Origin of the sequence: Streptomyces sp. NPDC058662 (assembly GCF_042716255.1) — a bacterium.
Taxonomy (GTDB): Bacteria; Actinomycetota; Actinomycetes; order Streptomycetales; family Streptomycetaceae; genus Streptomyces.
In genome coordinates this window covers 1-56,599 of sequence record NZ_JBHXRU010000014.1, presented here as the reverse complement: position 1 = coordinate 56,599, position 56,599 = coordinate 1, and the positions used below count along the sequence as shown (strand labels likewise).

Genomic DNA, 56,599 nt, shown 5'->3' with positions numbered 1-56,599 from the left:
GTCCGTCGCCGCCCCCGCGCTTGCGGCGGGTGTAGGCGTACGCCCCGAGGGCGCCGGCCGCGCCGACGGCGACCACGGGGAGCACGAAGTCCCCGGCCCCGCTCCCGCCGCCCGCCGCGCCGCCCGCGCCGCCCGGGTCGGGCGGGCCGGGGGTGACGGCGGGTACCGGTACGGGCTGCCCGCCGAGGACGGCGGCGTAGCCGTTCGCGGCGCCGATCGCCGCGCCGGCCCAGTCGTTCTGCCGCAGCGCCGGTTCGACAGCCGTACGGGCCACCTCCGCGAGCTGCTCCTCGGTGAATCCGGAGTCGACGGCGGCCGAATAGGCGTACTGGCGGGCACCGGTCGCGACGGCCAGCAGGACGTCGTTCTGGCCGAGGCCGTTTTTCTCCGCCGTGGCGTCGGCCCAGCTCTGGGCGGAGCGGCCGGAGAAGTCGCGCACATAGGCCACGAAGAGCTGGATCCGCCGGTCGGCGTACAGCCTGTCGAGGGCGTCGGTGACGGCGGCCCTCCGGTCGCCGAGCGCGCCGACCCGGTCGGTGATCTGCCCCTGCCGCGCGAGGTCGACCGGATCGTCGGCCCGGGCGGGCGGCGCACCGGCCGGCGCCGGGCCGCCGAGCACCAGCAGCCCGGCGGCCAGGGCGAGCGCGGCCCGTACGGATACGCCGGCGGCGGTGCGCCGTTGCGTCCTGCTTCTCGGCGAAATCACAATTCGGAGAGTATGGGGGCATTCCTCCCCTCGCACCCGGAGCCGCCCGCCGCCCGCCTACCGGGCCGAACGGCGGCCGATCCTGCTGCCCAGCCAGACCAGCGGGTCGTACGTGCGGTCCACCGCCCGCTCCTTCAACGGGATCAGCGCGTTGTCCGTGATCTTGATTCCCTCGGGGCAGACCTCCGTGCAGCACTTGGTGATGTTGCAGTAGCCCAGCCCGTGCTCCTCCTGGGCCGTGCGCTTGCGGTCCAGCCCCGCCTCCGCCGCCGCGTCCAGGGGGTGCATGTCCAGCTCGGCCACCCGCATCAGGAAGCGCGGCCCCGCGAAGGCCTCCTTGTTCTCCTCGTGGTCACGCACCACGTGGCAGGTGTCCTGGCACAGGAAGCACTCGATGCACTTGCGGAACTCCTGTGAGCGCTCCACGTCCACCTGCTGCATCCGGTACGCGCCCGGGGCCACCCCCTCCGGCGGCACGAAGGCCGGCACCTCGCGCGCCTTGCGGTAGTTGAAGGACACGTCCGTGACCAGGTCGCGGACGACCGGGAAGGCGCGCAGCGGAGTGATCGTGATCGTCTCGGCCCGCTCGAAGGTCGACATCCGCGTCATGCACATCAGCCGGGGCCGGCCGTTGACCTCGGCGCTGCACGAGCCGCACTTGCCTGCCTTGCAGTTCCAGCGCACCGCGAGGTCCGAGGCCTGCGTCGCCTGGAGCCGGTGGACGATGTCCAGCACCACCTCGCCGTCGTGCACCTCGACGGTGAAGTCCCGCAGTTCCCCGCCCTCGGCGTCGCCCCGCCAGATCCGGAAGCGTGCGTCGTAGGTAGTCACTCGTAGAGCTCCTCTTCGGCGAGGTACTTGACCAGCTCTTCCTTGTCGAACAGCGCGAGCAGGTCGGGGCGGATGGGCTCGGTGCGGGTCCGGACCAGGGCGATCCGGTCGGCCGCGGGGTCGGACGGCGCCGGCTCCACCGGCCGGCACAGCAGGTTCACCGGCCGCCAGCTGCGCTCCATCGACGGGCGGTCCTCCCGGGTGTGGCCGCCGCGGCTCTCGGTGCGCTCCAGTGCCGAGCGGGCCACGCACTCGCTGACCAGCAGCATGTTCCGCAGGTCCAGCGCCAGGTGCCAGCCCGGGTTGAACTGGCGGTGCCCCTCGACGCCGGCCCGCGCGGCCCGCTCCCGCAGTCCTGCCAGCTTCTCCAGGGCCTGCGCCATCTCGCCCTCGCGCCGGATGATGCCCACCAGGTCGTTCATGGTGGTCTGGAGCTCCTGGTGCAGGGTGTACGGGTTCTCCGCGCCCTCGGCGGCATGGAACGGAGCCAGCGCCTCCGCGGCCGCTTCGTCGATCTGCGCCGGGGACACGGCCGGGCGGTCGGCCGACGAGGCCGCGTACCCGGCGGCGTGCAGCCCGGCCCGCCGGCCGAAGACCAGCAGGTCGGAGAGGGAGTTCCCGCCGAGCCGGTTCGAACCGTGCATGCCGCCCGCGACCTCGCCGGCCGCGAAGAGTCCCGGCACCCCGACGGTGGCGGCGGTGTCGGAGTCGACGGCGATCCCGCCCATCACGTAGTGGCAGGTGGGGCCGACCTCCATCGGCTCCGCGGTGATGTCCACGTCCGCCAGCTCCTTGAACTGGTGGTACATCGACGGGAGCCGCCGCTTGATCCGCTCGGCCGGCATCCGTGTGGACACGTCCAGGAACACCCCGCCGTGCGGGGAGCCCCGGCCCGCCTTCACCTCGGCGTTGATGGCCCGCGCCACCTCGTCGCGCGGCAGCAGTTCGGGCGGACGCCGGTTGCGGTCCGGGTCCTCGTACCAGCGGTCGCCCTCCTCCTCGGACTCCGCGTACTTCTCCTTGAACACGTCCGGGACGTAGTCGAACATGAACCGCTTGCCCTCGCTGTTGCGCAGCACTCCGCCGTCGCCGCGCACCGACTCCGTGACGAGGATGCCCTTCACGGACGGCGGCCAGACCATGCCGGTGGGGTGGAACTGGACGAACTCCATGTTCAGCAGCGGGGCGCCCGCGAGCAGGGCCAGCGCGTGCCCGTCGCCCGTGTACTCCCAGGAGTTGGACGTGGTCTTGAAGCTCTTGCCGATCCCGCCCGTGGCCAGCACGACCGCCGGGGCCTCCAGGACGAAGAAGCGGCCGGACTCGCGCTCGTAGCAGAAGGCGCCGGACACGCGGGACTCCGTGTCGGAGCCGCTGCCGGAACCGGTTTTGAGGACCCTGGTGACGGTGCACTCCTGGAAGACCTTGAGCCGGGCCTCGTAGTCCCCGTACCGCGCGAAGTCCTCCTGCTGCAGGGCCACGATCTTCTGCTGGAGGGTGCGGATCAGCTCCAGGCCGGTGCGGTCGCCCACATGCGCCAGACGCGGGTACTCGTGCCCGCCGAAATTGCGCTGGGAGATCCTCCCGTCGGGCGTCCGGTCGAAGAGGGCGCCCCAGGTCTCCAGCTCCCAGACCCGGTCCGGGGCCTCCTTCGCGTGCAGCTCGGCCATCCGCCACTGGTTGAGGAACTTGCCCCCGCGCATGGTGTCCCGGAAGTGCACCTGCCAGTTGTCGCCCTCGTTGACGTTGCCCATGGAGGCGGCGATCCCGCCCTCCGCCATCACGGTGTGGGCCTTGCCGAAGAGGGATTTGCAGATCACGGCGGTACGCGCGCCCTGTTCGCGTGCCTCGATCGCGGCCCGCAGGCCGGCGCCGCCCGCACCGACCACGACCACGTCCCACTGCTGCCGGTCGACTTGAGCCATGTCAGAAGATCCTCGGGTCGGTGAAGGCGCCGGTGGCCAGCAGGTAGACGTAGAGGTCGCACGCGGCGACGCTGATCAGCGAGGCCCACGCGAGCCGCATGTGGCGGGTGTTGAGCCGGCTGACCCACCCCCACAGCCGGTAGCGCACCGGGTGCTTCGAGAAGTGCCTGAGCCGGCCGCCCATGATGTGCCGGCAGGAGTGGCAGGACAGCGTGTAGGCCCAGATCAGCACGGCGTTGACCAGGAACAGCAGCGTCCCGAGGCCCATGTGGCCCCACTCGTAGTGCTCGTCGCGGAAGGTCAGCACCGTGTCGTAGGTGAGGATGCCCGCGACCGGGACCGCCGCGTAGAAGAAGTACCGGTGCATGTTCTGGAAGACCAGCGGGAAACGGGTCTCGCCGGTGTACTTCGTGTGCGGCTCGGCGACGGCGCAGGCGGGCGGCGACGCCCAGAACGCCCGGTAGTAGGCCTTGCGGTAGTAGTAGCAGGTGAGTCGGAAGCCGAGCGGGAAGACCAGGATGAGCAGGGCGGGGGACAGGCCCCACCAGCTGCCGACGAGGTCCCAGTTGGGGCCGCCGCGCATCTCCTGGCAGTTCTCGGCGAGGCAGGGGGAGTAGAACGGGGAGACGTACGGGGCCGCGTAGTAGTCGGCGTTCGCGAAGGCCCGCCAGGTCGAGTACACGATGAAGGCGAGCAGCCCGGCCGCGGTGCCGGCGGGGGCCAGCCACCACCGGTCGGTCCGCAGGTGCCTGGCAGTGATCGCGGCCCGGGAGGCGTCGTGGACGCCGCCGGGCCGCCGCTGGGGTCGTTCCGTGCCTGTGGCCAAAGGGGACTCCGGGTGGAGTGATGAGGGGTGGCCCAGGAGGCCCGGCCGCGTGGGCGGCCGGGCCCGATGGGTGGCGCGTGGACGTCGGGGCCGGGACCTGCCCCGTCAGGGGGCGCGACGGTCGCGGGCGCCCAGGCCCTCGTCGTCCGAGTCGGTCCACAGCGTGCTGTCGTACGGCGTGTCCGGGACGGTCACCATCCGGACCGGCGCCGGCTCGGGCCCCGGTGCGGCGGCCGCCGGTCTCCTGCCGCCGGCCTCCCGCTCCAGTCGCTCGACCGTGCGCGTCAGCTCGTCCAGGTGGCGCCGTACGGCGTCCAGCTCGTCTTGCAGGGACATGATCCGCCCTCACTTCCGCGGGGGGTGCGGTGGCAACGCTCATGTGCGCCTGCGAGTGTCGCGCCTCACATCCCCGGTTGTGAAGGGACGCGCAGCTATTGCGGGCGCGCAGGCCTGAATCGTGCGCCCCTCCCCACCCCCCATTCTCAGCCACCCTCCGAGGAATCGGCCAACGGCCGCGCGAGCGGCATTGGTCCGCACGGGTGGGGTTCGCGGCGTGGCGCGAACCGGCTGCGGGGGGTGCGGCGGGGCTTCGCTTTCAGTGGGTTTCCGGCAACCGGTGTGATCAGCTCCATATAGCGCCGGACGTGATCATGCTTCCCCCACGCCCCGCCCCGGAGGTACCACCCATGTCCCAGAGAAGGCGCAGGTCCTTGGCGCTCCTGACCTCGGGAGTCCTCGCGCTGCCGCTGCTCACGGGCTGCGGCGCGGGTGACGACGAGGGCGGTCCGGCCGCGGCCGGACCGGACATCGCGACGACCGCCCGCGACAGGGTCGCCGACGGGGGCGTGCTGCGCTGGGCCGTGGACGCCCTCCCCCAGACGCTGAACACCTTCCAGGCCGACGCCGACGCCGCGACGGCGCGGATCGCCGGGGCCGTGCTGCCGCACCTGTTCGTCCTGGACGCCAAGGGGCGCCCCGTGGCCGATCCGGACTACCTGGAGAAGGCCCGGATCGTCGAGCGGGAGCCCAAGCAGGTCGTCCTGTACAAGCTGAACCAGCAGGCGGTGTGGAGTGACGGCCGCGAGATCGGCGCCGCCGACTTCGTCGCGCAGTGGCGGGCGCTGAGCGGCAAGGACTCGGCGTACTGGACCGCGCGCAACGCGGGCTACGAGCGGATCGAGAAGATCGAGCGGGGCAAGACGGACCTGGAGGTCAAGGTCACCTTCGCCAAGCCCTACGCCGACTGGCGCTCCCTCTTCAGCCCGCTCTACCCCAAGCAGGTCACCGGCACCCCGGACGCCTTCAACGAGGGCGCCCGGGGCACCCTCAAGGCCACCGCCGGCCCCTTCGCGCTCGGGGCGGTCGACAAGAAGACCGGCACCGCGACCCTGACCCGCAACCCGCGCTGGTGGGGGCGGCCCGCCAAGCTGGACACGCTGGTGCTGGCGGCGGTGCCCCGGGCCGAACGGCCGTCGGCGCTCGCCGCGGGCCGCGTCGACCTGGCGGAGATCGACCGCAACGGCGCCGAGCGGATCGCCCTGGCCCGCCGCGAGGCCGCGAAGCGGGGCGCCGCGGGCGCGGGCGGGGCGCCCGCCCACGGGCCGGGCGCCGCGCTGACGCCCGCGCAGGCCACGCTCTCCTGGGCCGTCGCCTTCGGCGCGGACGAGGACAAGGCCGAGGCGGAGAGGGAGAAGCGCCGCAAGCACGTCGAGTCGGTGAAACGCTACGCCGACGAGCAGGCCGCCCTGCGGACCTTCACGGTCCGCAAGTCCCTGGAGCCGGCCTACACCCAGCTCGCCCTGAACGGGGCCTCCGGACCGCTGGCGGACGAGCGCGTGCGCCGGGCCGTGGCCCGCGCCCTGGACCGCAAGGCGCTGGCCGACATCGTGCTCAAGCCGCTCGGCCTGCCCGCCAAGCCGGTCGGCAGCCATGTGGCGCTCGCCGGGCAGCAGGCGTACTCCGACAACAGCAACGCCCTCGGCGGCCAGGACGCCCGGGCGGCCCGCGCGCTGCTCGCGGACGCGGGCTGGCGCCCCGGCGGCAGGATCACCGAGCCCGCCGGCGCCAAGGCGGGCCCGGAGGCCGAGGACGGGGCGCAGGACGACGGCAAGACGCCGTCCGGGCCGGGCACCGGCAACGACGGCCTCTACATCGTCGGCCAGGACGACGGGCGCAACGGCGACCTGCGCTCGGCGACCGCGAACCTCTCGCCGGCGGCCCGCGCCGCCGCGGCCGCCGGCGTACGGGGCGCCCGCGCCGAGGACCCCGCCGGGGCACACCTGCCCGGCGGACCGGCCCACCCCGACGGCGAGATCGTCGACGCCGACGCCTTCGCCCCGGGCGCCCGGCCGGAGCCCGTCTCGCCGGTCCTGGCCCCGGCCCCCTTCGCGGCCGAGCAGAAGGCCGCCCTCCTCGCCCAGGCCGACGCGGCCGACGGCGCCGACGACGGCAAGCGCGCCCCGGCCCGCGACGGGGAGTCCGCGGAGCCGACGAAGGGCACCCCGGCCCCGGCCGAGCGGGCGGCCCGTACGTCCGGCGCCATGCTGGCCAAGGACGGAAAGGCGCTGAACCTGCGCTTCGTCCTCCCGGCGGGCCCGGGCTCGGAGTCGCTGCGCGCGGTCGGCGAGAGCATCAGCCAGATGCTCCGGAAGGTCGGCGTGCGGACCGAGATCACCAAGGTGGCCGACGACAGCTTCTTCAAGGACCACATCGCGTCGGGCCAGTACGACCTGGCGCTCTACTCCTGGCCCGCGAGCGCCTACCCGGCCACCGACGCCCGCCCCATCTTCGCCAAGCCGGAGCCGGCCGCCGACGGCTCGCTCCTCGTCGAACAGAACTACACCCGGGTCGGCACCGACCACATCGACCAGTTGTTCGACCAGGCCGTGGGTGAGCTGGACGAGGAGCAGTCCCGCGAGCTGGTCCGCAAGGCGGACGCCCGGATCTGGGCCGCCGCCGGGTCGATCCCCCTCTTCCAGCGGCCGGAGCTGGTGGCCGTCAAGCCCGCCCTGGCCAACGCCGGAGCCTTCGGCCTGGGCGCCCCCCGCTACCAGGACATCGGCTGGAAGAAGGCGCGGGCCGCCAAGGGCGGGAAGAAGTAGCGCGCAGGAGGAGTGCCGCGGCAGGAGAAGTGCGGCGGGAGAAGAAGTGGTGACAAAGGGGGGACTGTCAGGTTGACGCGCGGGTCACAACCTCAGAAGTGACTCAAGTTCCTTGCCCGCCGGATCCCCGGCGGGCAAGGTCGTTCCTACCCATTGACCCGTGTGAATACTGGTCGGACCGAGGGCTCGCACACCCCACCCCGCGCGTGCCCCTCCTCAGTCGTCCGGCCCCTTGACAGACCCCCCGGCAGGCGGTTCCCGCTGCGCGACGTACCATGGGGTAAGGCCGTGGCAGGTTTTCCGCCCGGTCGAGGCGCGCGTGCCGGACCGTACGCGACGCCATCCACGATCCCGGGAGAAGCGCCGAAGTGCCCACGCGCCACGACATCCGTAACGTCGCCATCGTCGCCCACGTCGACCATGGCAAGACGACCATCGTCGATGCCATGCTCAAGCAGGCCGGTGCCTTCGCCGCCCACCAGCACCTCGACGACCGCATGATGGACTCGAACGACCTGGAGCGTGAGAAGGGCATCACGATCCTCGCCAAGAACACGGCGGTGAAGTACCACCCCAAGGACGGGGGGGCCCCGATCACGATCAACATCATCGACACCCCCGGCCACGCCGACTTCGGTGGCGAGGTCGAGCGCGGTCTGTCGATGGTGGACGCCGTCGTCCTGCTGGTGGACGCCTCCGAGGGTCCGCTGCCCCAGACCCGTTTCGTCCTGCGCAAGGCCCTGCAGGCGAAGATGCCGGTCATCCTCTGCATCAACAAGACCGACCGCCCGGACTCCCGGATCGACGAGGTCGTCAACGAGACGTACGACCTCTTCCTGGACCTGGACGCGGACGAGGACCAGATCGAGTTCCCGATCGTCTACGCCTGCGGCCGTGACGGCGTGGCCTCGCTGACCAAGCCGGAGGACGGCACCGTCCCCGCGGACAGCGACAGCCTGGAGCCGTTCTTCTCCACCATCCTGGAGCACGTCCCGGCCCCGGTGTACGACGAGGAGGCCCCCCTCCAGGCGCACGTCACCAACCTGGACGCCGACAACTTCCTCGGTCGTATCGCGCTGGTCCGCGTCGAGCAGGGCGAGCTGCGCAAGGGCCAGACGGTCGCGTGGATCAAGCGTGACGGCACGATCTCCAACGTCCGCATCACCGAGCTGATGATGACCGAGGCGCTCACCCGCAAGCCGGCCGAGGTGGCGGGCCCGGGTGACATCTGCGCGGTCGCCGGTTTCCCCGACATCATGATCGGCGAGACCCTGGCCGACCCGGAGAACCCGATCGCGCTTCCGCTGATCTCGGTGGACGAGCCGGCGATCTCCATGACCATCGGTACGAACACCTCCCCGATGGTCGGCCGCGGCGGCAGCGGCAAGGGCGCGGACGCCAAGTCCGCGGTCAAGGACCGCAAGGTCACCGCCCGCCAGGTCAAGGACCGCCTCGAACGCGAGCTGGTCGGCAACGTCTCGCTCCGTGTCCTCGACACCGAGCGTCCCGACGCCTGGGAGGTCCAGGGCCGCGGTGAGCTCGCGCTCGCCATCCTGGTCGAGCAGATGCGCCGCGAGGGCTTCGAGCTGACCATCGGCAAGCCGCAGGTGGTCACGCAGGAGATCGACGGCAAGGTCCACGAGCCGGTCGAGCGCATGACGATCGACGTCCCCGAGGAGCACATGGGCGCGGTCACGCAGCTCATGGGCGTCCGCAAGGGCCGGATGGACAACATGTCGAACCACGGCTCCGGCTGGGTCCGCATGGAGTTCGTCGTCCCGTCGCGCGGCCTCATCGGCTTCCGTACGGAGTTCCTGACGGGCACGCGCGGCACCGGCATCGCCCACTCGATCCACGAGGGCCACGAGCCGTGGTTCGGCCCGCTGGTGACCCGCAACAACGGTTCGCTGGTCGCGGACCGCGCGGGTTCGGTCACGCCGTTCGCGATGATCAACCTGCAGGAGCGCGGTGTCCTGTTCACCGAACCCGGCACCGAGGTGTACGAGGGCATGATCGTCGGCGAGAACTCGCGCTCCGACGACATGGACGTGAACATCACCAAGGAGAAGAAGCTCACCAACATGCGTGCGGCTTCGGCGGACAACACCGAGAACGTGGTGCCGCCGCGCAAGCTCTCCCTGGAGCAGTCCCTGGAGTTCTGCCGCGACGACGAGTGCGTCGAGGTGACCCCGGAGGCTGTCCGCATCCGCAAGGTCGTCCTGGACCAGAAGGAGCGCTCGCGCACCGCGTCGCGCGCCAAGTCCGGCAAGTAGCGAAACCCGGTCCGCCCGAGCGCAGCGGGGGCGGCCGGCCGACGCCCGGTGCGTTGGCTGAAACACCGTGGAACACAGCAGCCCCTCCCGTCACGTACACCGTGGCGGAGAGGGGCTGTTCGCTTGTGTCAAGCGGATTATTGCGTTCAGGTGTCCGCATACCGACCGTGACACTCCGGAAGGTGAGCTAACCGTCCGTTTCGCACGTGTCTGTCTCCTATCCGTTTGTCCGGATATCGGGTTTTCGCCGTGCGGTGATGTTGTGAAAACGAGACCACTTAAGTGTGGTTTACGGTCTGGGCGTCCCTGAGGATGGCTCCATTGAGCTCGGGTCAATGGGTCACGCGCTGTGGGGAGCGCCGACTCACGAGCACACACGATGGGGCCGGAATTCGCTGTCAGGGGTGTCAGCGATCACCGGGCCCTTCACGTATCGACAGTGACTCCTGAGGAGGCAATTACCCATGCGCGGAGCAACGAGCGCCAAGTGGGTCGCGGGTGCCGTCATCGTGGCGATGGCAGCCACGGCTTGTGGTACCGGCAAGGACGACAGCGGCAGCAAGGCCGGCGGAAGCATCACGGTGGTGCTCGGCGAGCCGCAGCACGGCCTGGTGGGTCAGAACACCGCCGAGTCCGAGGGTGCCGAGGTGCTCAACGCCCTCTTCACCGGCCTGGTCCAGTACGACAACAAGACCAACGAGCCGCAGCTCGCGGTCGCCGAGTCCATCGAGACCACGGACTCCAAGGTCTGGACGATCAAGCTCAAGGACGGCTACACCTTCCACAACGGCGAGAAGGTCGACGCTCAGTCGTTCGTCCGCGCCTGGAACTGGGGTGCCAACCAGGCCAACGCCGCCGAGTCGCTGCCCTTCTTCGACAAGATCGAGGGCTCCGAGGAGCTGGCGCCGGGCAAGGACAAGCAGCCCACGGCCACCGAACTCAAGGGCCTCAAGGTCGTTGACGAGAAGACCTTCACCGTCACGCTGAAGAACCCCTTCTCGCAGTTCAAGACCATGCTGGGCTACAACGCCTTCTACCCGCTGCCGAAGGCGTTCGAGGCCGACCCGAAGAAGTTCGGCGAGGCCCCGATCGGCAACGGCGCCTTCCAGATGGACGGCGCCTGGGAGCACAACAAGCAGATCAAGATCAAGCGCTACGACAACTACGGTGGCGAGAAGGCGAAGCTTGAGGGCGTCACCTTCAAGATCTACGACAACCTGGACACGGCGTACAACGACCTGCGCGCCGACACCCTCCAGATCGTCGACAAGCTCCCCGTCTCGGCGCTGGCCACCGTCTCCCAGGAGTTCGGCGACCGCTACCTGTACAAGCCGGAGTCGGGCGTCGGCTACATCGGTCTCCCGCTGAAGACGAACCCCGAGGCGTTCGGCAAGGTGGAGGTCCGCAAGGCCATCTCCATGGCCATCGACCGGGACGCCATCACGAAGACCATCTTCAACGGCACCCGCAAGCCGGCCGACGACTTCATCAGCCCCATCATCCCGGGTTACCGCAAGGGCGCCCTCGGCGAGGTCGGTACGTACAACCCGACCAAGGCCAAGGAACTCTGGACCCAGGCGGGCGGCGTTCCGGGCAACAAGATCGAGCTCGGCTACAACGCCGACGGCGGCCACAAGGAGTGGATCGAGGCCGTCGCCAACCAGCTGAAGCAGACCCTCGGCGTCGAGGTCACCGCCAAGCCCTTCACCAAGTTCGGCGACATGCTGACCGAGCTCGGCGACCAGAAGTACAAGGGCGGCTTCCGCATGGCGTGGTCCATGGACTACCCGGCCGCGGAGAACTACCTGCGTCCGATCTTCTCGAAGAACGCGATCGACCACGGCTCCAACTACGGCGCCTACGTCAACGAGGAGTTCGAGACCCTGATGGACCAGGCCGACAAGACCGCTGACGCGGCCGAGGCCATCAAGCTGTACCAGAAGGCCGATGACGTGATCATCAAGGACCTTCCGTACATCCCGGTCTTCACCTACATGTCTTCTTCGGCCTACTCCAAGTCCGTGAAGAACGTCGAGATCGACGCCCAGGGCCGCATGGACCTGGCCAAGGTCGAGCTCAACTAACACCCCTCTTCACGTCAAGGGGACACCGGGGGCGGGTGGGCGGAATCAGGTTTCCGCCCACCTGCCCCTTCCCCCTGTTCTTCCGCTGGAGGTCTGATGGGCCGCTACCTCATCCGCCGACTCATACAGGCGATCCCTGTGCTGCTCGGCGCCACGCTTCTGATCTACACGCTGACCTTCTACATGCCGGGTGCTGATCCGATTCAGCTCCTCGCGGGCGACAAGAAGGCCGACCCGCTCGTCGCCGCGATGCTGCGCGAGAAGTACAACCTCGACGACCCGTTCCTGATCCAGTACTGGAACTACATCAGCGGCGTCTTCCAGGGCGACCTCGGCGAGACCCTCAACGGCCGCAAGGTGGCCGACCTGATCAGCGAGGCGTTCCCGTACACGGTGAACCTCGGTCTGATCGCCTTCGCCATCGAGGCCGTCGTCGGCGTACTCGCCGGCGTCATGGCCGCGCTGCGCCGCGGCAAGTTCCTCGACCAGCTGGTGCTGCTGTCCACCCTGATGGTCATCTCCATCCCCGTCTTCGTCACCGGCTTCGTGCTGCAGCTGACGCTCGGCGTGGAGGCCAAGGAGGCCTGGGGGATGGACTTCTTCCCCGTCTCCTTCAACGAGGCCGACGGCATCCGCGCCTACCTCCTCCCCGCGTTCGTCCTCGCCTCCACGTCCCTCGCGTACGTGGCCCGGCTGACCCGGACGAGCCTGATGGAGACGATGCGCGCCGACTACGTGCGCACCGCCACCGCGAAGGGCCTGCCCCGCCGCCGCGTCGTCATGAACCACGCGCTGCGCAACGCCCTCATCCCGATCGTCACCTTCCTCGGTGCCGACCTGGGCGGCCTCATGGGCGGCGCGGTCATCACCGAGCGCATCTTCAACATCCACGGCCTCGGCGGTCTGCTCGCCCAGTCCGTGTACCTCAAGCAGGGCGCCGTCGTCGTCGGCGGTGTGACGCTCCTGGTCCTCATCTACCTCGTCGCGAACCTGCTCGTGGACCTGCTGTACGCCGTGCTCGACCCGAGGATCCGCTATGCGTGACACAACTACGGTGGGGGATGAGTTGACCGACACCCGGACCGCCGAAGCCACCCCCGCGGGCCCCAAGGTCTCCGGTCGCCGTGCCCCGAAGAAGAAGGACCGCGAGGCCAGCCTCTGGTCGGACGCGCTCCAGGACCTGCGCCGCAACCCGATCTTCCTGATCGGCTCCGTGCTGGTGCTGTGCATGCTGGTCATCTCGGCCGTGCCGTCGCTCTTCACCTCCGGCAGCCCCTTCGACGCCGCCGCGTGCACCCTGCAGAACTCGCTGAAGACCCCGAGCGCGGACCACTGGTTCGGCTTCGACATCCAGGGCTGCGACGTCTACACGCGTACGGTGTGGGCCGCCCGCAACTCTGTGATCGTGGGCGTGGTGACCACCTCGCTGGTGATCCTCTTCGGCGGCGGCCTCGGCCTGCTGGCCGGCTGGCTCGGCGGCATCACGGACAGCGTGCTGTCCCGCTTCGCCGAGATCTTCTTCGCCGTCCCGCTGCTGCTCGGCGGAATGCTGATCATGTCCGCGCTGCCCGGCAACGCCTGGACGGTCTCGCTGGTGCTGGCCACCCTCGGCTGGCCGCAGATCTTCCGCATCATGCGGTCCTCGGTGCTGCAGAACAAGAACAACGACTACGTGGTCGCCGCGCGCGCCCTCGGTGCCGGTTCCTGGCGCATCACCGTCCGGCACATCCTGCCGAACGCCATCGCTCCCGTCATCGTGGTCGGCGCGATCAGCCTGGGTGTGTACATCTCCGCCGAGGCGGCCCTGTCCTACCTCGGTATCGGGGTCCAGCCCCCGGAGATCTCCTGGGGCCTGATGGTCAGCGACGCCTCCGTCCGCTGGCTCCAGGCACCGCACGTGCTGCTGTTCCCGGCCGCCGCGCTGAGCATCACGGTGCTCGCGTTCATCATGGTCGGCGACGCGGTACGCGACGCCCTCGACCCGAAGCTGCGCTGAGGAAGGGCGTACGTTGACCATCATCGACAAGACCTCGAACGTCCCCGCCCCGCGCTCGGCGCCGGAGGGGATCCCCCTGCTCGAAGTGCGCGACCTGCACGTCGAGTTCCACACCCGCGACGGTGTCGCCAAGGCCGTCAACGGTGTCTCGTACTCCGTGAACGCGGGCGAGACCCTCGCCGTCCTCGGCGAGTCCGGCTCGGGCAAGTCCGTGACGGCGCAGGCCATCATGGGCATCCTCGACATGCCCCCGGGCAAGATCCCGCACGGCGAGATCCTGTTCCAGGGCCGCGACCTGCTGAAGATGCCGGCCGAGGAGTTCCGCAAGGTCCGCGGCCAGAAGATCGCCATGATCTTCCAGGACGCGCTCTCCTCGCTGAACCCGGTGCACACCGTGGGCGCCCAGCTCGGCGAGATGTACCGCGTGCACCGCGGCATGTCCAAGAAGGACGCCACGGCCAAGGCCATCGAGCTCATGGACCGGGTGAAGATCCCCGCCGCCAAGGCGCGCGTGGGCGACTACCCGCACCAGTTCTCCGGCGGTATGCGCCAGCGCATCATGATCGCCATGGCGATGGCCCTGGAGCCCGACCTGATCATCGCGGACGAGCCCACCACGGCTCTCGACGTGACGGTCCAGGCGCAGGTCATGGACCTGCTCTCGGAGCTCCAGCGCGAGATGAACATGGGCCTGATCCTGATCACCCACGACCTCGGCGTCGTCGCCGACGTCGCGGACAAGATCGCCGTCATGTACGGCGGCCGGATCGTCGAGAACGCCCCGGTCCACGAGATCTACAAGCACCCGGCGCACCCGTACACCCGCGGTCTGCTGGACTCGATCCCGCGCCTGGACCAGAAGGGCCAGGACCTCTACGCGATCAAGGGCCTGCCGCCCAACCTGCTCAACATCCCCTCGGGCTGCGCCTTCAACCCGCGCTGCCCCAAGGCGCAGGACATCTGCCGCACCGACGTGCCGGTCCTGCACCGCGTGACCGAGCGGGACGGCACCGAGCTGCCCGGCCGCGGCAGCGCGTGCCACTTCTGGAAGGAGCAGATCCATGGCTGAGCTCACCGAGAACACCACCGAGCGCGAGCCGATCCTCCAGGTCCGCAACCTGGTCAAGCACTTCCCGCTGACCCAGGGCATCCTGTTCAAGAAGCAGGTCGGCGCGGTCAAGGCGGTCGACGGCATCTCCTTCGACCTGTACCGGGGCGAGACCCTCGGCATCGTCGGGGAGTCCGGCTGCGGCAAGTCCACCGTCGCCAAGCTGCTGATGAGCCTGGAGAAGGCCACCGCCGGCGAGGTCTTCTACAAGGGCGAGGACATCACCAGGCTGTCGGGCCGGGCCCTCAAGGCCGTCCGCCGCAACATCCAGATGGTGTTCCAGGACCCGTACACCTCGCTGAACCCGCGGATGACGGTCGGCGACATCATCGGCGAGCCGTACGAGATCCACCCCGAGGTGGCCCCCAAGGGCGACCGGCGCCGCAAGGTCCAGGAGCTCCTGGACGTGGTGGGCCTGAACCCGGAGTACATCAACCGCTACCCGCACCAGTTCTCCGGCGGCCAGCGCCAGCGCATCGGCATCGCCCGCGGCCTCGCGCTCAACCCGGAGATCATCATCTGCGACGAGCCGGTCTCCGCGCTCGACGTCTCGGTGCAGGCCCAGGTCATCAACCTGATGGAGAAGCTCCAGGACGAGTTCGACCTGTCCTACGTCTTCATCGCGCACGACCTGTCGATCGTCCGGCACATCTCGGACCGCGTGGGCGTCATGTACCTCGGCAAGATGGCCGAGATCGGCACCGACACCGAGATCTACGAGCACCCGACGCACCCCTACACCCAGGCGCTGCTGTCGGCCGTCCCCGTCCCGGACCCCGAGGTCCGCGAGGGCCGCGAGCGGATCATCCTCACCGGCGACGTCCCGTCCCCGGCCAACCCGCCGTCGGGCTGCCGCTTCCGCACCCGCTGCTGGAAGGTCCAGGACAAGTGCGCCACCGAGGAGCCGCTGCTGGCGATCCCGGAGCGCTTCAAGGGCCAGGACACCTTCGCCGCGCACGAGTCGGCGTGCCACTTCGCGGAGGAGAAGGCCATCCTGGCCGTCTGATCCCGCGAGACCCGCGAGACCCGCGAGACCCCTGAAGCCCGGGGCGCCCGCGGCCGGAATCCACCGGCCCGGGAGCCCCGGGCTTCCGCGCGCCCCGGGCCCGGCAGCGCCCGTACGCGGCCCCCGGACGGCCAAAGGCTGTTGCGCCCCTCTCGCGCGCGCGAGGACAGTGGCCCGATGACCGAAGCACCGTACGACCGCCGGGGCCCCCAGCTGACCGTCCGGCCCGCCGGACCGGGGGACGCGGCCGACATCTGCGCCCTGCTCAACGCCGTGGACGTCGCCGAGATCGGCCGCCCCGAGACCGACCTGGGCACCGTCGAGGCCGACCTCAACCGCTTCGACACCGACCTGGCCGCCGACTCCTGGCTCGCCTTCGAGGGCAGCCGGCTCGTCGCCTACGCCCTCGTCTGGGCCGACTCCGGTCCGGGCCGCGTCGACGGGGACCACTACGTCCTGCCCGGCCGTCCGCGCGCCGCCCTGCGGCTGCTGGAGCTGATGGAGCACCGCGCCCGCGAACTCGCCGCCGGGACGCCCTCCGCGGCGCTGCGGATCCAGCTCAACGTGAGACCCACCCTCGACCTCTCCCTCCTCACCGGGCGCGGCTACCGGGGCGTCCGCCGCTACCAGGTCATGACCCGCGCCCTGTCCCCGGCGGCCGGCCTCCCGCCCGCGGGCCGGCCCCCGCTCGGCCTGGTTCTGCGCCACTGCGGCGACGACGAGGCCGACCGACGCCGCGCCCACGCCCTGGTGGAGCAGACCTTCGCCGGGCACTTCGGCCATGCGGTCCGCGCGTACGAGCCCTGGCTGGAGCACCTCGACGCCCGCGCGCTCGACTGGTCCCTGGTGTGGATCGCGAGCACCCCGGCCGGCGGCGACGTGGCCGTCATGCTCACCCGCGACGACCGGACGAGCATGGGGTGGATCAGCCACCTCGGCGTACGGGAGGACCTGCGCGGACACGGCATCGGCGGCCACCTGCTGCGCCACGGCTTCGCCGCCTACGCGGCCCGCGGCCGGGACACCCTGGGCCTCGGCGTGGACACCCACAACGAGACCGGCGCGCTGGCGCTCTACGAGGCGCACGGAATGGCCCTGCACTACGCCGTCGACACCTGGGAGCTGGCTTTGCACCCGCAGGGGTGACAGGCGACTGACGCAGGAGTGCAATCGGTCCAACCAGGAGTGTGCGGGACCCCTCATAGGGTGACATTGGCCCCTAAGTGAGTCTTGGGATCCCATAGGAGGCACTCCATGCGCGGAGCCACCCACGCCAAGTGGGCCGCATGTGCGATGGCCGTCGCCCTCGGGGCGACGGCCTGCGGCGGCGGGAGCGACAGCGGTGGGGGCGGCGACGCGGGGATCATCAGCTCCTCGTGGGGTGACCCGCAGAACCCGCTGGAGCCCGCCAACACCAACGAGGTGCAGGGCGGCAAGGTCCTCGACATGCTCTTCCGGGGACTCAAGCGGTACGACCCGAAGACCGGCGAGGCCAAGGACATGCTCGCCGAGAGGATCGAGACGACGGACAGCCAGAACTTCACCGTCACGGTGAAGGAGGGCTGGACGTTCAGCAACGGCGAGCCCGTCACCGCGCAGTCCTTCGTGGACGCCTGGAACTACGCGGCCGACGTGCGCAACAAGCAGAACAACGCGCCCTTCTTCTCCGACATCGTGGGCTACGACGACCTGCACCCGGCGTCGGGCGACCCCAAGACCAAGACGATGTCCGGGCTGGTCGTCAAGGACCCCAGGACCTTCACCGTCGCCCTGAAGGAGAAGTTCTCCACCTGGCCCGAGACCCTCGGCTACCAGGCCTTCTCCCCGCTGCCGAAGTCCTTCTTCACCGACCACGCGGCCTGGCTGGACAAGCCCGTCGGCAACGGCCCCTACACGGTGGACTCGTACACCAAGGGCACCGGCATGAAGCTCCGCGCGTGGGACGGCTACCAGGGCGCGGACAAGGCGCAGAACGGCGGCGTCGACCTCAAGGTCTACACCGACAACAACACCGCCTACACGGACCTGATCTCCGGCAACCTCGACCTCGTCGACGACGTCCCGGCGCAGCAGCTCAAGAACGTCAAGAACGACCTGGGCGACCGCTACATCAACCAGCCGGCCCTCATCATCCAGACCCTCACCTTCCCGCTGTACGACCCCCGGTGGGGCAAGGAGGGCATGGAGAAGGTCCGTCGGGGCATCTCGCGGGCCATCAACCGGGACGAGATCACCAAGCAGATCTTCCGGGAGACCCGCACCCCCGCCAAGGACTGGACCTCGCCCGCCCTCGGGGACAAGGGCGGCTTCTCCGCCGAGGCCTGCGGCGACGCCTGCGTCTACGACCCGGTCGAGGCCAAGAAGCTCATCCAGGAGGGCGGCGGCCTCCCCGGCGGCAAGGTCACGCTGACCTCCAACGTGGACACCGGCTCGCACCGGGACTGGATGGACGCCGTCTGCAACAGCGTCAACAACGCCCTGGGCGAGGGCCCGGTCTGCACGGTCAACCCGGTCGGCACCTTCGCCGACTTCCGCAACCAGCAGAGCAGCTTCAAGCTGACCGGCCCCTTCCGCTCCGGCTGGCAGGCCGACTACCCCCTGATCCAGAACTTCCTGGAGCCGCTCTACTACACCGGCGCCTCCTCCAACTACGGGAAGTTCAGCAACAAGGACTTCGACAAGCTCATCGACGACGCCAACCAGGAGAGCGACGCCGCCAAGGCCACCGCGATCTTCCAGGACGCGGAGAAGATCCTCGCCGAGCAGATGCCGTCCATCCCGCTCTGGTACCAGAACGGCAGCGCCGGCTACTCCGAGCGGATCTCGGACGTGAGCCTCAACCAGTTCAGCGTGCCGGTGTACGACCAGATCAAGGTCAGCTGACCTCCGTACGGATCGAACCTGGAGCAGTCCATGGGACGTTATGTGATCCGGCGGCTGCTCCAGATGATCCCGGTGTTCATCGGCAGCACGTTCCTGATCTTCTTCATGGTGTACGCGCTCGGCGACCCGGTCGCCGCGCTCTTCGGGGACAAGGCGCCCGACCCCGCCACCGCCGCCCGCATCCGCAAGGACCTCTATCTCGACCAGCCCCTGTGGAAGCAGTACCTCCACTACATGGGGCAGATCTTCCAGGGCGACTTCGGCACGGCCTTCAACGGGCAGAGCGTCACCTCGCTGATGGCCTCGGCCTTCCCGGTGACCCTGCGCCTGACCGTCGTCGCGATCGTCATCGAGATCATCGTCGGCATCACCCTCGGCGTCGTCAGCGGACTGCGCCGAGGCAGGGCCGTCGACACCTCCGTGCTCGTGCTCACCCTGGTCGTCATCTCCGTGCCCACCTTCGTGACCGGCTACCTCCTGCAGTTCCTCTTCGGCGTCCAATGGGGCTGGGTCCGGCCCACCGTCTCCCCGGACGCCTCCTTCGGCGAGCTGATCCTGCCCGGCATCGTGCTCGCCCTCGTCTCCCTGGCGTACGTCACCCGGCTGTCCCGCACCTCGATCGCCGAGAACGTCAAGGCCGACTACGTACGCACCGCCGTGGCCAAGGGCCTGCCGCGCCGCCGGGTCGTCACCAGGCACCTGCTGCGCAACTCCCTGATTCCGGTGGTCACCTTCATCGGCACCGACATCGGCGCCCTGATGGGCGGCGCCATCGTCACGGAGCGGATCTTCAACATCCACGGTGTCGGCTACCAGCTCTACCAGGGCATCCTGCGCAACAACGCCCCCACGGTGGTCGGCTTCGTGACCATCCTCGTCATCGTCTTCCTGGTGGCGAACCTGCTCGTCGACCTGCTCTACGCGGTCCTGGACCCGAGGATCCGTTATGCCTGACCCCGAGCGTCCCGACGGCCCCGGCGGCTACGACCCCGTGGGCCCCCGCCCGCACGAGGCGATCTCACCGACCGGCCAGGGGGGAGCCATGGACCTCGCGCTGGAGGAGGCCGAGAGCCTGGAGAAGGACCCCGGAGCGGGCGCCCCCGGCGAGGGACGCCCCTCGGCCGCGGCCGGCGGACGGGCGCGCTCCCTGTGGTCCGACGCCTGGCACCAGCTGCGCCGCAACCCCGTCTTCATCGTCTCCTCGCTGATGATCCTGTTCCTCGTCGTCATCGCGATCTGGCCCCAGCTCATCGCCGACGGGGACCCGCTCCAGTGCGACCTGTCCAAGTCGCAGCAGGGCTCCGCCCCCGGCCACCCCTTCGGATACGACACCCAGGGCTGCGACGTGTACACCCGTACCGTCTACGGGGCCCGGGCCTCGATCACCGTGGGCGTCTGCGCCACCCTCGGCGCGGCCCTCCTCGGCTCCGCGCTCGGCGGGCTCGCCGGCTTCTTCGGCGGCTGGGGCGACGCCCTGCTCTCCCGGGTCGCCGACATCTTCTTCGGCATCCCGGTCATCCTCGGCGGCCTGGTCTTCCTGTCCGTCGTCACCAGCACCACCGTCTGGCCCGTGGTCGGATTCATCGTGCTGCTCGGCTGGCCGCAGATCGCGCGCATCGCCCGCGGTTCGGTGATCACCGCCCGGGAGCACGACTACGTCCAGGCCGCCCGCGCGCTGGGCGCGGGCAACGGCCGGATGCTGCTGCGGCACGTGGCACCCAACGCCGTGGCCCCCGTCATCGTCGTCGCCACCATCGCGCTCGGGACGTACATCGCGCTGGAGGCCACCCTGTCCTTCCTCGGCGTGGGCCTGCGCCCGCCCACCGTCTCCTGGGGCATCGACATCTCCAACGCGGCCTCGCAGATCCGCAACGCCCCGCACATGCTGCTCTACCCGGCGGGCGCGCTCAGCCTCACCGTGCTCGCCTTCATCATGCTCGGCGACGCGGTGCGCGACGCCCTCGACCCCAAGCTGCGCTGAGGAGCCCCGCACATGCTGCTCGAAGTCCGCGACCTGCACGTGGAATTCAAGACGCGCGACGGAGTCGCGAAGGCGGTCAACGGCGTCGACTACGCGGTGGACGAGGGTGAGACCCTCGCCGTCCTCGGCGAGTCCGGCTCGGGCAAGTCGGTGACCGCGCAGGCCGTGATGGGCATCCTGGACACACCGCCCGGCCGGATCGCGGGCGGCGAGATCCTGTTCAAGGGCCGGGACCTGCTGACGATGAAGGAGGACGAGCGCAGGAAGATCCGCGGCGCCGACATGGCCATGATCTTCCAGGACGCGCTCTCCGCACTGAACCCCGTACTGAGCGTCGGCGCACAGCTCGGCGAGATGTACGAGGTCCACCGCGGCATGTCCCGCAAGGACGCCCGGGGCAGGGCGGTCGAGCTGATGGACCGGGTGAAGATCCCGGCGGCCAAGCAGCGGGTGGGGGACTACCCGCACCAGTTCTCCGGCGGTATGCGCCAGCGCATCATGATCGCGATGGCACTGGCCCTGGAACCCTCGCTGATCATCGCGGACGAGCCGACCACGGCTCTGGACGTCACCGTCCAGGCCCAGGTGATGGACCTGCTGGCCGAGCTCCAGCGCGAGCTCCGCATGGGCCTGATCCTGATCACCCACGACCTCGGCGTCGTCGCCGACGTGGCCGACAAGATCGCCGTGATGTACGCGGGCCGGATCGTCGAGGCGGCCCCCGTCCACGAGATCTACCGGGCGCCCGCCCACCCGTACACCCGCGGCCTGCTGGACTCGATCCCGCGCCTGGACCAGAAGGGCCAGGAGCTGTACGCGATCAAGGGCCTGCCGCCCAACCTGCTCGCCATCCCGCCCGGCTGCGCCTTCAACCCGCGCTGCCCCATGGCGCGCACCGCCTGCCGCGCCGAGATCCCGCCCCTGGAACGGGTCGCCGAGGCCCGCAGCAGCGCCTGCTTCTTCTGGAAGGAGTGCCTCCATGCCTGAGTCCCTTCTCGCGGTGCGGGACCTGGTCAAGCACTACCCGCTGACCCAGGGAGTCGTCCTCCGCAAGCAGATCGGCGCGGTCAAGGCCGTCGACGGGGTCACCTTCGACCTGCGCGCCGGCGAGACCCTCGGCATCGTCGGGGAGTCCGGCTGCGGCAAGTCCACCGTCGCCAAGCTGCTGGTGAACCTGGAGCGGCCGACCGCCGGGGCGATCCGCTACAAGGGCGAGGACATCACCAGGCTGTCGGGCCGGGCCCTCAAGGCCGTCCGCCGCAACATCCAGATGGTGTTCCAGGACCCGTACACCTCGCTGAACCCGCGGATGACGGTCGGCGACATCATCGGCGAGCCGTACGAGATCCACCCCGAGGTGGCCCCCAAGGGCGACCGGCGCCGCAAGGTCCAGGAGCTCCTGGACGTGGTGGGCCTGAACCCGGAGTACATCAACCGGTACCCGCACCAGTTCTCCGGCGGCCAGCGCCAGCGCATCGGCATCGCCCGCGGCCTGGCCCTGCGCCCCGAGGTCATCGTCGCGGACGAGCCGGTCTCGGCGCTCGACGTGTCGGTGCAGGCCCAGGTCATCAACCTGATGGAGAGGCTCCAGGACGAGTTCGACCTGTCCTACGTGTTCATCGCGCACGACCTGTCGATCGTCCGCCACATCTCCGACCGGGTCGGCGTGATGTACCTGGGCCGGATCGTCGAGATCGGTACGGACACCGAGATCTACGACCACCCGACGCACCCGTACACCCAGGCGCTGCTGTCCGCCGTGCCGGTACCCGACCCGTCCGCCCGGGAGGGCCGCGAGCGGATCATCCTCACCGGCGACGTCCCCTCCCCGGCCGACCCGCCGTCGGGCTGCCGCTTCCGTACCCGCTGCTGGAAGGCCGAGCCGCGGTGCGCGGCGGAGGTGCCGCTGCTCGCGGTGCCGGCGTTCCTCCCCGCGGGCCCGGCGGCCCATCCGTCGGCCTGTCACTTCGCGGCCGAGAAGCAGGTGGTGCCGCAGACCGCGCCGCCCCCGTCCCCGCCGCCCGTCGCGCCGGCGAAGGACGGCTGACCGGCCTCCCGCTGACCGGCTATTTCCAGCCACCCCGGGCGAAGGAGACCGGATGCGGTCCCCGCGTCCCACCCGCACCGAACTCCGTTTACACAGGGGCAACTTGACCGTTTCTGCCCCGAGATCTGCGACGGGCAGCCTGGAGGCAGTGCGGCCGTGCGGGTGCCGACAGCCGGCCGGAGGGGCGTACAGCCCGTCCGGCCGGCCTCCCGTGTGACCCTGCTCATGCGCGGCGTGCGCCCCTCGTGCTGCCGGATTTCGATCGATGCGCTGGTACGGATAGTTATGATCCGTAGCGGACGGTGGGTATGACTCCCGCCGGGCGCGAACGCGCGTACCGATCCCGCTCGACGTGGAGGTGAAACGCCGTGGCACTCTCGATCTCGGCCGTGGTGCTGCTGGCGATCGTCGTCTTCCTGCTGGTCCGAAAGTCGGGGCTGAAGGCGGGACACGCGGTGGTCTGCGTGCTCCTCGGCTTCTACCTAGCGAGTTCCACCATCGCGCCGACGCTCAATCAGCTGACGTCGAACGTCGCCAGCATGATCAGTGGCCTCAAGTTCTAGCGCCGTGGCCATCGCCTCGTAGGCTTGGCCCCATGAACGGTCTCCCCGCCCGCCGACTGCTCCTCGTGCACGCGCACCCGGACGACGAGTCGATCAACAACGGCGTCACCATGGCCAAGTACGCGGCCGAGGGCGCCCACGTCACCCTGGTGACCTGCACCCTCGGCGAGGAGGGCGAGGTCATCCCGGCCGCCCTCGCGCACCTGGCGGCCGACCGCGACGACAGCCTGGGCGCGTACCGGGTCGGCGAGCTCGCCGCCGCCATGGCCCAACTCGGCGTCACCGACCACCGCTTCCTCGGCGGCCGCGGCCGCTACCGGGACTCCGGGATGATGGGCCTGCCGCAGAACGACCGCCCGGAGGCCTTCTGGGCGGCCGAGGTGGACGAGGCCGCCGCGTACCTGGTCGAGGTGATCCGCGAGGTGCGCCCGCAGGTGCTCGTCACCTACGACCCGGACGGCGGGTACGGGCACCCCGACCACATCCAGGCGCACCGCGTCGCCATGCGCGCCGCGGAGCTGTCCGCCGAGGGGGCCTACCGGCGCGACCTCGGCGCACCGCACGCGGTCGCCAAGATCTACTGGAACCGCGTTCCCCGCTCGGTGGTCGACGAGGGCTTCGACGCGCTGCGCGCCGCCGGGGGGAAGCCGCCCTTCCCGGGCCTGGCCTCGCCCGAGGACGTGCCGGGAGTCGTCGCCGACGAGCGGATCACAGCCGAGATCGAGGCGGAGCGCTTCGTGCCCGCCAAGGCCGCCGCGATGCGCGCCCACGCGACCCAGATCGCCGTGGACGGGCCCTTCTTCGCCCTCTCCAACGACCTGGCGCAGCCCCTCTTCGCCCGCGAGTACTACGAACTCGTCGAGGGCCGGCCCGGCGCCCCGGCGGGCGAGCGCGAGCACGACCTCTTCGCGGGGGTGGACGCGTGAGCGCCACGGCGGCCCCGGCCCGGATCGCCGCCTGCCTGGGCCTGTTGGCGCTCGGCGCCCTCACCGGGGCGGCCGGCTGGCTGGTGGTGGACCTGTGGTTCCCGGCGGGCCTGCTCCTCGCCCTCCTCGCGCTCCTCGGACTGTTCCTCGGAGGCCGCGTCGCCCTGGGGACCGGACTCGGGGTGGGCGCGGCCGCGGCGGGCTGGTTCCTGGCCTACGTGATGCTCAGCCTTCCGCGGCCCGAGGGAGACTTCCTCCTCGGTTCGTCCGGAATCGCCATGTACGCCTACCTTTTGGGTGGAACCGCGCTCGCTGTGATGTGCGCCACGCTGCGCGGCCCGCAGGACCGGCCGGTTTCGGCCGTGCGGCCCGCCAAGTGACGTGGCGTCGGACTCAGTAGCGGCGATCCGCACGGGGCGTTCCGGCGGGGGCGCGGGGGCGTACGAGGGGGGCTCGGCGGGGGGTACGGGGAACCGCTGATTCCCCGTGGTCAGTTGCGCGCGGGCGGCGGCCAGTATGGTGGACGGGCCGCCGAGCTGCCCGCGCACGGTATGACGGGCGGCGGAGCCAACCGGGAGAACCTGCCTTGAGTCGTGAAACTGACAGTTCGTCCTCCGGGCCCCAGGGGCACGGTGGAGCCGCTTACCCCTCGGGCACGCCGCCGTACGGAATCGGCCGGTCTCCGTCCACGGACGCCGCTGCGACCGCCCCGGAGGAGAACTCTGTGACTTCGAAGCCGTCCATGCCCGAATCCGAAGGGCCCAGGACCGAGACCACCCTGACGACGCGGATCCGGATCAACATCCCGGGTTCGCGGCCGATCCCGCCGGTGGTCGTCCGCAAGGCCATGGGGGACACCCCCGGCACGGCGGCGCCCGCCGGGGCCGAGCCGCAGCCGCGCCCGGGGGCCGCCCCGCGGCCCGCACCCGCGCCACCGCTCACCCAACGGCCCCAGCCGACCCGGATCGAGGCCGAGCCGGAGCCGGCCGGCGCCGCGGGGCAGGGCGAGGGCGAGGACACGGGCAGCAACTGGTTCGCCCCCCGCAAGGCGGCGGCCGCCCCGCCGCAGGCCGCCGCACCCACGCCGCCGCCGGCCGGCCCCTTCCCGGGCGCCCCCGGGGGGCCCACGCCGCCTGCCGGGACCTACCCCGGCGCGCCCGGCGCCCCCGGTGCGTCCGCTCCGCCGCAGGCGGGTCCGTTCCCCGGTGGTCCCGGCCGTGCGCCCGCCGCGCCGCAGGGCGGTCCCTTCCCCGGCGGAACGGGTGCGCCTGGTGGCCCGGGTTTGCCCGGCGCGCCCGGTGGCCCCGGTCCGTCCGCTCCGCCGCAGGCGGGTCCGTTCCCCGGTGGCCCCGGCGGTGCGGCCGGGACTCCCGATGCGGGGTTCGCGCCCCCGCGCGCCACGATGCCCCCGGCTGGTCCGGGACCCGTCCAGGACGCCACGGCTCCCGCCCCCGCCGGCCCCGGTTTCGGTTGGCCGCCGCCGGGCTTCCCCGCCCACGGCGGCGGCGAGGGTGCCGGCGCCGCCACCGCAGCAACCCCCGCCGCGGGCGGCGCCGACCCCGACACCACGGAGTTCGGCGTCCTGTCGGACCCGAACACCGGCGCCCCCACCGGGCCCACGGCCGGCCCCGGCTTCGGCCCCGGCCCCGCCATGGGCACGGGTGCGGGCCCGGTCGGAGCCGTCCGTACCGAGGAGCCGCCCGGTTGGCCCGGCCCGGCCGTGGACTCCGCGGCGCGGACCGCACCGCGTCCAGGGACCCGGCCGGGCCCCGCGCCGGGTCAGGCATCGCCGATCAGGCGCGTCCCGGCACCGGGCGCGGAGCACCCTGCGCCCCCGCGGCAGGAGTCCGTACCGGCGCCCGCCCCCCGGCCCGCGCCGCAGCCCGTCCGGCCCGCCAAGAAGAAGGGCCGCTCCAAGGTGGCCCTGCTCGGCGGCGCCCTCGTGGCCCTGCTCGGGGTGGCCTACGGCGCCGGCCTGCTGCTGAACCACTCGGACGTCCCCAAGGGCACCACCGTGTTCGGCGTGGACATCAGCGGCAGCCGTGACGACGCCGCGGCCAAGCTCCAGACGGCTTTCGGTACCCGGGCGACCGCCCCGCTCCAGCTCAGCGTCGGTGGCAAGCAGGTCGAGCTCAAGCCCGAGAAGGCCGGCCTGTCCCTGGACGGCCAGACCACCGTCCGCAACGCGACCGGGAGCGACTACAACCCGGTGACCGTCATCGGCTCGCTGCTGGGCAAGGAGCGCGTGGCCGACCCCGTGCTGCCGGTCGACGAGGAGAAGCTCGCGGTCGCGCTCCAGGAACTGGCGGGCACGGCCGGCTCGGCCACCGAGGGCACGATCACCTTCGACACCGGCAAGGCCGTGGCCGTCCCCGGCACCCCGGGCACCACCCTCGACGTGGACGGCTCCACCGCCAAGGTGGTCCAGGCCTTCCGCGACATGGTCGCCACCGGAACCGCCGCCGTCACCGAGCTGCCGGTCACCACCAAGGCGCCGGTCGTCGACCAGGCGGAACTCGACCGGGCGATGAAGGAGTTCGCCGAACCGGCGATGTCCGCCAACGCGGTCGTCAAGGTGGGCGGCAAGTCCATGGCGTTCGGGGCCAAGTCGCTGCCGAAGATCCTGAGCATGCAGGTCGTCGACGGCCACCTCGTCGAGAAGTACGACCTGGAGGCGCTCAAGCAGACCTACGGGAACCACTTCGACGGCATCCTGATCACCCGGGGTACGGGCGACAGGACCGCGGTCACCCCGCAGGACATCGCGGGCGCCCTCACCAAGGCCCTGCGCGGCAAAACCACCGCCGAGCGGACCGCGGTCGTCGAGACCAACGCCGGCTGACCCGGCGCCGGCCGCCGGCCGCGTGCCGCGCGGACTCCCGCACGGCACGCGGCCCCCGCCCGTCCTCCGGGCGGGGGCCGCGTCGCGCGGCGGGGCGGCCCCGTCAGTTCAGCAGGGCCCGGGCGGAGACGGCCTCGCCGCGGATGCGGGCCGCCGCGTCGGCGTCCACCGCGTCCACGACCGCCGCGTACGCCTCCAGTTCCACCGCGCCCTCACGGAAGGCGCCCCGCTCGATCAGCAGCCGCGCCCGCTCGTACCGCAGCGACGCCGGGTGCGAGGGCAGCAGCAGCGACAGGTCCAGCGCCCACAGGGCCACGGCGGACTGCTCGGGCCGGGACGAGGCCCAGGCCCGGATGTTGTTCAGGATCCGCAGCACGATGTCGAGCGTCCGGGCCGGTGTCCGGGGACCCGACGCGAGCTCCGCCGGTCCGGTGCCGAGGGACGCGCCGCCCGCGAAGGGGTCCACCACCGCGCCCTCCTCCGGATCCCCGAACCCCACGACGAAGTGCCCCGGCAGGCCCAGCCCGTACACCGGCGCCCCGGCCCGCCGGGCGACCTCCAGCCAGACCACCGACAGCAGGATCGGCAGGCCGCGGCGCCGCCGCAGCACCTCGTGCAGCAGCGAGGACGACAGCCGTTCGTAGTCCGCCGGGGTGCCGTGGAAGCCGAGCCGCCCGCCGAGCAGTTCCGTCACCGCAGAAGCCCAGGCCCGGCCGCCGCGCAGCCCGTACGGCAGCATCCCCGCCAGCCGGTCCAGCTCGATCTGGGCCCAGTCCATGACCCGCTCGTCCACCTCGGGGTCCGCCTCCGCCGCCATCAGGAGGCACAGCAGGGCCAGGTCCGGGCGCTCCGACCGGGCCTCCGCGGCGAACCGCCCGCGCCGCTCCGCCGGACTCACGCCGCCGCCCGGTAGTGGTGGTAGGTGTGGTGCGTGGCGAAGCCCAGCCCGTCGTACAGGGCGTGCGCTCCCGCGTTGTCCGTCTCCACCTGCAGCCAGGCCGCCGACGCGCCCTCCTCCAGGGCCCGCCGCGCCAGCGCCGCCATCACCGCCGTCGCCAGGCCCTCCCGCCGGTGCGCGGGGTCCACCGTCACGGCCGCGAACCCGGCCCACCGGCCGTCCACCACGCACCGCCCCACGGCCCGGCCGCCGGGGAGCGCCGCGAACCACACCGAGGGGCCCTCCACCAGCATCCGCCGGGCCAGGTCCGGGTCGGTGACCTTGCCGTAGCGCGCCAGCCACTCCTCGTCCGGGGCGCGGGTCAGACGTACGGATCCGGCGGCCGCCGCGTCCACGTCGCCCACCGGCGCCAGCGCCCCGATCCGCACCTCCGCCGACACCTCGGCCGTCCAACCGCGCCGTTCGAGCTCCGCGCAGAGCATCTCCTGGGTGCCGGCGGCCCCCGTGGCGGCCTGCACATAGGCCGGAAGGTCTCGTTCCGCGTACCAGCCGGTCACCCGCGCGAGTGCATCGTCGAGCGGTATGCCCGGATCGCCGAGGGGCAGGACCGAGTTGGCCCGCCGGGTGAACCCGCCCGAAGCCCGCAGCACCCACCCGCCCAGGGGCTCGCTCTCCAGGGGCTGCCAGGAGCGCGCGGCGACCCTCGTCAGCTCCTCGAAGGAGGCCGCGGGACCCCGCCGACGGGCCGGCGCCGGCGGCACCACCTTGCCCGCGACCAGCGACGATTCCGCGATGCGGACGGTCTGGCCGTTCTTTCTTGTGATCAGCAGCACACCCTCGTTCCAGGATGTGAGAACACCCAGGGTGTCCGTGAACTCGGGTGATCCGCCCGGCCGGTGCCCCACCCGTCGTACGGAGACCCGTTCGCCCACGTCAGCCGGTGTAATCCTGATCTCCAGCAGTCCTCCGGCAGTGATTTCCACAGCTCTGTCCGCCCCTCCTGTTCGGATCGTGCCCGGGAACGGAGATACTAGGTGCGGGCATCGACGACGCCGCGCTCCCGCGCGAATGGACAGCCCTACCGAGGAGGAACGAGAGCGTGACCTACGTCATCGCGGAGCCTTGTGTCGACGTCAAGGACAAGGCATGCATCGAAGAGTGCCCCGTCGACTGCATCTACGAGGGCCAGCGGTCCTTGTACATCCACCCGGACGAGTGCGTCGACTGTGGTGCGTGTGAGCCGGTCTGCCCGGTCGAGGCCATCTTCTACGAGGACGACACCCCGGAGGAGTGGAAGGACTACTACAAGGCGAACGTCGAGTTCTTCGACGAGCTCGGTTCGCCCGGTGGCGCCTCCAAGCTCGGCCTGATCGAGCGCGACCACCCCTTCATCGCGGCGCTGCCCGCCGGTATCAACGGCGAGCACTGACCCTTCCCGGCAGACGCGCCCCTCGGTCCCGTACGGCCTCGACGCCGCACGGGGCCGAGGCGTTTACCGACCCCGATCCAGAGAGAGCAGAGACCCCGTGGCCGCAGTATCCGACCGTCTTCCCGCCTTTCCCTGGGACAAGCTGGAGCCGTACAAGGCGACGGCGGCGGCCCACGCGGACGGCATCGTCGACCTCTCGGTCGGCACCCCCGTGGACCCGGTGCCGGAGCTGATCCAGCGGGCTCTGGTCGGCGCGGCGGACTCGCCGGGCTACCCGACGGTGTGGGGGACGGCTGCCCTGCGCGACGCGATCACGGGGTGGGTGCGCGGACGGCTGGGCGCGAGCGCCGCCGGACACCGCAACGTCCTGCCGGTCGTCGGCTCCAAGGAACTGGTGGCCTGGCTGCCGACCCAGCTCGGTCTCGGCGCGGGCGACAAGGTCGCATACCCCCGGCTCGCCTACCCGACGTACGAGGTCGGCGCGCGGCTGTGCGGGGCCGAGGCCGTGGTCTACGACGACCCCACCGAGCTCGACCCGGCGGGCGTCAGGCTGCTGTGGCTCAACTCCCCGTCCAATCCGACCGGGAAGGTCCTCCCCAAGGAGGAGCTCGTACGGATCGTGGCCTGGGCGCGCGAGCACGGGATCCTGCTCTTCAGCGACGAGTGCTACCTGGAGCTGGGCTGGGAGGCGGAGCCCGTCTCCGTCCTCGACGACGAGGTCTGCGGCGGCTCCTACGAGGGCGTCGTCGCCGTCCACTCCCTCTCCAAGCGCTCCAACCTGGCGGGCTACCGGGCCGCGTTCGTCGCCGGTGACGCGGACGTGCTGCGCGAGCTGCTGGAGATCCGCAAGCACGGCGGGATGATGACCCCCGCCCCCGTCCAGGCGGCCACGGTGGCCGCCCTCGGCGACGACCGGCACGTCGAGGAGCAGCGGGTCCGCTACGCGGCCCGCCGCGCGGCCCTGCGTACGGCGCTGGAGGCGCACGGCTTCCGGGTCGAGCACAGCGAGGCGAGCCTGTACCTGTGGGTGACCCGGGACGAGCCCTGCTGGGACACGGTCGGCCACCTGGCTGACCTGGGCATCCTGGTCGCGCCGGGCGATTTCTACGGTGAGGCGGGTGCGCGCTTCGTACGCGTCGCCTTCACCGCCACCGACGAGCGCGTCGAGGCCGCGGTCAAGCGCCTCGGCTGAGGCCGGACCCGGCGCCCGGGGCGTCGCCGAGCAGCCCGAAGGGGCCGGGAGTTCGTGCTCCCGGCCCCTTCGGCGTCGTCGCGGCGGCTGTCAGCCGGCCAGGCCGCCCGGGAGACCGCCGGGCAGGCCGCCGGCGAGCGGCAGCCCGCCGGTCGGCAGGCCCCCGGTGGCGGCCGGCAGGTCCTGGGTGGCGGGCAGCCCGCCGAGCAGGCCGCCGGCGGTGCCGGCCAGGTCGGCGGCCGGGGCGGCGGCCGGAACGGCCTCGACGGCCGTGCCCGCGGCGTCCGTCGCCACGGCGGTCGCGGCCGTGGTGTCGGGGGCGTCCAGGCCCGCGGCGCTGGCCGCGCCGGCCGCACCGACCACGGGCGCTGCCCCGGCTGCGAGGAGCAGCGCGGCACGGGCGATCCGACGGGTCAGGGGGAGGGACATGTTGCTCCTAAGCGGTAGCGGCTGAGTACGCCGTGTACAACCGCTCGCGGGTGGGGAGGAGTTGCGGAGGCGGTTGGTAAAGGATCGGTAACGCATCGTTTAATCGGCTTCCGCGACAAGTCCGCGGCACGCCTGCCCACCAGGCCTTCCACCCCGCAGCGACCCCCGCGGGCGCACGACCGGGCGACCCCCGCAGGGATGACGTCCCGCACACGCGCCCGAACCACCCGCCGAGCGCCCCCCGGCCGTCCGGGCGGTCAGCGGGCGACGAGGAGGCGGATCTCGTTCCCGGGCGCCTCGGCCGCGCCGGCGGTACCGGTCCCACCGCCCGCCGCCCCGGGCCGCCACTGCCCCCGGGCCTGGCCGCCGATCCAGCCCTGGCCCTCGTACGAGACCCGGGCGATGCCCAGCTCCTGCGCCCGGGCCACCGCCCAGTGCGCCATGGCCCGGCCGCGCCGGACCGCGCCCGGCCCCTCGCCCCGCGCCAGCAGGACGCTGGCCCCGTCCGCACCGGCCTCCCCGCCCGGCTCGCCCGCCAGGGCCCCCTCGCCGAAGGCCCGCGCGACTTCGGCACGGACCGTGCGCGGATCGCCGGGTGCGGGCGCCGGGCCGGAGCAGGAGAGCGTCCCGCCCTCGCCGAAAGCGGCCGTCAGGACGGTGGCGTCCGGCTCGTGCTTCGCGTACGCCTGCGGGTAGCCGCTGCGCTGCACCTTCTGCGCGGCCACGGTCAGCGGCAGCCGCGAGTACCCGGGGACGTCGACGAGGTGGTCGTAGAAGATCCCGGCCGAGTACACCGGGTCCATGATCTGCTCCGGGGTGCCCCAGCCCTGCGAGGGCCGCTGCTGGAACAGGCCCAGCGAGTCCCGGTCGCCGTGGTCGATGTTGCGCAGCGAGGACTCCTGCATGGCCGTCGCCAGCGCGATGGTCACAGCGCGGTCCGGCAGCCCCTTGGCGATCCCGACGGCCGCTATCGTGGCCGCGTTCGCCGCCTGCTCCGTGGTCATCTCGTAGGACTGCCGGGCGCCGTCGGACCCCGCGCCCGCTGCGGCGGCCACGGCGGCCGTGCAGTACGGGGCACCGCCGCCGTTCGAGGCGCGTTGGACGACGAAGTAGCCGGCCACCGCCATCAGGACGAGCAGACCGACGGCCGCGCGCAGGGGCCTGCGGCGACGGGAACGGGGGCGACGGGTCTCGGACACGCGGCTTACCGTACTTGAGGCATATGACGTGTCCATCGGCCGGACGTACCCGGCCCCCTCCCGGCCCGGGGCGCTAGGGTCAAGAGCATGTCCGAATCCGAGCTGGACCTCACCCTGGACGCCGCCGAGCTGACCGCCCGGCTCGTCGACATCCCGTCCGTGAGCGGCGACGAGAAGGTCCTCGCCGACCTCGTGGAGAACGCGCTGCGCGCCCTGCCGCACCTCAGCGTGGACCGCTTCGGCAACAACGTCGTGGCCCGTACGCACCTCGGCCGGGCCGAGCGCGTCGTACTCGCAGGCCACCTCGACACCGTGCCGATCGCCGGCAACGTCCCGTCCCGCCTCGACGAGAACGGCGTCCTGTGGGGCTGCGGCACGACCGACATGAAGTCCGGTGTCGCCGTCCAACTGCGCATCGCCGCGACCGTGCCCGAACCCAACCGCGACCTCACCTTCGTCTTCTACGACCAGGAGGAGGTCGCCGCCGACCGCAACGGCCTGGGCAAGGTCGCCGAGGCCCACCCCGACTGGCTCACCGGCGACTTCGCGGTACTGCTGGAACCGTCGAACGCCGAGGTCGAGGGCGGCTGCCAGGGCACCCTGCGGGTCCTGCTGCGCACCGCGGGCGAACGCGCCCACTCCGCGCGCAGCTGGATGGGCTCCAACGCCATCCACACCGCGGGCCCGATCCTGGCCGCCCTAGCCGCCTACGAGCCCCGCCGGCCCCTCATCGACGGCCTGGAGTACCACGAGGGCCTCAGCGCGGTCCGGATCGAGGGCGGCGTCGCCAACAACGTCATCCCCGACGCGTGCACGGTGACGGTCAACTTCCGCTACGCCCCCGACCGCAGCGAGGACGAGGCACTGGCCCACGTCCGCGAGGTCTTCGCGGACTGCGACATCGCCGAGTTCGTCGTCGACGACTCCTCCGGCGGCGCCCTCCCCGGCCTCTCCCACCCGGCCGCCGCGGCCTTCATGGCGGCGGTCGGCGGCCGCGCCATGCCGAAGTTCGGCTGGACCGACGTGTCCCGGTTCAGCGCGCTGGGCGTTCCGGCGGTCAACTACGGCCCGGGCGACGCCCTGCTGGCCCACAAGGTGGACGAGCGGGTCGAGACGAAGGCGATCCTGCACTGCGAGGAGCGACTCCGCGCCTGGCTGACCTCCTGAATTCCGCTTCTCGTCACCTCGGTGCGCCTACCCTGATCCAACGATCAGCAGGAGGGAGCACATCATGGGCAACCACGCCAATCCCGACGGGGACGCTCGTCGTCAGCCCGAGGAGCAGCAGCTCGGGCCGGTGCTGAGGAGGCGGAGCCAGGTGCAGGCGGGCAGTACGACGGACCAGCGGCTGCTGGATTCGGCGGGGCCCTCCGAGTGGGTGCACACCGATCCCTGGCGGGTCCTGCGCATCCAGTCGGAGTTCATCGAGGGCTTCGGCACCCTCGCCGAGCTGCCGCCCGCGATCAGCGTGTTCGGCTCGGCCCGCACGCCCGCGGGCTCGCCGGAGTACGAGGCGGGCGTACGGATCGGACGGGCGCTCGTCGACGCCGGCTTCGCCGTGATCACCGGCGGCGGTCCGGGCGCGATGGAGGCGGCCAACAAGGGAGCCCGCGAGGGCAACGGCATCTCAGTCGGCCTCGGCATCGAGCTCCCCTTCGAGCAGGGGCTCAACCAGCACGTCGACCTGGGACTGAACTTCCGGTACTTCTTCGTCCGCAAGACGATGTTCGTGAAGTACAGCCAGGGCTTCGTCGTCCTGCCGGGCGGCCTCGGCACGCTGGACGAGCTCTTCGAGGCCCTCACCCTGGTCCAGACCCAGAAGATCACCCGCTTCCCGATCGTGCTGTTCGGCACGGAGTACTGGAGCGGCCTGGTCGAATGGCTGCGGAACACGGTGATCGCCCAGGGCAAGGCCTCGGAGAAGGACCTGTACCTGTTCCACGTCACGGACGACGTGGACGAGGCCATCGCGCTGGTGACGAAGGAAGTCGGCAAGTAGGCGCGCGGTAGCGGGCCCCCGGCGGCCGACCGCCGGGGGCCGGCGGGCCCGGCCGGGGGCCGGCGGGCTCAGGCCAGGCCGCGCCGGGCGACGGCGGGCGGCCGGTGGCCCTGGATCGCGGCCACCATGTCCAGGACCTGCCGGGTCTCCGCGACCTCGTGGACGCGGTAGACCTGCGCGCCCAGCCAGGCCGAGACGGCGGTCGTGGCCAGGGTGCCCAGCAGCCGCTCCTTGACCGGCTTGTCGAGGCTCTCGCCGACGAAGTCCTTGTTGGACAGCGAGACCAGGACCGGCCAGCCCGTGGCGGCCATCTCCGGCAGCCGGCGGGTGGCCTCCAGGGAGTGGCGGGTGTTCTTCCCGAAGTCGTGCCCCGGATCGATCATGATCGCGTCGCGGCGGACACCGAGGGCCGCCGCCCGCTCCGCCAGTCCGACGGTGACGCGCAGGATGTCCTCCATCACGTCCTCGTACGCGATCCGGTGCGGCCGGGTGCGCGGCTCGACCCCGCCCGCGTGGGTGCAGACCAGGCCCGCGCCGTGGCGCGCGGCGACCTCCGCGAGCTTGGGGTCCACGCCGCCCCAGGCGTCGTTCAGGACGTCGGCCCCGGCCTCGCAGACCGCCTCGCCCACCTCGTGCCGCCAGGTGTCCACACTGATCACCACGTCCGGGTGGCGGCGGCGGACCTCGGCCACGAAACCCACCGTGCGGCGGGCCTCCTCGACCGCGTCCACATGCTCGCCCGGACCCGCCTTGACCCCGCCGATGTCGATGATCGCGGCGCCCTCGGCCACCGCCTGCTCGACCCGGTCCAGCGCCGGCTCGTCGCGGAACGTCGCGCCCTGGTCGTAGAAGGAGTCCGGCGTCCGGTTCACGATGGCCATGATCACCGGCTCGTGGGTGTCGAACTCGCGCCTGCCCAGTCGCAGCATCCTGCTCTTTCCTCCTTCGGCGGCCCTTGCGCCTCGCCTGCGACCTTAACCTGGTGGCCGGAGTCTCTCAGGGGAGTTGATCGTGTTCTTCTTCTTGATGATCGCGCTGGTCGTGGTCGTGGCAGCGGTCACCCTGGCGGTGGTCGGCGGCGGCTCGGAGGCCGTCCTGCCGGAAGCGGAGCCGGACCGGGTGGCCGACGCGCTGCCGGAGACCCGGCCCGTCGTACGGGCGGACATCGACGCGCTGCGGCTGCCGGTCGCGCCGCGCGGCTACCGGATGGCCGAGGTGGACGACGTACTGGAGCGGCTCGCGGCGGAGCTGTCCGAACGGGACGCGCGGATCGCGCAGCTGACCGGGGCGGTCCCGCCGGCGGGCCCGGACGCGGACCCCGGCGCGGAGCCCGGCCCCGGCCCGGAGGGCGCCACGCCCGAAACGGCCCCGGCGGCCGCCGACGGCGACGCGGCGGACGGCCACGTCGACCTCGTCAAGCGCGGTGAGGGGTGACCGGCCCGGTCGCCGGCGCGGACGGGCTGCCGCGCTGCCCCTGGGCCCTGTCCACGCAGGACTACACCGCCTACCACGACACCGAGTGGGGCCGCCCGGTCCACGGCGACGACGCCCTGTACGAGCGGCTGTGCCTGGAGGCCTTCCAGTCCGGGCTGTCCTGGCTGACGATCCTGCGCCGGCGGGAGGGGTTCCGTACGGCGTTCTCCGCCTTCCGGATCGCGGAGGTCGCGCAGTTCGACGAGCGCGACGCGGAGCGGCTGCTGGCCGACACGGGGATCATCCGCAACCGCTCCAAGATCGAGGCGACCCTGGCCAACGCCCGGGTGCTGGCCACCTGGGAGCCGGGGGAGCTGGACACCCTGATCTGGTCCCACGCGCCGCGGGAGCCCGCTCCGGCGCCGCGCACGACCGAGCAGGTCCCGGCGGTGACCGACGAGTCCGCGGCCCTCGCCAAGGCGTTGAAGAAGGCGGGCATCCGCTTCGTCGGGCCCACCACCGCCTACGCCCTGATGCAGGCCTGCGGGCTGGTCAACGACCACCTCCTCGCCTGCGTCTCCCGCGACCCGGACTGAGCCGGGCCGGGCCGCGGGCCGCGCGGCGGGCGCGCGTCAGCGGCCCAGGTACCGCGGCGGCTCCTTCGCGAGGAAGGCGCGGACGGCGATGCCGTGGTCCTCGGACGCCCCGGCGCGGGTCTGGAGGGCGTCCTCGCGCTCCAGCGACTCGGCGAGGGAGCGGGAGGCGCCGTACGCCAGGGACTCCTTGAGCGCGGCGTACGCGACCGTCGGTCCGGCCGCCAGCGCCCGCGCGACGGACTCGGCCTCGGCGTGCAGCGCGTCGGAGGGGACCAGGCGGTTGGCGATGCCCAGCTCGTACGCCTCCTGCGCCTTGACCGAACGCGGGAAGAGCAGCAGGTCCGAGGCGCGCGAGGCGCCGATCAGGCGCGGGAGGGTCCACGAGACCCCCGAGTCGGCGGTGAGCGCCACGCCGGCGAACGAGGTGGTGAAGGACGCGGTGTCGGCGACCACCCGGAAGTCCGCCGCCAGCGCGAAGCCGAAGCCGGCCCCGGCCGCGACGCCGTTGACCCCGGCCACGACGGGCTTGGGCATCTCCGTCAGGGCCCGGACGATGGGGTTGTAGTGCTCGGCGACGGTGCTCATCGTCAGCGAGGAACCGGTCTCGCGGTCGGCCGCGAGGAAGCCGATGTGCTCCTTGAGGTCCTGCCCGACGCAGAAGGCCCGGTTGCCGGCCGCGGTCAGCAGGACGGCCCGTACGGACGTGTCGCCGGCCGCCGCCAGGACGGCGTCGCGCAGCGCGACCTTCGCCTCGGTGTTCATGGCGTTCATGGCGTCCGGACGGTTGATCGTGATGGTGGCGAGTCCGTCGGTCACTTCGTAGAGCACACTGTCGGCCATGGCGGGGGTCCCCCTTCGTCGCGGGCTTGGCTACCGGTCGGTACCGTCCGGTGCAAGGTCAGCATGGCGGACCGGACGGGACCCGCACATGTGATGTGCGTCAAAGAAAGCGGAAGCCGTTCCCGCGGGGCAGCGGCGAAGTATCGCAGGCGGATCCCCGAAATGAGTGGTTTTGGTCGAGCGCGTTGCCGAAGCGTTCACAGCCGATGTTGGTCATCGGGTCCTGACATGCGGGATAATGGCTGGGAAGCAATGTGTTCGATGCCGGGTACTAGGCGCCTGAACGGGGCCGTCGGCTGACGATGAGCTGGTTTCAGGAAGGGGAACGAGCATGGCGGCCATGAAGCCGCGGACGGGCGACGGCCCGCTCGAGGTCACCAAGGAGGGGCGGGGCATCGTCATGCGCGTACCGCTGGAAGGCGGCGGTCGGCTTGTCGTCGAGCTGACCCCCGACGAGGCGGACGCCCTGGGTGACGCCCTGAAGAAGGTTGTCGGCTAACCCGCTGATCGCACTTTCACCTTCTGAGTTCTCCCGCGCTGCCCCGACCGCTCCCAGCGGTCGGGGCAGCGCTGCGTCCGGAGCCGGGGGCCGTACGGGGCTCCGCGCACGGCGCTCAGCGGGGCACGGGGCTCAGCGGCGCACGGCGCACAGGAGCCCGTCGCCCACCGGGAGCAGCGCGGCCTCCAGCGCCGGGCTCTCCCGCACGCTGCGCAGCAGCTCGCGGACCCGGAGCACCTCCACCGGCTGGGCCGCGGAGTCGACCGTGCGGCCGTCGGAGAAGACTCCCTCGAAGCACACCAGCCCGCCGGGACGCAGCAGGCGCAACGATTCGGCGAGGTAGTCGAGGGACTCGGACGGGTCCCCGTCGCAGAAGACGAGGTCGTACCCGCCGTCGGCGAGCCGGGGCAGGACGTCGAGCGCCCGGCCCGGGATGAAGCGGGCGCGGTTGCCGGCGAAGCCCGCGGCGCGGAAGGCCTGGCGGGCGAAGGCCTGGCGGTCGGCCTCGGGATCGACCGTGGTCAGGACCCCGTCGGGACGCATGCCGTGCAGGAGGTGGATGCCGGAGACCCCGGTCCCGGTCCCGATCTCGGCGACCGCCTTGGCGTCCGCGGTGGCGGCCAGCAGGCGCAGCGCGGCCCCGGTGCCGGGGGAGACGGAGCGCAGGCCCGCTTCCCTGGACCGGTCGCGGGCCCATCGCAGAGCGTCGTCCTCGGCGACAAACGCGTCGGCGAACGCCCAGCTCGTCTGCCGGTTGCCGGTAATGACCCTCTCCTGTCCCCATAGTTGGCGCAACGGTGACTGTATCCGTTGACGTCGGGAACCCGCAGATGGGACCGGGCGTTGAGGGGGATGAGGCGTCCGGTGCCCGGTCGGGGGCCCGGGGTGTGCAAAGTTACTGCAAAAACGCTTATCCAGAGCTGACGGAGGGGGTGGCTATGGTAGGGACTCCACTGGACACCACCGGAGCCGACAGGGGAGGTGCGGCTGCGCCTGTGGATCGTGGGGGCGTGTTCAGACGCCTCTTCTGGTCGGCGGGTGAGCCGAAATCCGTGACCGACATTGCTGACCGCTTCCACACCGCCGCCACCGCAACTACCGCGACCTTTGCCGACGATGCGGGCTCGCAGGCGTGGACCCCTCCCTCGTGGGAGGAGATCGTCAGCACGCACAGTGCGCGGGTCTACCGCCTCGCCTACCGTCTGACGGGCAACCAGCACGACGCCGAGGACCTCACGCAGGAAGTCTTCGTCCGTGTCTTCCGCTCGCTGTCCACGTACACCCCCGGCACCTTCGAGGGCTGGCTGCACCGGATCACCACGAACCTCTTCCTGGACATGGTCCGCCGCAAGCAGCGGATCCGCTTCGACGCGCTCGCCGACGACGCCGCGGAGCGGCTGCCGAGCCGCGAGCCGTCCCCGCAGCAGGTCCTGCACGACACGCACTTCGACGCGGACGTCCAGCAGGCGCTGGACACCCTCGCGCCCGAGTTCCGCGCCGCCGTGGTGCTGTGCGACATCGAGGGACTGTCCTACGAGGAGATCGCCGCCACGCTCGGCGTGAAGCTCGGTACCGTGCGCAGCCGGATCCACCGCGGCCGCTCGCACCTGCGCAAGGCGCTCAAGCACCGTTCCCCCCAGGCCCGCGCCGAGCAGCGCGCGCTGGCGGGAGTGGCGGTGGGCGCGCCCGGCGCCGGGGGAGAGGGCGGAGCCGAGTGAGCGCAGTCAGTCCGTCCCCCGCGGAACAACACCTGGGCGACCGCCTCGCCGCCCTCGTGGACGGGGAGTTGAAGCACGACACGCGCGAGCGGGTCCTGGCGCACCTGGCCACCTGCGCCAAGTGCAAGGCCGAGGCCGACGCGCAGCGCCGTTTGAAGACCATGTTCGTGGAGAGCGCGCCGCCGCCGCTGTCCGCGGGCCTGCTGGCGCGACTGCAGGGGCTGCCCGGCGGCGGCCCCGACGGCCCGGCCGGGCCGACGGGCCCGCAGGGCACGCCCGGTCCGCACGGCGGCGCGGGAGGCGACCCCTTCGCGTCGTTCGGGTACGCCCTGCCGGTCGCGGGCGGGCAGCGCCGGGAAGGCTTCCGGATCCACGAGGTGGGCCGGCCCCGCCGCCGCTTCGCCTTCGTCGCGGCCGGAGCCGTGTCGCTGGCCGCGCTCGCGCTGGGCGGCGCGCTGCCGCTGGAGACGGTGGAGCCGAACGCCCGGGGCGAGTACGCGCCGGCCCCGGCCTCCCGACCGGGCTCGGCCGTGCCCCTGGCCGACGCGATCGGCCGCGACCGGCTGCCCACGGCCGCCGCGGTCCCCTCCCTGCTGACCACCCGCTCGAACCCGCTTCCCCCGCTTCACCCCCACCCCACGGGCCCGGCCCGTCCGGTCTCCCTGCTGCGCTGACCCGGGACCTGGTTGAATCTGCGGCACACGCGCACACGCAGGCGGGGAGCGCCCATGGCCGACAGGCAGCAGACCGATCCGGCTCCGTCGTGGTGGAGCCGGCCCGAGGGACCGGCGGACGCCCGCCGGGACGGGGTGCCGTCCCCCCGCCCCGACGCCGGCGGCGAGCCCCGGCACCCGGACGCCGACCGGGAGCCGGCCTCCGGGCCGGAGCCCGGCCCGGAGCACGACGAGACGTACCAGCAGGCGGACGGGCAGGCCTACGGCCCGGCGGACGAGCGGACCTACCAGCAGGCGTACGGGCAGCCCGGCGAGGTCCGGTACGACCCCTGGGGCGAGCAGCCGCTCCAGGTCGTCGACCGGGGCCGCGGGCGGGGCGGCATCCGGCTCTGGCAGGCCGCCGCGCTCTGCGCGGGCAGCGCCCTGCTGGCCGGCGGGACCGGCGGATACCTCGGCGTGCTCGCGGAGCGCGAGGCCGGTACCCGGTTGGAGCTGCCCCAGGCCGGCGTCGCGGACCCGGGCCGGGCGCCCGACAGCGTGGCCGGGATCGCGGCCGCCGCGCTGCCCGGAGTGGTCACCCTGCACGTGCGGGGGGCCTCCGGAAGTGGCACGGGCACCGGCTTCGTACTGGACGCGCAGGGCCACATCCTGACCAACAACCACGTCGTCGCCGACGCCGGGGAGATAGCGGTCACTTTCAGCAGCGGCGAGAGCGCCACCGCCGAGCTGGTGGGCCGCGACTCCGGATACGACCTGGCCGTCGTCAAGGTCAGCGGGGTGCGGGGGCTCCGTCCGCTGACCCTCGGGAACTCCGAGAACGTACGGGTGGGCGACCCGGTGGTGGCCATCGGCGCCCCCTTCGACCTGTCGAACACCGTCACCGCCGGAATCATCAGCGCCACCGGCCGGCCCGTCACGGCGGGCGGTGACAAGGGCGACGGCAGCGACATCAGCTACGTCGACGCCCTCCAGACCGACGCCCCGATCAACCCGGGCAACTCCGGCGGCCCCCTCCTCGACTCCCGCGCGCACGTGATCGGCATCAACAGCGCGATCAAGGGCGCCGACAAGGGCGAGGGGGAGGGCGGCGACGGCGCCCGGCAGGGCGGCTCGATCGGACTCGGCTTCGCGATCCCCGTCAACCAGGGCAAACGGGTCGCCGAGGAGCTCATCCGCACCGGCCGGGCCACCCACCCCGTCATCGGCGTGACCCTCGACATGCAGTACACGGGCGACGGCGCCCGGGTCGGGGACGAGGCCGCGGACGGCAAGCCGCCCGTGGTCGCCGGCGGGCCCGCCGCGCGCGCCGGGATCAGGGCCGGAGACGTGATCACGAAGGTGGACGGGCAGCGCGTCCGGGGCGGCGACGAGCTGATCATCAGGATTCGGTCCCACCGGCCGGGGGATCCGCTGACCCTCACGGTCCTGCGCGCGGGCCGCGAGCGGACCCTGGACGTGGTCCTCGGCTCGGCGAACGGCTCGTGAGCGGGGCATGACCTGCGGGTGAAACCGGTCCGGGGCCGGTACACGGGTATGGCCCCCCGGGGATGGCCGGGTACCGTGTCTCCGGGCCCGAAGTGAAAAGAGCCGAGGAGCGGCAAGGTGTTCAACGACATAGGCGCACTCGAACTGGTCACGATCGTGGTGCTCGCCATCCTCATCTTCGGCCCGGAGAAGCTGCCCAAGGTCATCCAGGACGTCACGGGCGTCATCCGGAAGATCCGCGCTTTCTCGGACAGTGCGAAGCACGACATCCGCTCCGAACTCGGCCCGGAGTTCAAGGACTTCGAGTTCGAGGACCTGAATCCCAAGACGTTCATCCGCAAGCAGCTGAGCGAGAACGAGGACCTCAAGGAGCTCCGCACCAGCTTCGATCTCCGCAAGGAGCTGAACGACGTCACCGACGCCGTCAACAGCAAGGAGGCGGACGCCGCCCCCGGCGGCGCCGCCACGCCCGCCGGCACCGGCCCGGACCTGCTGAAGAAGCCCGTGGCCCCGGCCGCCGACCAGCGCGCGCGCTTCGACGCCGACGCCACCTGAGCCCCAGCCTGCCCGGCGATCCGGGGTCGGATGGCTATCCTCCATCTGTCCGGACCCAGGACGCCCGAGGGGGGCTGGCCGTTCCGGACCCCACGGAACGAAAGGCCGCCAGATGGAGACGACGAGCAGCAGCCGGGTGGGTGCGCAGACCGCCGAGGCACCCGCCCCCGCCGCCGCACCCGCTCAGGACGAACAGAACCCGCAGGCCGGCGGGGTGCAGCCACCGGAGGCGGGCGCGCCCGTCCCGGCGGCCCGCCGCACGGCGGACGGCTACCTGAGGGCCGACTTCCCCTGGTACGGGCTGGACGGGGCCTTCACGGGCCCCCGCTGGCTCATGCAGGTCGGTACCGCCGCCGACGGGACGGTGGAGCACGGCTCCACCGGCCACGGCGACGAGCCCTCGGCGCGCGGCGAGATCGCCACCGGGGAGAAGGAGCGCTTCGCGGTGGTCGTGACCGTCGCGAGCAATCCGCTGCGCCGCAGCGGCGACGGCACCGGCGTCCTGGAGGCCACCTCGGTCTCCTCGGCCGCCTGGCTGGCCGGCTCGGGGCTGCTGGCCTACAGCTGGCCCGGACAGATGGACCACACGCTCCGCGACGACTGGCTCGACCAGCAGACCGAGGCCGCCTGGGAGCTCGCCGACGACCTCGACGGCGAGGACTGGTCCACCCTCTCGCTGCCGGTCGACGGGGAGCCGACCACCTTCCACTACCGCGAGTCGGAGTTCGGCTGGGTGCTGGCGGGCTCGACGAGCAGCGGGGTGCACCTGGGCGCGTACGGGCGCGGGATGAGCGCCTACGGGCTCGGCTTCGCCGCCATCGCGGACTTCGCCGCGTACGAGTAGGCCCGTACGGCCGCGCGCGGCGGGTACGGCCGGTGGTGCTGCCGCCGCCCCGGACACGCGGAAGGGCACCGCCGGTCGGCGGTGCCCTTCGCGGCGGTACGGCCCGGTGCGGGCCGCGCGCTCAGAACTTGTTGCGCGGGGTGATGCCCAGGGACATGCCCGACAGGCCGCGCGCGCGGCCGCCCAGCTTGCCCGCGATCGCGCGCAGCGCCGCCCCGGCCGGGGAGTCCGGGTCGGACAGGACCACGGGCTTGCCCTCGTCGCCGCCCTCGCGCAGCCTGACGTCGATCGGGATCGAGCCGAGCACCGGCACGGTCGCGCCGACGGTCTTGGTCAGCCCGTCGGCGACCTTCTGGCCGCCGCCCGAGCCGAAGACGTCGACCATCTCGTCGCAGTGCGGGCACGGCAGCCCGGACATGTTCTCGACGACGCCGACGATCTTCTGGTGGGTCTGCACGGCGATCGAGCCGGCCCGCTCCGCGACCTCGGCCGCGGCCTGCTGCGGGGTGGTCACGACGAGGATCTCCGCGTTCGGCACCAGCTGGGCCACCGAGATCGCGATGTCGCCGGTGCCCGGCGGCAGGTCCAGCAGCAGCACGTCCAGGTCGCCCCAGAACACGTCGGCCAGGAACTGCTGGAGCGCCCGGTGCAGCATCGGGCCGCGCCACACCACGGGCGCGTTGCCGGGGGTGAACATGCCGATGGAGATGACCTTCACACCGTGCGCCGAGGGCGGCATGATCATGTTCTCGACCTGGGTCGGACGCCCGTCGACGCCCAGCATGCGCGGCACGCTGTGACCGTAGATGTCCGCGTCGACCACGCCGACCTTCAGGCCGTCGGCGGCCATCGCGGCGGCGAGGTTGACGGTGACGGAGGACTTGCCGACACCGCCCTTGCCGGAGGCGACGGCGTAGACGCGGGTCAGCGAGCCGGGCTGCGCGAACGGGACCTCGCGCTCGGCGGTGCCGCCGCGCAGCGTGGCCGCCAGCTCCTTGCGCTGCTCGTCGCCCATCACGTCCAGGGACACGGCGACCGAGGTGACGCCCGCGACCCGCTCGACGGCCTCGGTGACGTTCTTGGTGATCGTCTCGCGCATGGGGCAGCCCGACACGGTCAGGTAGACCGTGACGGCGACGGCGCCGCCATCACCGATCTCCACCGATTTGACCATGCCGAGCTCGGTGATCGGCCGGTGGATCTCAGGGTCGTTCACCGTCGACAGCGCGTCCAGGATCGCGTCCTGGTCGGGCGCGTCGGCGGCGTCGGCGGAGCTTGTCTCGGTAGCCATGCCCCGATGGTACGGCTCGGTAGCACGCCGCGGGAAAGGCCGCTAGCGGTCAGCTTCGTCACTCTCGGGCGGGAATAGGTGCCGCTCGTCCATTTCCTTGATCAGATCCTGGAACTCGGATCTGATCCAGTCACGCGTGGCGACCTCGCCGAGGCCCATCCGCAGGGCCGCGATCTCCCGCGTCAGGTACTCGGTGTCGGCGATCGAGCGCTCGTTCTGCTTGCGGTCCTGCTCCAGATTGACGCGGTCGCGGTCGTCCTGCCGGTTCTGCGCGAGCAGGATCAGCGGGGCCGCGTACGAGGCCTGGAGCGACAGCATCAGCGTCAGGAAGATGAACGGGTACTGGTCGAACCGCAGGTCGTCCGGGGCGAAGATGTTCCACAGCACCCAGAGGATGATGACCAGCGTCATCCATACGATGAACCGCCCCGTGCCCAGGAAGCGGGCCACCCGCTCCGAGAGCCGCCCGAAGGCCTCCGGGTCGTACTCGGGCAGCAGCGACCGGCGCGGCGCGCGCGGCTGGTCCAACCGGACGCGCGAGCGCGTCAGCGCGCTCGCCCCCGTGCCCTGGGCGGATTTCGCGCTCCGCTCGCCAAAACGTTCCGTCGGGCCCTCTGCCGACCCGTGCTCGCGCGCCGCGAGCCGTGCCTGCTCGCGCCGCTCCCGGATCTGCTCCCGGCGCCGCTCGCGGGCCTGCTGCTCGCCGCGCCCCCGTTCAGTGGCCACTCACGGCCTCCTCGGAATGGAAGTCCGTCTCCCGCCAGTCGTCCGGCAGCAGGTGGTCCAGTACGTCGTCGACCGTCACCGCGCCCAGCAGCGAACCGCTCTCGTCGACCACCGGCACGGCCACCATGTTGTACGCGGCCAGGTAGCTGGTCACCACCGGCAGCGAGGCGTCCGGCCGCAGCGGTGGCAGCCCCGTGTCCACGATCGAGCTGACCAGCGTGAACGGCGGGTCCCGCAGCAGCCGCTGGAAGTGCACCGTGCCCAGGTACTTGCCCGTCGGCGTCTCGTCGGGCGGCCGGCACACGTACACCTGCGCGGCGAGGGCCGGCGAGAGGTCCGCCTGCCGGACGCGGGCCAGGGCGTCCGCGACCGTCGCGTCCGGCCGCAGCACGATCGGCTCGGTGGTCATCAGGCCGCCCGCTGTGTTCTCCTCGTAGGACAGCAGGCGGCGCACGTCGGCCGCGTCGTCCGGCTGCATCAGGGTCAGCAGCCGCTCCTGGTCGTCCGCGGGCAGCTCGGACAGCAGGTCCGCGGCGTCGTCCGGGTCCATCGCCTCCAGGACGTCGGCGGCCCGCTCCTCCTTGAGCTTTCCGAGGATCTCCACCTGCTCGTCCTCGGGCAGCTCCTCCATGACGTCCGCGAGCCGGTCGTCGTCGAGGGCGCTGGCCACCTCGGCGCGCCGCTTCGGCGACAGGTGGTGCAGGACGTTCGCCACGTCGGCCGCGCGCATCTGCTCGAAGGTGGCGACCAGGTTCTCGGCGCCCTGGCCGTGCTCCTCCAGCGAGAGGCCCGTGATCGCCGACCACTCCACCGTCAGGGTCTCGCCGCGCCGCCGCAGGGCGCCCGACTTGCCCTTCCGTACGAAGATCCGATCGATCTCCCAGTCCCGGCGGGCGGGCAGCTGCTGGATGGCCACGTCCAGGACGGTGACCTCCTCCTCGGTGGCCACCAGCGTCACCCGCCGGTCCAAAAGTTCGCCGAGGACGAGCCGTTCGGTGGGCCGCTGCTCGAAGCGCCGCATGTTCACGACGCCGGTGGTGATGACCTGTCCGGACTCCACGCCCGTGACCCGGGTCATCGGCAGGAAGATGCGGCGCCGCGTGACCACCTCGACGACCAGGCCGAGCAGCCGCGGCGGGCGGCCGCCGACCCGCAGCATGGCCACGAGGTCGCGGACCCGGCCGACCTGGTCGCCGTTGGGGTCGAAGACGGGCACACCCGACAGATGCGAGACGAAGATCCGCGGGGCGCCTGCAGCCATCCGAGCGCCTCCTAGAGCGTCCACCAACATTTCTGCCGCCCCTCAGGCTAGCCCGTGCCCGGGGCAAGCGTCCTGGTGGGGCGGTCCGGCCGGGGACGTGGCGCCCCGCCCCCGGGGGCGGGGGCGCGGTCGAGGGGGGCGACGGACGGACGGGTACGCTGCCTGCTGCCGCAGCCGACCGACGAGAGGCACCCGCCCGTGACCGCCTACCCCCCTGCCGCCCGGCTGCGCCGGGCCGCCCTCATCGGTGCGTTGTGCGCGGGCCTCGCCGTCACCGGTGCGGGGTGCGGCAAGGATCCGGACGAGGGCACGAACGGCGTCGGCAAGCTGTCGGCCGACAAGATCGAGGCGAAGGCGAAGGCGGCGGCGACGGAGGCCGAATCGGTGCACCTGTCCGGCACGCTGGTCAGCGGCGGCAAGACCTTCACACTGGACATGCGGCTGAAGTCGGACGGCGGCTCGGGCGAGGTGAAGTCCCAGGACGACACCTTCCAGCTGCTGCGGGTGGGCGAGCAGCTCTACCTCAAGGCGAGCGCCGCGTTCTGGGGGCAGTCCGACTCCGCCGGCAAGCTCGGGGACAAGTACGTGAAGGTGCCCGAGGGCGACCCCTCGTACAAGCAGTTCCGCGGGTTCACCGACATGGACGTCCTGCTGGACGGGCTGCTCGGCCTGGAGGGCAAACTCGCCAAGGGGGAGTACACCAGCGTCGGCAGGACCAGGGCCGTCCAGGTCACGGCCGACGCGGGCAAGGGCGGAAAGCTCTCCGTCTCCCTGGAGGGGACCCCTTACCCGCTGCTGATGGAACGCGCCGGCGGCGCCGGCCGGGTGGAACTGGCGGAGTGGGGACAGGCCTTCCCGCTGGCCCCGCCCGCGCAGGACCAGACCGTCGACTACGGGTCTCAGCTGCCGACGACCAAGGACAGCTCGAACAAGGGGTCGGGCCAGGGGTCGAACCCCGCCGGGCCCTAGCCGACCTGGGTCAGCGGGGGGCTCTGGGCTTCCGCTTCAGCAGGAGCTTCGGCAGGCCGGCCGGGATCTCGCGGCGGGTCGTCGCGGGGGAGCCCAGGGGGGCCGCGGCCAGGGAGCCGTCCGGCAGCGTCGCCGCGACCGCACGCGGCTCCAGGCGCAGCAGCCGGCACTCGCGGGCCCAGCGTTCGGTCATCTCCTCCGAGTCCGGCGCGTTCAGCCGCTTGCCCTTGAGCTCGGCGACCGCCCCCGCCCACTCCTCGGAACGCGGCGCGAGCTCCCGCACCGCCGCCGTCCACGCCACCAGCCGGCCGCCCTTGTCCTTGCTGCGCACGGTCACCTCGGCCGCCGCCCCGTCCGCCAGCCCCGGGAACGGCTGCTCGCCGGGACCGTCCCCCAGCACGTGGGCGGCGCCGTCCACCCACGCGTGCCACAGGGCGCGGTCCTCCCCGGCGCCCCGGACCCAGATCAGGCCGGACTTCTTGGTGGCCTCCTCGACGAGGGCCAGGTCGAGCGCGCTGAGAGTCATGCGCACCAGAGTAGGGGGTGTGCCCGTACCCGCCCCGGGCCGGTCAGAGCCAGCCGTGGCGCCGCAGCGCCCGGTGGATCGTGAAGCAGATCCCGACGATCGAGGCCATCACCATCGGGTAGCCGTACTGCCACCGCAGCTCCGGCATGTGATCGAAGTTCATCCCGTAGACCCCGCAGATCATCGTCGGCACGGCGATGATCGCCGCCCAGGAGGTGATCTTGCGCATGTCCTCGTTCTGAGCCACCGTCGCCTGCGCCAGATTGGCCTGGAGGATCGAGTTCAGCAGCTCGTCGAAGCCCACCACCTGCTCGTGCACCCGCGCGAGGTGGTCGGCCACGTCCCGGAAGTACTTCTGGATGTCCGGGTCGACCAGCCGCATCGGGCGCTCGCTCAGCAGCTCCATCGGGCGCAGCAGCGGGGAGACCGCCCGCTTGAACTCCAATACCTCGCGCTTGAGCTGGTAGATGCGCCCCGCGTCACCGCCGCGCGTACTGCCCTTGGCGGGGGCGGCGAAGACGGCGCTCTCCACCTCGTCGATGTCGTCCTGTACCGCGGCCGCGACCGCGATGTAGCCGTCGACGACGTGGTCGGCGATGGAGTGCAGGACCGACGAGGGGCCCTTGGCCAGCAGGTCGGGGTCGTCCTGGAGGCGGTGGCGCAGCCCCTTGAGGGAGCCCTGACCGCCGTGCCGGACGGTGATGACGAAGTCGGGGCCGGTGAAGCACATCACCTCGCCGGTCTCCACGACCTCGCTCGTGGAGGTCAGTTCCGCGTGGTCGACGTAGTGGATGGTCTTGAAGACGGTGAAGAGGGTGTCGTCGTAGCGCTCCAGCTTCGGCCGCTGGTGCGCGTGCACCGCGTCCTCCACGGCCAGCGGGTGCAGTCCGAAGGTGGCGGCGATCCCCGCGAACTCCGCCTCCGTCGGCTCGTGCAGGCCGATCCAGGCGAAGCCGCCGTCCTCGCGGACCCGGCGCATCGCCTCACGCGGCGTCAGGCACGAGGAGCCCCGCTCCCGCGCGTCGCGCCGGCCGTCGCGGTACACGGCGCAGTCGACCACCGCGCTGCTCGCGGACGGGTCCCGGGTCGTGTCGTAGCCGGGCTGGGCGGGGGTGGACTTGCGCAGCGACGGACGGACGGCCGCACGCAGGTAGGGCAGCATCGACATGACAGGCTCCTTCGCGCGCACGGCTGCGGACCGTACGGGTGGGAGACCCTCCCCCGGCGGGCGGGCAGGCCCGGGCAGGCGGAAGGAAGCAGGACGGGAGGATGGAGTTCTGCCGTCGCTCTTCTACTGATCAGAAGATCACAGGGGGCGGGAGGCGCCCGTCACAGAAGTGGAAGAGCGATCGGTACTGCACGATCGACTTCGATCCATCGCAGCCCCACCTCCTCCGGCCGGTCCCCCGTGAGGGACGTCCTGTAGCCCGGGCGCCGCAGCACCGCTTCCGCGTGCGGCCCCGAACAGCTGTCAACACTATCAGCCGACGGATGGTCAAGACCCGCCCTTTACCCGCCTGATACGAGTTCTATGCTCGCTCCATGGCAGAAATTCTGGCTCTCGTCGAGGCCCGGCTCCGCTCCGCGTTCGGCGAGCCCGACGCACGCGCCGCCGTCACCTTCCTGGGCACCGACCGCATCGAGGTACTCCGCTTCGCCGGGGACGACCTCGTGCGCTACGCGACCCTGGGCATGTCCGCGCATCCGATGACCGATCCCACCGCCGTGGTCGCCGATCCCGTCCGCGGGCCGCGCGCCGAGCTGGTGCTGACCGTGCGGGCCGGACGCGCCCCCACCGACAAACTGCTCAGGCCGCTCGCGGTCCTGGCCGCCTCACCCCAGGTCGAGGGGCTGATCGTGGCCCCCGGCGCCTCCTTGGACGTGGGCGAACCCCTGTGGGACGGGGCCTCGTTCAGCTCCGTCCTCGTCGCGGAGCCGGGCGGCCTGGTCGAGGACCTGGAGCTGGACGAGCCCATGGAGGCGGTGCGGTTCCTGCCGCTGCTGCCCATGACGGCGAACGAGGCGGCCTGGAAGCGCGTCCACGGCGCGGCGGCCCTTCAGGAGCGCTGGCTCGCGCGCGGCACCGATCTGCGGGACCCTCTCCGTACGGCTGTCGCACTGGACTGACCGCCCGGACGGGTGATCGCGTCTTGACGGGGCGCCGGGCGGGGAGGAGCGTGGCTTCTTATGAGGGGTGAACCGAGTTGCCCGAAGTGCGGTGGCCGGGTCAGGGCGCCCGGACTCTTCTCCGACTCCTGGCAGTGCGCCCTGCACGATGCCGTGCACCCTCTGCAACCCGTCATCCCACCCAGCGTCGAGGGCCTGGGCGTCGTCGTCCACCGGGCCCGGGTGCCGGTGTGGATGCCGTGGCCGCTGCCCGTGGGCTGGCTCTTCACCGGGGTGGCGTCCGCGGGTGACGACCGCAGCGGCGGCCGCGCGACGGCCGTGGCCTGCTCGGGGCCGGGGCCGCTGGGCGGCATTGGCGAGCTGCTGCTGATCGCCGAGGAGCTGGGCGTCGGCCTCGGGGCCCGGTACGCGGGGATCGACGGCCCGGACCCGGGCCCGTTCATGGACGTCTCCGCCCCACCGCACGCCAAGGTGGTCGCGGCGGGCCGCCCCACCCCGCTGTGGCACGTCAAGGGCGCCCCCGACGACCGGGCCGTCTTCGCCGGTGAGGCGCGGGGCCTGTGGCTGTGGGCGATCGTCTGGCCGGAGCAGTCGGGCCTGCTCATGTACGACGAGCTCGTACTCACCGACCTGCGCGACGCGGGAGCCGAGATCGAGCTCCTGCCGTGCGGCGCCCTGAGCCCGCGCGTCCTGGGCCCGGCCTGATCCCCGGCAGGGGTTGATCGGAGGGGGGCCGCGGCGCGGTTATCCTGGAGTGTCCCCCGTCCGTGCGAACTCTGGAGCCAGGCTGTGCGCATCGACCTGCACGCCCACTCCACAGCCTCCGACGGTACGGACACCCCTGCCGAGCTGGTGCTCAACGCCGCCCGCGCCGGACTGGACGTGGTCGCGCTGACCGACCACGACACCGTCGGCGGGCACGCCGAGGCACTCGCCGTCCTGCCCGCGGGACTGACCCTGGTCACCGGTGCGGAACTGTCCTGCCGCCTCGACGGGATCGGGACGCACATGCTCGCGTACCTCTTCGATCCTCGGGAGCCCGAGTTCTCGCGCGAGCGCGAGCTCGTCCGGGACGACCGCACCCCCCGCGCGCAGGCCATGGTCGCGAAGCTGCGGGCGCTCGGCGTGGACATCACCTGGGAGCGGGTCGCCCGGATCGCGGGCGACGGCTCCGTGGGACGGCCGCACCTGGCGACCGCGCTCGTCGAGCTGGGGGTCGTGGCCACGGTCTCGGACGCCTTCACACCCGAGTGGCTCGCCGACGGCGGCCGTGCGTACGCGGGGAAGCACGAGCTGAACCCCTTCGACGCGGTCCGCCTGGTCAAGGCGGCCGGCGGTGTCACCGTCCTCGCGCACCCCGCCGCCGTCAAGCGCGGCCGGTGCGTGTCCGAGGCGGACATAGCCGCCCTGGCCGACGCGGGCCTGGACGGCATCGAGGTGGACCACATGGACCACGACGCCGGCACCCGCGCGCGGCTGCGCGGCCTGGCGGCGGACCTCGGACTGCTGGTCACCGGCTCCAGCGACTACCACGGCAGCCGCAAGACCTGCCGCCTCGGGGAGTACACGACCGACCCCGAGATCTACGGCGAGATCACCCGCCGGGCCACCGGGGCCTTCCCCGTGCCCGGCGCCGGCGGACCGGGCCGCTGAGAGCCGCGTAGCGCCGGCCCGCCCCACCCGTCCCACCCCCTTTTCTCTCGCGACACCCCTCTCTCCTGCAAGGCATCACTGTGTTCGACTTCGCCGTCTTCGGATCCCTTTTTCTTACGCTTTTTGTGATTATGGACCCCCCGGGGATCACGCCGATCTTCCTCGCCCTGACCTCGGGCCGCCCCGCGAAGGTGCAGCGCCGGATGGCCTGGCAGGCCGTCTGCGTGGCCTTCGGCGTCATCGCCGTCTTCGGACTCTGCGGCCAGCAGATCCTGAACTACCTGCACGTCTCCGTCCCGGCGCTGATGATCGCCGGTGGCCTGCTGCTCCTGCTCATCGCGCTCGACCTGCTCACCGGCAAGATGGACGAGCCGAAGCAGACCAAGGACGTCAATGTCGCCCTGGTCCCCCTGGGCATGCCGCTGCTGGCCGGGCCCGGCGCGATCGTGTCCGTCATCCTGGCCGTCCAGAAGGCCGACGGGCCCACCGCGCAGGTCTCCGTGTGGGCCGCGATCGTCGCCATGCACGTCGTCCTGTGGATCACCATGCGGTACTCGCTCGTGATCATCCGGGTCATCAAGGACGGCGGGGTCGTGCTCGTGACGCGGCTCGCCGGCATGATGCTCTCCGCCATCGCGGTCCAGCAGATCATCAACGGTGTGCTGCAGGTCGTCCGGGGCGCCTGAGCGCACGCGCGAACGCCCCCGCACCGGATCGGTGCGGGGGCGTCGGCACGAGTGGGCCGGGCCGGAGCCTCAGCAGGCGGCGGCCGGCCGGATCAGGATGCGCTGGCCGACAGCGGCGGCCTGCTGCACGATCCGGTTGACGGAGGCCGCGTCCACGACGGTGCTGTCCACGGCGCTTCCGTCGACATCGTCCAGGCGCAGAATCTCGAAGCGCACGGGCTTCTCCCTTCGTCGGTGTTCTCCTTGCACAGGTATTAACGAAGTGTAAGGGGCAAACATTCCCTACGCTAAGGAAATTTTTTCACTCGCTAAGGACTACCTGGCGCAGGCGTCCCAGAACGCCACCAGCGCATCGGCCGTGACCTGCGGATTCTCCGCGTTGGGGGAGTGCTCGGCGGCCGGCACCACCACCCGTTCCGCCCCCAGCCGCTGCGCCATGTCGTCCATCGACGGCACCGGCCAGGCATAGTCCACCGTTCCGGACAGCACCAGCATCGGCAGCGGCACGGCCGCCAGCTCCTCCACCCGATCCGGCTCGGAGATCAGCGTCCGGCCCGTGACGATCAACTGCTCGGGGACCGTGGCCAGCCACCGCTCCCGCAGGAAGGCCAGCAGCTCGGGAGAGTCCTCCCCGCCGTCCGGCGGGTCCTGGGACCGCATCGCGGTCCACAGCGCGGGCATGTCGTCCCCCATCTCCTCCAGCGCGGCCACCAGCAGCTTCGTCCGGGCCCGCTGGACCTCCTCGATCGCCGCGGGCCCGCTGCTCATCAACGTGAGCGAGGCGAAGGGGGCGGGGTCGCGCAGCACCGCGGCCCGCGCGATCAGCCCGCCCAGCGAGTGCCCGACCAGGTGCACCGGGCCCCCGCCCAGGGCGCGCACCTGGGCCAGGAGGTCGCCGGCCAGCTCCTCCAGGGCGTACGGGGCCTCCTGGCGCGGCCCCGGGCTCTCGTACTGGCCGCGCCCGTCGACGGCGACCACCCGGTAGCCCGCCGCGGCCAAGGGCTCCAGGAGCGCGATGAAGTCCTCCTTGCTGCCCGTGAAACCGGGGACCAGCAGGGCGGTACCCCGCACGGGCGCACCGGCCTCGTGCGCGGCGAAGGCGCCGCGGTCGGTCGTGAGGCGGTACGCGCGCGCGTCGGACGGCAGGATGAGGCTCGGCGGCTTGCTCATGCCGCTCACGGTACTGGCCGGTCACCCCGGGCGGGAACGCCGCCGGCCCGGCCCCCTGGACGGGGGACCGGGCCGGTGCTGGGCTGCGCTGCGGGTTCCTACGCCTCCGGGGAGGCGGCGGCCTTGCGGGTACGGGTGCGCTTCGGCTTGGCCGGAGCCTCCTCCGCGGCGGCCGGAGCCGCAGCGGGGGCCGACTCGGAGACCCGGCGGGGCCGGGACCGCTGCGCCCGCACGGGCTCGACGGGCGGGGCCATCTGGAAGTCCGGTTCGGGCGCGGCGTCCACGACCCGGCGGACGCGGGCACGCTGCGGCCGGACCGGAGCCTCCTCCGCCACCGCGGCGGCCGGAGCCGCCGGAGCGGCCTCGGCGACCTTGCGGGCCCGGGTGCGCTTCGGCTTGGCCGGGGCCTCGTCCGCGACCGGGGCCTCGACGACGGCGGCCTCGGCCACCTCGGCGGCGGCCTTGCGGGTCCGGGTGCGCTTGGGCTTCGCCGGAGCGTCCTCGGCGGCCGGAGCCTCGACGAGCGCGGCCGGAGCGGCCTCCAGGACGGCGACGGGGGCCGCCGCGGCGACCGGAGCGGCGTCCAGGACGGCCACCGACGCGGCCGGAGCCGGTACGGAAGCACGGGTACGGCGACGGCGCGGCCTGCGCGCCTCGTCCGCGGCCTCGGGGGCCTCGGCGGCCGGCGTCACCGGGGCGGCCGACTCGGAGCCCGCCTCGGACCCGCCCCGCGTACGGCGGCGCTGGCGCGGCGTACGGGTACGGGCCGGACGGTCCTCGACCACCTCGGCGGCGGCCGGGGCCGGGCCGCGACCGCCGCGGCCGCCACGGCCGCCGGTCTCGCCCAGGTCCTCAAGGTCCTCGGCCTTCAGGCCGGCCCGCGTGCGCTCGGCGCGCGGCAGGATGCCCTTGGTGCCGGCCGGGATGTTCAGCTCCTCGAACAGGTGGGGCGACGTGGAGTACGTCTCCACCGGGTCGTGGAAGTCCAGCCCCAGCGCCTTGTTGATCAGCTGCCAGCGCGGGATGTCGTCCCAGTCGACCAGCGTGACGGCGATGCCCTTCTTGCCCGCGCGGCCGGTGCGGCCCACGCGGTGCAGGAAGGTCTTCTCGTCCTCGGGCGTCTGGTAGTTGATGACGTGCGTGACGCCCTCGACGTCGATGCCGCGCGCGGCGACATCGGTGCACACCAGCACGTCGACCTTGCCGTTGCGGAACGCGCGCAGGGCCTGCTCGCGCGCGCCCTGGCCCAGGTCGCCGTGGACGGCGCCGGAGGCGAAGCCGCGCTTCTCCAGCTGCTCGGCGATGTCGGCCGCCGTGCGCTTGGTGCGGCAGAAGATCATGGCCAGGCCGCGGCCCTCGGCCTGCAGGATGCGGGAGACGAGCTCCGGCTTGTCCATGTTGTGCGCGCGGAAGACGTGCTGCGCGGTGTTGGCGACCGTCGCGCCCTCGCCGTCCTCGGACACGGCGCTGATGTGCGTGGGCTGCGTCATGTACCGGCGGGCCAGTCCGATGACCGCACCCGGCATGGTCGCCGAGAACAGCATCGTCTGACGCTTCGGCGGCAGGTAGCTCATGATCCTCTCGACGTCGGGCAGGAAGCCCAGGTCGAGCATCTCGTCGGCCTCGTCCAGGACCAGGGCCCGGACGTGGGAGAGGTCGAGCTTCTTCTGGCCGGCCAGGTCGAGCAGGCGGCCCGGGGTGCCGACGATGATGTCGACGCCCTTCTTGAGCGCCTCGACCTGGGGTTCGTACGCGCGCCCGCCGTATATGGCGAGGACGCGGACGTTGCGGACCTTGCCCGCGGTCAGGAGGTCGTTGGTCACCTGGGTGCACAGCTCGCGGGTCGGAACCACCACGAGGGCCTGCGGGGCGTCGGTCAGCTGCTCGGGCCGGGCCCGGCCCGCCTCGACGTCCGCGGGGACGGTGACCCGCTCCAGCAGCGGAAGGCCGAAACCGAGCGTCTTGCCGGTTCCGGTCTTGGCCTGGCCGATGACGTCCGTGCCGGAGAGGGCGACGGGGAGGGTCATCTCCTGGATCGGGAAGGGGGACACGATGCCGACGGCCTCAAGGGCTTCGGCGGTCTCGGGGAGAATCCCGAGGTCTCGGAACGTAGTCAGGGTGCTGCCTCTTCTGTGAGACGCGGCGCGAGGCGGCGAGGGGGGTCGTACCGTGCCGGGCTTGCAGTACTGCGACGTACGTACAAAGCTGCGCGGGACCACTGGCCTTCGCTCAAGCGCTTGTGCCGCTGAGGGGGCCCCTCATGGGTGGCGGCACGTATGAACGCACGCACCCCGCAGAGGGCGGGTCGGTTGGAGCCGATCGGGCCACCGACCGGGCATCCTCATTCGGATGGCCCGCCGAGTATCCGGCAGGCGCATTACCACTGTACCCCGGAATCCCGCAGCTGTGTCGGGTGAATTCACCGGGTAGGCGCTCGCAGGCGGACTGACCAGGTGCTTCGCGGTCCTTTGGGGACGGCTATTGTGCGGAGCATGTCGACCGTAGAAAACGCCTCGCCCGCCGACGACAGCACTCCCCCCGAAACGGTGGGCATCGCCGCTCAGGACTGGGCGGCCGCCTCGGCCTCGCCGCAGTACCGGGCCGCCGTCGTGGACCTGCTCGGCGCGCTCGCGTACGGAGAGCTCGCGGCCTTCGAGCGCCTCGCGGAGGACGCGAAGCTCGCGCCCACCCTCGACGACAAGGCCGAGCTCGCCGCCATGGCCTCCGCGGAGTTCCACCACTTCGAACGGCTGCGCGACCGGCTCGCGGCCATTGAGACCGAGCCCACCGCCGCCATGCAGCCCTTCGCCAAGGGCGTGGACGACTTCCACCGCCAGACCGCGCCCTCCGACTGGCTGGAAGGCCTGGTCAAGGCCTACGTCGGCGACTCGATCGCCAGCGACTTCTACCGCGAGGTCGCCACCCACCTGGACACCGACACCCGCGCCCTGGTGCTCGGCGTGCTGGACGACACCGGCCACGGCAACTTCGCCGTGGAGAAGGTGCGCGCCGCGATCGAGGCCGATCCGCGCTGCGGCGGCCGGCTCGCGCTCTGGGCCCGCCGGCTGATGGGCGAGGCCCTCTCGCAGGCCCAGCGCGTGGTGGCCGAGCGCGACGCGCTCTCCACCATGCTCGTCGGCGGTGTCGACGGAATGGCGGCGGGCTTCGACCTGGCGGCCGTCGGTGAGATGTTCACCCGCATCACCAAGGCGCACACCAAGCGGATGGCGGCCCTGGGCCTCGCGGCCTAGCGAAACCGGCCCGCTCCTCGCGGACGGGAGCCGGATACGGGCGGGGCCCGGCGCGAGCTTTCCGCGCCGGGCCC

General features: G+C 72.1%; 55 protein-coding genes (1 of these 55 cut by a window edge). 35 read left to right on the top strand and 20 right to left on the bottom strand.

Annotation, left to right across the window (positions count from 1 at the left end):
* From ACFWUQ_RS08205 to ACFWUQ_RS08185, 5 genes are all read right to left on the bottom strand, one after another.
* Window positions 1-619 carry the beginning of a TPM domain-containing protein gene (locus ACFWUQ_RS08205; protein WP_384534610.1) on the bottom strand. It extends 1,424 nt beyond the left edge of the window, so 619 of the gene's 2,043 nt are visible here — the first part of the coding sequence; it begins with the start codon at window positions 617-619; its stop codon lies off the left edge, out of view.
* A gap of 144 nt (window positions 620-763) precedes the next feature.
* Window positions 764-1,537: a succinate dehydrogenase/fumarate reductase iron-sulfur subunit gene (locus ACFWUQ_RS08200; protein WP_384534546.1), complete on the bottom strand. Its 774-nt coding sequence runs from the start codon at window positions 1,535-1,537 to the stop codon at window positions 764-766.
* Window positions 1,534-3,459 (bottom strand): fumarate reductase/succinate dehydrogenase flavoprotein subunit, encoded by a 1,926-nt coding sequence (locus ACFWUQ_RS08195; protein WP_384534545.1) that lies wholly within the window; start codon window positions 3,457-3,459, stop codon window positions 1,534-1,536. The genes ACFWUQ_RS08200 and ACFWUQ_RS08195 overlap by 4 nt, the downstream gene beginning before the upstream one ends.
* Before the next feature lies 1 nt (window position 3,460).
* Window positions 3,461-4,285: a hypothetical protein gene (locus ACFWUQ_RS08190; RefSeq protein WP_384534542.1), complete on the bottom strand. Its 825-nt coding sequence runs from the start codon at window positions 4,283-4,285 to the stop codon at window positions 3,461-3,463.
* A gap of 105 nt (window positions 4,286-4,390) precedes the next feature.
* A complete protein-coding gene (locus ACFWUQ_RS08185; protein ID WP_384534540.1) occupies window positions 4,391-4,621 on the bottom strand; it encodes a hypothetical protein in 231 nt (76 codons plus the stop codon).
* 350 nt (window positions 4,622-4,971) lie between these two features.
* Between ACFWUQ_RS08185 and ACFWUQ_RS08180 the strand changes: the two genes are divergently transcribed.
* From ACFWUQ_RS08180 to ACFWUQ_RS08100, 17 genes are all read left to right on the top strand, one after another.
* Complete coding sequence (locus ACFWUQ_RS08180; protein ID WP_384534538.1) at window positions 4,972-7,386, top strand: ABC transporter family substrate-binding protein; 2,415 nt, start codon at window positions 4,972-4,974, stop codon at window positions 7,384-7,386.
* Between the two features lie 368 nt (window positions 7,387-7,754).
* On the top strand, window positions 7,755-9,659 hold the full coding sequence (typA, locus tag ACFWUQ_RS08175) for a translational GTPase TypA (protein ID WP_384534535.1): 1,905 nt from the start codon (window positions 7,755-7,757) through the stop codon (window positions 9,657-9,659).
* Window positions 9,660-10,123: 464 nt separating this feature from the next.
* On the top strand, window positions 10,124-11,743 hold the full coding sequence (locus tag ACFWUQ_RS08170; protein ID WP_384534532.1) for an ABC transporter substrate-binding protein: 1,620 nt from the start codon (window positions 10,124-10,126) through the stop codon (window positions 11,741-11,743).
* Window positions 11,744-11,839: 96 nt separating this feature from the next.
* Window positions 11,840-12,787, top strand: a complete 948-nt coding sequence (locus tag ACFWUQ_RS08165) for an ABC transporter permease (RefSeq protein WP_384534530.1) — start codon at window positions 11,840-11,842, stop codon at window positions 12,785-12,787.
* On the top strand, window positions 12,780-13,739 hold the full coding sequence (locus ACFWUQ_RS08160; protein ID WP_384534528.1) for an ABC transporter permease: 960 nt from the start codon (window positions 12,780-12,782) through the stop codon (window positions 13,737-13,739). Before ACFWUQ_RS08165 ends, ACFWUQ_RS08160 begins: the two co-directional genes overlap by 8 nt.
* A 13-nt stretch (window positions 13,740-13,752) precedes the next feature.
* Window positions 13,753-14,808, top strand: coding sequence for an ABC transporter ATP-binding protein (locus ACFWUQ_RS08155; RefSeq protein ID WP_384534527.1), 1,056 nt, complete (start codon window positions 13,753-13,755; stop codon window positions 14,806-14,808).
* Complete coding sequence (locus ACFWUQ_RS08150) at window positions 14,801-15,853, top strand: ABC transporter ATP-binding protein (RefSeq protein ID WP_384534524.1); 1,053 nt, start codon at window positions 14,801-14,803, stop codon at window positions 15,851-15,853. Before ACFWUQ_RS08155 ends, ACFWUQ_RS08150 begins: the two co-directional genes overlap by 8 nt.
* A 177-nt stretch (window positions 15,854-16,030) precedes the next feature.
* Window positions 16,031-16,999 carry a GNAT family N-acetyltransferase gene (locus ACFWUQ_RS08145; protein ID WP_384534521.1) on the top strand — a complete coding sequence of 323 codons (969 nt, stop codon included), beginning with the start codon at window positions 16,031-16,033 and terminating at the stop codon, window positions 16,997-16,999.
* Window positions 17,000-17,107: 108 nt separating this feature from the next.
* Entirely contained in the window at window positions 17,108-18,736 is a 1,629-nt protein-coding gene (locus tag ACFWUQ_RS08140; RefSeq protein ID WP_384534518.1) for an ABC transporter substrate-binding protein, read from the top strand.
* A gap of 30 nt (window positions 18,737-18,766) precedes the next feature.
* Window positions 18,767-19,690 carry an ABC transporter permease gene (locus ACFWUQ_RS08135; protein WP_384534515.1) on the top strand — a complete coding sequence of 308 codons (924 nt, stop codon included), beginning with the start codon at window positions 18,767-18,769 and terminating at the stop codon, window positions 19,688-19,690.
* Window positions 19,683-20,717, top strand: coding sequence for an ABC transporter permease (locus tag ACFWUQ_RS08130; protein WP_384534513.1), 1,035 nt, complete (start codon window positions 19,683-19,685; stop codon window positions 20,715-20,717). Before ACFWUQ_RS08135 ends, ACFWUQ_RS08130 begins: the two co-directional genes overlap by 8 nt.
* A gap of 12 nt (window positions 20,718-20,729) precedes the next feature.
* Entirely contained in the window at window positions 20,730-21,704 is a 975-nt protein-coding gene (locus ACFWUQ_RS08125) for an ABC transporter ATP-binding protein (RefSeq protein ID WP_384534510.1), read from the top strand.
* Window positions 21,697-22,764, top strand: a complete 1,068-nt coding sequence (locus ACFWUQ_RS08120; RefSeq protein ID WP_384534508.1) for an ABC transporter ATP-binding protein — start codon at window positions 21,697-21,699, stop codon at window positions 22,762-22,764. The genes ACFWUQ_RS08125 and ACFWUQ_RS08120 overlap by 8 nt, the downstream gene beginning before the upstream one ends.
* 368 nt (window positions 22,765-23,132) lie before the next feature.
* Entirely contained in the window at window positions 23,133-23,327 is a 195-nt protein-coding gene (locus tag ACFWUQ_RS08115; RefSeq protein ID WP_069921796.1) for a hypothetical protein, read from the top strand.
* Window positions 23,328-23,359: 32 nt separating this feature from the next.
* Window positions 23,360-24,253, top strand: a complete 894-nt coding sequence (gene mshB, locus ACFWUQ_RS08110) for an N-acetyl-1-D-myo-inositol-2-amino-2-deoxy-alpha-D-glucopyranoside deacetylase (protein WP_384534507.1) — start codon at window positions 23,360-23,362, stop codon at window positions 24,251-24,253.
* Window positions 24,250-24,633 (top strand): DUF6113 family protein, encoded by a 384-nt coding sequence (locus ACFWUQ_RS08105; protein WP_384534504.1) that lies wholly within the window; start codon window positions 24,250-24,252, stop codon window positions 24,631-24,633. The genes mshB and ACFWUQ_RS08105 overlap by 4 nt, the downstream gene beginning before the upstream one ends.
* A gap of 344 nt (window positions 24,634-24,977) precedes the next feature.
* The gene (locus tag ACFWUQ_RS08100) at window positions 24,978-27,095 is read left to right on the top strand and encodes a hypothetical protein (protein ID WP_384534503.1); all 2,118 of its coding nucleotides are present in this window, start codon (window positions 24,978-24,980) and stop codon (window positions 27,093-27,095) included.
* Window positions 27,096-27,198: 103 nt separating this feature from the next.
* Here the strand turns inward: ACFWUQ_RS08100 and ACFWUQ_RS08095 are convergent, their stop codons facing one another.
* Both ACFWUQ_RS08095 and ACFWUQ_RS08090 read right to left on the bottom strand, forming a co-directional pair.
* Window positions 27,199-27,993 carry a transglutaminase-like domain-containing protein gene (locus ACFWUQ_RS08095; protein WP_384534500.1) on the bottom strand — a complete coding sequence of 265 codons (795 nt, stop codon included), beginning with the start codon at window positions 27,991-27,993 and terminating at the stop codon, window positions 27,199-27,201.
* Window positions 27,990-28,976 carry a GNAT family N-acetyltransferase gene (locus ACFWUQ_RS08090; RefSeq protein WP_384534498.1) on the bottom strand — a complete coding sequence of 329 codons (987 nt, stop codon included), beginning with the start codon at window positions 28,974-28,976 and terminating at the stop codon, window positions 27,990-27,992. Before ACFWUQ_RS08090 ends, ACFWUQ_RS08095 begins: the two co-directional genes overlap by 4 nt.
* 116 nt (window positions 28,977-29,092) lie before the next feature.
* On the opposite strand from ACFWUQ_RS08090, the gene fdxA reads away from it, so the two are divergent.
* Both fdxA and dapC read left to right on the top strand, forming a co-directional pair.
* Complete coding sequence (gene fdxA, locus ACFWUQ_RS08085) at window positions 29,093-29,422, top strand: ferredoxin (RefSeq protein ID WP_030713714.1); 330 nt, start codon at window positions 29,093-29,095, stop codon at window positions 29,420-29,422.
* Window positions 29,423-29,519: 97 nt separating this feature from the next.
* Window positions 29,520-30,614: a succinyldiaminopimelate transaminase gene (dapC, locus tag ACFWUQ_RS08080; RefSeq protein ID WP_384534496.1), complete on the top strand. Its 1,095-nt coding sequence runs from the start codon at window positions 29,520-29,522 to the stop codon at window positions 30,612-30,614.
* A 90-nt stretch (window positions 30,615-30,704) separates the two neighbouring features.
* Here the strand turns inward: dapC and ACFWUQ_RS08075 are convergent, their stop codons facing one another.
* Window positions 30,705-31,043 carry an ATP-binding protein gene (locus ACFWUQ_RS08075; RefSeq protein ID WP_384534493.1) on the bottom strand — a complete coding sequence of 113 codons (339 nt, stop codon included), beginning with the start codon at window positions 31,041-31,043 and terminating at the stop codon, window positions 30,705-30,707.
* A 257-nt stretch (window positions 31,044-31,300) separates the two neighbouring features.
* Window positions 31,301-32,242 (bottom strand): hypothetical protein, encoded by a 942-nt coding sequence (locus ACFWUQ_RS08070; RefSeq protein ID WP_384534491.1) that lies wholly within the window; start codon window positions 32,240-32,242, stop codon window positions 31,301-31,303.
* A gap of 87 nt (window positions 32,243-32,329) precedes the next feature.
* On the opposite strand from ACFWUQ_RS08070, the gene dapE reads away from it, so the two are divergent.
* Window positions 32,330-33,409, top strand: coding sequence for a succinyl-diaminopimelate desuccinylase (dapE, locus tag ACFWUQ_RS08065; RefSeq protein ID WP_384534488.1), 1,080 nt, complete (start codon window positions 32,330-32,332; stop codon window positions 33,407-33,409).
* Window positions 33,410-33,473: 64 nt separating this feature from the next.
* Window positions 33,474-34,241 (top strand): TIGR00730 family Rossman fold protein, encoded by a 768-nt coding sequence (locus ACFWUQ_RS08060; protein WP_384534485.1) that lies wholly within the window; start codon window positions 33,474-33,476, stop codon window positions 34,239-34,241.
* A gap of 68 nt (window positions 34,242-34,309) precedes the next feature.
* On the opposite strand, the gene folP is transcribed toward ACFWUQ_RS08060, so the two are convergent.
* A complete protein-coding gene (gene folP / locus ACFWUQ_RS08055) occupies window positions 34,310-35,170 on the bottom strand; it encodes a dihydropteroate synthase (RefSeq protein WP_384534482.1) in 861 nt (286 codons plus the stop codon).
* Window positions 35,171-35,246: 76 nt separating this feature from the next.
* Between folP and ACFWUQ_RS08050 the strand changes: the two genes are divergently transcribed.
* Window positions 35,247-35,675, top strand: coding sequence for a DivIVA domain-containing protein (locus tag ACFWUQ_RS08050; RefSeq protein ID WP_384534480.1), 429 nt, complete (start codon window positions 35,247-35,249; stop codon window positions 35,673-35,675).
* Window positions 35,672-36,250 (top strand): DNA-3-methyladenine glycosylase I, encoded by a 579-nt coding sequence (locus tag ACFWUQ_RS08045; protein ID WP_384534478.1) that lies wholly within the window; start codon window positions 35,672-35,674, stop codon window positions 36,248-36,250. The genes ACFWUQ_RS08050 and ACFWUQ_RS08045 overlap by 4 nt, the downstream gene beginning before the upstream one ends.
* 36 nt (window positions 36,251-36,286) lie before the next feature.
* Here ACFWUQ_RS08045 and ACFWUQ_RS08040 read toward each other — a convergent pair whose 3' ends face one another.
* Window positions 36,287-37,090: an enoyl-CoA hydratase/isomerase family protein gene (locus ACFWUQ_RS08040; RefSeq protein WP_384534475.1), complete on the bottom strand. Its 804-nt coding sequence runs from the start codon at window positions 37,088-37,090 to the stop codon at window positions 36,287-36,289.
* A gap of 331 nt (window positions 37,091-37,421) precedes the next feature.
* Between ACFWUQ_RS08040 and ACFWUQ_RS08035 the strand changes: the two genes are divergently transcribed.
* The gene (locus ACFWUQ_RS08035; RefSeq protein ID WP_003966491.1) at window positions 37,422-37,589 is read left to right on the top strand and encodes a DUF3117 domain-containing protein; all 168 of its coding nucleotides are present in this window, start codon (window positions 37,422-37,424) and stop codon (window positions 37,587-37,589) included.
* A gap of 132 nt (window positions 37,590-37,721) precedes the next feature.
* Here ACFWUQ_RS08035 and ACFWUQ_RS08030 read toward each other — a convergent pair whose 3' ends face one another.
* A complete protein-coding gene (locus ACFWUQ_RS08030; protein WP_030385883.1) occupies window positions 37,722-38,384 on the bottom strand; it encodes an O-methyltransferase in 663 nt (220 codons plus the stop codon).
* A 143-nt stretch (window positions 38,385-38,527) separates the two neighbouring features.
* On the opposite strand from ACFWUQ_RS08030, the gene sigE reads away from it, so the two are divergent.
* The 5 genes from sigE (at window position 38,528) to ACFWUQ_RS08005 (ending at window position 42,865) form a co-directional block, all read left to right on the top strand.
* Window positions 38,528-39,307 carry an RNA polymerase sigma factor SigE gene (gene sigE / locus ACFWUQ_RS08025; RefSeq protein ID WP_384534472.1) on the top strand — a complete coding sequence of 260 codons (780 nt, stop codon included), beginning with the start codon at window positions 38,528-38,530 and terminating at the stop codon, window positions 39,305-39,307.
* Window positions 39,304-39,981, top strand: coding sequence for a zf-HC2 domain-containing protein (locus ACFWUQ_RS08020; RefSeq protein WP_384534469.1), 678 nt, complete (start codon window positions 39,304-39,306; stop codon window positions 39,979-39,981). Before sigE ends, ACFWUQ_RS08020 begins: the two co-directional genes overlap by 4 nt.
* Before the next feature lie 54 nt (window positions 39,982-40,035).
* The gene (locus tag ACFWUQ_RS08015; RefSeq protein ID WP_384534467.1) at window positions 40,036-41,466 is read left to right on the top strand and encodes a S1C family serine protease; all 1,431 of its coding nucleotides are present in this window, start codon (window positions 40,036-40,038) and stop codon (window positions 41,464-41,466) included.
* Window positions 41,467-41,583: 117 nt separating this feature from the next.
* The gene (locus ACFWUQ_RS08010) at window positions 41,584-42,021 is read left to right on the top strand and encodes a sec-independent translocase (RefSeq protein ID WP_384534464.1); all 438 of its coding nucleotides are present in this window, start codon (window positions 41,584-41,586) and stop codon (window positions 42,019-42,021) included.
* Between the two features lie 112 nt (window positions 42,022-42,133).
* Window positions 42,134-42,865 (top strand): hypothetical protein, encoded by a 732-nt coding sequence (locus tag ACFWUQ_RS08005; RefSeq protein ID WP_384534461.1) that lies wholly within the window; start codon window positions 42,134-42,136, stop codon window positions 42,863-42,865.
* Window positions 42,866-42,986: 121 nt separating this feature from the next.
* On the opposite strand, the gene ACFWUQ_RS08000 is transcribed toward ACFWUQ_RS08005, so the two are convergent.
* The 3 genes from ACFWUQ_RS08000 to ACFWUQ_RS07990 form a co-directional block, all read right to left on the bottom strand.
* Window positions 42,987-44,102: an Mrp/NBP35 family ATP-binding protein gene (locus ACFWUQ_RS08000; RefSeq protein WP_384534608.1), complete on the bottom strand. Its 1,116-nt coding sequence runs from the start codon at window positions 44,100-44,102 to the stop codon at window positions 42,987-42,989.
* A gap of 96 nt (window positions 44,103-44,198) precedes the next feature.
* Window positions 44,199-44,705, bottom strand: coding sequence for a DUF1003 domain-containing protein (locus tag ACFWUQ_RS07995; protein WP_384534605.1), 507 nt, complete (start codon window positions 44,703-44,705; stop codon window positions 44,199-44,201).
* A 166-nt stretch (window positions 44,706-44,871) separates the two neighbouring features.
* On the bottom strand, window positions 44,872-46,143 hold the full coding sequence (locus ACFWUQ_RS07990; RefSeq protein WP_384534459.1) for a magnesium transporter MgtE N-terminal domain-containing protein: 1,272 nt from the start codon (window positions 46,141-46,143) through the stop codon (window positions 44,872-44,874).
* A 198-nt stretch (window positions 46,144-46,341) separates the two neighbouring features.
* On the opposite strand from ACFWUQ_RS07990, the gene ACFWUQ_RS07985 reads away from it, so the two are divergent.
* The gene (locus ACFWUQ_RS07985; protein WP_384534456.1) at window positions 46,342-47,112 is read left to right on the top strand and encodes a hypothetical protein; all 771 of its coding nucleotides are present in this window, start codon (window positions 46,342-46,344) and stop codon (window positions 47,110-47,112) included.
* Between the two features lie 10 nt (window positions 47,113-47,122).
* On the opposite strand, the gene ACFWUQ_RS07980 is transcribed toward ACFWUQ_RS07985, so the two are convergent.
* Window positions 47,123-47,638: a hypothetical protein gene (locus ACFWUQ_RS07980; protein WP_384534453.1), complete on the bottom strand. Its 516-nt coding sequence runs from the start codon at window positions 47,636-47,638 to the stop codon at window positions 47,123-47,125.
* A gap of 43 nt (window positions 47,639-47,681) precedes the next feature.
* The gene (locus tag ACFWUQ_RS07975; protein WP_384534450.1) at window positions 47,682-48,806 is read right to left on the bottom strand and encodes a magnesium and cobalt transport protein CorA; all 1,125 of its coding nucleotides are present in this window, start codon (window positions 48,804-48,806) and stop codon (window positions 47,682-47,684) included.
* Between the two features lie 374 nt (window positions 48,807-49,180).
* Between ACFWUQ_RS07975 and ACFWUQ_RS07970 the strand changes: the two genes are divergently transcribed.
* From ACFWUQ_RS07970 to ACFWUQ_RS07955, 4 genes are all read left to right on the top strand, one after another.
* Entirely contained in the window at window positions 49,181-49,765 is a 585-nt protein-coding gene (locus ACFWUQ_RS07970) for a suppressor of fused domain protein (RefSeq protein ID WP_384534447.1), read from the top strand.
* A 60-nt stretch (window positions 49,766-49,825) separates the two neighbouring features.
* On the top strand, window positions 49,826-50,470 hold the full coding sequence (locus tag ACFWUQ_RS07965) for a DUF6758 family protein (protein WP_384534444.1): 645 nt from the start codon (window positions 49,826-49,828) through the stop codon (window positions 50,468-50,470).
* Between the two features lie 84 nt (window positions 50,471-50,554).
* Complete coding sequence (locus ACFWUQ_RS07960; protein ID WP_384534441.1) at window positions 50,555-51,418, top strand: PHP domain-containing protein; 864 nt, start codon at window positions 50,555-50,557, stop codon at window positions 51,416-51,418.
* Between the two features lie 80 nt (window positions 51,419-51,498).
* On the top strand, window positions 51,499-52,104 hold the full coding sequence (locus tag ACFWUQ_RS07955; protein ID WP_384534438.1) for a MarC family protein: 606 nt from the start codon (window positions 51,499-51,501) through the stop codon (window positions 52,102-52,104).
* A gap of 69 nt (window positions 52,105-52,173) precedes the next feature.
* On the opposite strand, the gene ACFWUQ_RS07950 is transcribed toward ACFWUQ_RS07955, so the two are convergent.
* From ACFWUQ_RS07950 to ACFWUQ_RS07940, 3 genes are all read right to left on the bottom strand, one after another.
* Window positions 52,174-52,320 (bottom strand): hypothetical protein, encoded by a 147-nt coding sequence (locus ACFWUQ_RS07950; protein WP_384534436.1) that lies wholly within the window; start codon window positions 52,318-52,320, stop codon window positions 52,174-52,176.
* A 99-nt stretch (window positions 52,321-52,419) separates the two neighbouring features.
* Window positions 52,420-53,274 (bottom strand): alpha/beta fold hydrolase, encoded by an 855-nt coding sequence (locus tag ACFWUQ_RS07945; RefSeq protein WP_384534433.1) that lies wholly within the window; start codon window positions 53,272-53,274, stop codon window positions 52,420-52,422.
* A 98-nt stretch (window positions 53,275-53,372) separates the two neighbouring features.
* Window positions 53,373-55,325: a DEAD/DEAH box helicase gene (locus tag ACFWUQ_RS07940; RefSeq protein ID WP_384534430.1), complete on the bottom strand. Its 1,953-nt coding sequence runs from the start codon at window positions 55,323-55,325 to the stop codon at window positions 53,373-53,375.
* Window positions 55,326-55,766: 441 nt separating this feature from the next.
* Here ACFWUQ_RS07940 and ACFWUQ_RS07935 point away from each other — a divergent pair, with 441 nt between their 5' ends.
* Window positions 55,767-56,525 carry a ferritin-like fold-containing protein gene (locus ACFWUQ_RS07935; protein ID WP_384534427.1) on the top strand — a complete coding sequence of 253 codons (759 nt, stop codon included), beginning with the start codon at window positions 55,767-55,769 and terminating at the stop codon, window positions 56,523-56,525.
* Window positions 56,526-56,599: the final 74 nt, after the last annotated feature.

Coding starts and splice junctions, on each gene's coding strand:
- ACFWUQ_RS08195 (WP_384534545.1), bottom strand. CDS start 3,459: ATGGCTCAAGTCGACCGGCAGCAGTGGGACGTGGTCGTGGTCGGTGCG.
- ACFWUQ_RS08185 (WP_384534540.1), bottom strand. CDS start 4,621: ATGTCCCTGCAAGACGAGCTGGACGCCGTACGGCGCCACCTGGACGAG.
- ACFWUQ_RS08180 (WP_384534538.1), top strand. CDS start 4,972: ATGTCCCAGAGAAGGCGCAGGTCCTTGGCGCTCCTGACCTCGGGAGTC.
- ACFWUQ_RS08170 (WP_384534532.1), top strand. CDS start 10,124: ATGCGCGGAGCAACGAGCGCCAAGTGGGTCGCGGGTGCCGTCATCGTG.
- ACFWUQ_RS08165 (WP_384534530.1), top strand. CDS start 11,840: ATGGGCCGCTACCTCATCCGCCGACTCATACAGGCGATCCCTGTGCTG.
- ACFWUQ_RS08160 (WP_384534528.1), top strand. CDS start 12,780: ATGCGTGACACAACTACGGTGGGGGATGAGTTGACCGACACCCGGACC.
- ACFWUQ_RS08150 (WP_384534524.1), top strand. CDS start 14,801: ATGGCTGAGCTCACCGAGAACACCACCGAGCGCGAGCCGATCCTCCAG.
- ACFWUQ_RS08145 (WP_384534521.1), top strand. CDS start 16,031: ATGACCGAAGCACCGTACGACCGCCGGGGCCCCCAGCTGACCGTCCGG.
- ACFWUQ_RS08140 (WP_384534518.1), top strand. CDS start 17,108: ATGCGCGGAGCCACCCACGCCAAGTGGGCCGCATGTGCGATGGCCGTC.
- ACFWUQ_RS08135 (WP_384534515.1), top strand. CDS start 18,767: ATGGGACGTTATGTGATCCGGCGGCTGCTCCAGATGATCCCGGTGTTC.
- ACFWUQ_RS08130 (WP_384534513.1), top strand. CDS start 19,683: ATGCCTGACCCCGAGCGTCCCGACGGCCCCGGCGGCTACGACCCCGTG.
- ACFWUQ_RS08125 (WP_384534510.1), top strand. CDS start 20,730: ATGCTGCTCGAAGTCCGCGACCTGCACGTGGAATTCAAGACGCGCGAC.
- ACFWUQ_RS08120 (WP_384534508.1), top strand. CDS start 21,697: ATGCCTGAGTCCCTTCTCGCGGTGCGGGACCTGGTCAAGCACTACCCG.
- mshB (WP_384534507.1), top strand. CDS start 23,360: ATGAACGGTCTCCCCGCCCGCCGACTGCTCCTCGTGCACGCGCACCCG.
- ACFWUQ_RS08075 (WP_384534493.1), bottom strand. CDS start 31,043: ATGTCCCTCCCCCTGACCCGTCGGATCGCCCGTGCCGCGCTGCTCCTC.
- dapE (WP_384534488.1), top strand. CDS start 32,330: ATGTCCGAATCCGAGCTGGACCTCACCCTGGACGCCGCCGAGCTGACC.
- ACFWUQ_RS08060 (WP_384534485.1), top strand. CDS start 33,474: ATGGGCAACCACGCCAATCCCGACGGGGACGCTCGTCGTCAGCCCGAG.
- folP (WP_384534482.1), bottom strand. CDS start 35,170: ATGCTGCGACTGGGCAGGCGCGAGTTCGACACCCACGAGCCGGTGATC.
- ACFWUQ_RS08040 (WP_384534475.1), bottom strand. CDS start 37,090: ATGGCCGACAGTGTGCTCTACGAAGTGACCGACGGACTCGCCACCATC.
- ACFWUQ_RS08035 (WP_003966491.1), top strand. CDS start 37,422: ATGGCGGCCATGAAGCCGCGGACGGGCGACGGCCCGCTCGAGGTCACC.
- sigE (WP_384534472.1), top strand. CDS start 38,528: ATGGTAGGGACTCCACTGGACACCACCGGAGCCGACAGGGGAGGTGCG.
- ACFWUQ_RS08015 (WP_384534467.1), top strand. CDS start 40,036: ATGGCCGACAGGCAGCAGACCGATCCGGCTCCGTCGTGGTGGAGCCGG.
- ACFWUQ_RS08005 (WP_384534461.1), top strand. CDS start 42,134: ATGGAGACGACGAGCAGCAGCCGGGTGGGTGCGCAGACCGCCGAGGCA.
- ACFWUQ_RS07990 (WP_384534459.1), bottom strand. CDS start 46,143: ATGGCTGCAGGCGCCCCGCGGATCTTCGTCTCGCATCTGTCGGGTGTG.
- ACFWUQ_RS07980 (WP_384534453.1), bottom strand. CDS start 47,638: ATGACTCTCAGCGCGCTCGACCTGGCCCTCGTCGAGGAGGCCACCAAG.
- ACFWUQ_RS07975 (WP_384534450.1), bottom strand. CDS start 48,806: ATGTCGATGCTGCCCTACCTGCGTGCGGCCGTCCGTCCGTCGCTGCGC.
- ACFWUQ_RS07970 (WP_384534447.1), top strand. CDS start 49,181: ATGGCAGAAATTCTGGCTCTCGTCGAGGCCCGGCTCCGCTCCGCGTTC.
- ACFWUQ_RS07965 (WP_384534444.1), top strand. CDS start 49,826: ATGAGGGGTGAACCGAGTTGCCCGAAGTGCGGTGGCCGGGTCAGGGCG.
- ACFWUQ_RS07945 (WP_384534433.1), bottom strand. CDS start 53,274: ATGAGCAAGCCGCCGAGCCTCATCCTGCCGTCCGACGCGCGCGCGTAC.
- ACFWUQ_RS07935 (WP_384534427.1), top strand. CDS start 55,767: ATGTCGACCGTAGAAAACGCCTCGCCCGCCGACGACAGCACTCCCCCC.